Source organism: Nocardia sp. NPDC003269, assembly GCF_042888005.1.
GTDB lineage: Bacteria > Actinomycetota > Actinomycetes > Mycobacteriales > Mycobacteriaceae > Nocardia.
In genome coordinates this window covers 1320643-1378313 of record NZ_JBIAPA010000001.1, presented here as the reverse complement: position 1 = coordinate 1378313, position 57671 = coordinate 1320643, and the positions used below count along the sequence as shown (strand labels likewise).

The 57671-nt window shown below is 68.8% G+C and carries 49 protein-coding genes (2 of these 49 only partly in view); 31 read left to right on the top strand and 18 right to left on the bottom strand.

Annotated elements, in window-relative coordinates; genetic code table 11:
• From ACFYWJ_RS06275 to ACFYWJ_RS06265, 3 genes are all read left to right on the top strand, one after another.
• Positions 1-754 carry the end of a transglycosylase domain-containing protein gene (locus ACFYWJ_RS06275; RefSeq protein ID WP_355275110.1) on the top strand. 1610 nt of this gene lie to the left of the window's left edge, so only the last 754 of its 2364 coding nucleotides appear in the window; its start codon lies beyond the left edge, outside the window; its stop codon occupies positions 752-754.
• 203 nt (positions 755-957) lie between these two features.
• On the top strand, positions 958-1419 hold the full coding sequence (locus tag ACFYWJ_RS06270; protein WP_355275112.1) for a GyrI-like domain-containing protein: 462 nt from the start codon (positions 958-960) through the stop codon (positions 1417-1419).
• A 2-nt stretch (positions 1420-1421) separates the two neighbouring features.
• Positions 1422-1853, top strand: a complete 432-nt coding sequence (locus tag ACFYWJ_RS06265) for a GyrI-like domain-containing protein (protein ID WP_355275114.1) — start codon at positions 1422-1424, stop codon at positions 1851-1853.
• Positions 1854-1923: 70 nt separating this feature from the next.
• Here the strand turns inward: ACFYWJ_RS06265 and ACFYWJ_RS06260 are convergent, their stop codons facing one another.
• From ACFYWJ_RS06260 to ACFYWJ_RS06245, 4 genes are all read right to left on the bottom strand, one after another.
• The gene (locus ACFYWJ_RS06260) at positions 1924-3033 is read right to left on the bottom strand and encodes an inositol-3-phosphate synthase (protein ID WP_355275116.1); all 1110 of its coding nucleotides are present in this window, start codon (positions 3031-3033) and stop codon (positions 1924-1926) included.
• Positions 3026-3583: a PadR family transcriptional regulator gene (locus tag ACFYWJ_RS06255; RefSeq protein ID WP_110037815.1), complete on the bottom strand. Its 558-nt coding sequence runs from the start codon at positions 3581-3583 to the stop codon at positions 3026-3028. Before ACFYWJ_RS06255 ends, ACFYWJ_RS06260 begins: the two co-directional genes overlap by 8 nt.
• Positions 3584-3735: 152 nt before the next feature.
• Positions 3736-4527 carry a DUF1707 domain-containing protein gene (locus tag ACFYWJ_RS06250; RefSeq protein WP_355275118.1) on the bottom strand — a complete coding sequence of 264 codons (792 nt, stop codon included), beginning with the start codon at positions 4525-4527 and terminating at the stop codon, positions 3736-3738.
• A 7-nt stretch (positions 4528-4534) separates the two neighbouring features.
• Entirely contained in the window at positions 4535-5608 is a 1074-nt protein-coding gene (locus tag ACFYWJ_RS06245; RefSeq protein WP_355275119.1) for a DUF1707 domain-containing protein, read from the bottom strand.
• A 123-nt stretch (positions 5609-5731) separates the two neighbouring features.
• Between ACFYWJ_RS06245 and ACFYWJ_RS06240 the strand changes: the two genes are divergently transcribed.
• From ACFYWJ_RS06240 to ACFYWJ_RS06230, 3 genes are all read left to right on the top strand, one after another.
• Complete coding sequence (locus ACFYWJ_RS06240) at positions 5732-6151, top strand: DUF5318 domain-containing protein (protein WP_218718591.1); 420 nt, start codon at positions 5732-5734, stop codon at positions 6149-6151.
• A 777-nt stretch (positions 6152-6928) separates the two neighbouring features.
• Positions 6929-9145: a transglycosylase domain-containing protein gene (locus ACFYWJ_RS06235; RefSeq protein ID WP_355275439.1), complete on the top strand. Its 2217-nt coding sequence runs from the start codon at positions 6929-6931 to the stop codon at positions 9143-9145.
• A gap of 11 nt (positions 9146-9156) precedes the next feature.
• Positions 9157-10896: a glycosyltransferase family 87 protein gene (locus ACFYWJ_RS06230; protein ID WP_387160982.1), complete on the top strand. Its 1740-nt coding sequence runs from the start codon at positions 9157-9159 to the stop codon at positions 10894-10896.
• A gap of 4 nt (positions 10897-10900) precedes the next feature.
• Here ACFYWJ_RS06230 and ACFYWJ_RS06225 read toward each other — a convergent pair whose 3' ends face one another.
• On the bottom strand, positions 10901-12427 hold the full coding sequence (locus tag ACFYWJ_RS06225; RefSeq protein WP_355275121.1) for a TerD family protein: 1527 nt from the start codon (positions 12425-12427) through the stop codon (positions 10901-10903).
• 4 nt (positions 12428-12431) lie between these two features.
• Positions 12432-13811 (bottom strand): TerD family protein, encoded by a 1380-nt coding sequence (locus ACFYWJ_RS06220; protein WP_355275123.1) that lies wholly within the window; start codon positions 13809-13811, stop codon positions 12432-12434.
• Positions 13812-13978: 167 nt separating this feature from the next.
• On the opposite strand from ACFYWJ_RS06220, the gene ACFYWJ_RS06215 reads away from it, so the two are divergent.
• From ACFYWJ_RS06215 to ACFYWJ_RS06200, 4 genes are all read left to right on the top strand, one after another.
• Positions 13979-14602 (top strand): AIM24 family protein, encoded by a 624-nt coding sequence (locus tag ACFYWJ_RS06215; protein ID WP_355275125.1) that lies wholly within the window; start codon positions 13979-13981, stop codon positions 14600-14602.
• A 9-nt stretch (positions 14603-14611) separates the two neighbouring features.
• A complete protein-coding gene (locus ACFYWJ_RS06210; RefSeq protein ID WP_355275127.1) occupies positions 14612-15316 on the top strand; it encodes an AIM24 family protein in 705 nt (234 codons plus the stop codon).
• A gap of 4 nt (positions 15317-15320) precedes the next feature.
• Positions 15321-16085 carry an AIM24 family protein gene (locus ACFYWJ_RS06205; RefSeq protein ID WP_355275129.1) on the top strand — a complete coding sequence of 255 codons (765 nt, stop codon included), beginning with the start codon at positions 15321-15323 and terminating at the stop codon, positions 16083-16085.
• 123 nt (positions 16086-16208) lie between these two features.
• Positions 16209-17258, top strand: coding sequence for an alpha/beta hydrolase family protein (locus tag ACFYWJ_RS06200; RefSeq protein WP_355275131.1), 1050 nt, complete (start codon positions 16209-16211; stop codon positions 17256-17258).
• 46 nt (positions 17259-17304) lie between these two features.
• Here ACFYWJ_RS06200 and ACFYWJ_RS06195 read toward each other — a convergent pair whose 3' ends face one another.
• The 4 genes from ACFYWJ_RS06195 to ACFYWJ_RS06180 are packed head-to-tail and all read right to left on the bottom strand — an operon-like array spanning position 17305 to position 23092.
• On the bottom strand, positions 17305-18108 hold the full coding sequence (locus ACFYWJ_RS06195; protein ID WP_355275442.1) for an HAD family hydrolase: 804 nt from the start codon (positions 18106-18108) through the stop codon (positions 17305-17307).
• Positions 18109-18146: 38 nt separating this feature from the next.
• A complete protein-coding gene (locus ACFYWJ_RS06190) occupies positions 18147-20624 on the bottom strand; it encodes a phosphoribosyltransferase (RefSeq protein ID WP_355275132.1) in 2478 nt (825 codons plus the stop codon).
• On the bottom strand, positions 20621-21832 hold the full coding sequence (locus ACFYWJ_RS06185; protein WP_355275134.1) for an HpcH/HpaI aldolase/citrate lyase family protein: 1212 nt from the start codon (positions 21830-21832) through the stop codon (positions 20621-20623). Before ACFYWJ_RS06185 ends, ACFYWJ_RS06190 begins: the two co-directional genes overlap by 4 nt.
• 42 nt (positions 21833-21874) lie before the next feature.
• The gene (locus tag ACFYWJ_RS06180; protein ID WP_355275136.1) at positions 21875-23092 is read right to left on the bottom strand and encodes a hypothetical protein; all 1218 of its coding nucleotides are present in this window, start codon (positions 23090-23092) and stop codon (positions 21875-21877) included.
• A gap of 192 nt (positions 23093-23284) precedes the next feature.
• Here ACFYWJ_RS06180 and ACFYWJ_RS06175 point away from each other — a divergent pair, with 192 nt between their 5' ends.
• The 3 genes from ACFYWJ_RS06175 (at position 23285) to ACFYWJ_RS06165 (ending at position 28199) form a co-directional block, all read left to right on the top strand.
• Positions 23285-23860: a TerD family protein gene (locus tag ACFYWJ_RS06175; RefSeq protein ID WP_355275138.1), complete on the top strand. Its 576-nt coding sequence runs from the start codon at positions 23285-23287 to the stop codon at positions 23858-23860.
• A 68-nt stretch (positions 23861-23928) separates the two neighbouring features.
• Positions 23929-25029, top strand: a complete 1101-nt coding sequence (locus ACFYWJ_RS06170) for a DUF475 domain-containing protein (RefSeq protein ID WP_355275140.1) — start codon at positions 23929-23931, stop codon at positions 25027-25029.
• A 149-nt stretch (positions 25030-25178) separates the two neighbouring features.
• The gene (locus ACFYWJ_RS06165; protein ID WP_355275142.1) at positions 25179-28199 is read left to right on the top strand and encodes a hypothetical protein; all 3021 of its coding nucleotides are present in this window, start codon (positions 25179-25181) and stop codon (positions 28197-28199) included.
• Between the two features lie 10 nt (positions 28200-28209).
• Here ACFYWJ_RS06165 and ACFYWJ_RS06160 read toward each other — a convergent pair whose 3' ends face one another.
• Complete coding sequence (locus ACFYWJ_RS06160; RefSeq protein ID WP_355275143.1) at positions 28210-29595, bottom strand: hypothetical protein; 1386 nt, start codon at positions 29593-29595, stop codon at positions 28210-28212.
• 170 nt (positions 29596-29765) lie between these two features.
• Between ACFYWJ_RS06160 and rpsF the strand changes: the two genes are divergently transcribed.
• The 5 genes from rpsF to dnaB all read left to right on the top strand — a co-directional run bounded on the left by rpsF (position 29766) and on the right by dnaB (position 34678).
• A complete protein-coding gene (rpsF, locus tag ACFYWJ_RS06155; RefSeq protein WP_022565973.1) occupies positions 29766-30053 on the top strand; it encodes a 30S ribosomal protein S6 in 288 nt (95 codons plus the stop codon).
• Positions 30054-30147: 94 nt separating this feature from the next.
• The gene (locus ACFYWJ_RS06150) at positions 30148-30708 is read left to right on the top strand and encodes a single-stranded DNA-binding protein (RefSeq protein WP_218718404.1); all 561 of its coding nucleotides are present in this window, start codon (positions 30148-30150) and stop codon (positions 30706-30708) included.
• A gap of 31 nt (positions 30709-30739) precedes the next feature.
• Positions 30740-30991 carry a 30S ribosomal protein S18 gene (gene rpsR, locus ACFYWJ_RS06145; RefSeq protein WP_019050001.1) on the top strand — a complete coding sequence of 84 codons (252 nt, stop codon included), beginning with the start codon at positions 30740-30742 and terminating at the stop codon, positions 30989-30991.
• A 17-nt stretch (positions 30992-31008) separates the two neighbouring features.
• Positions 31009-31461, top strand: a complete 453-nt coding sequence (gene rplI / locus ACFYWJ_RS06140) for a 50S ribosomal protein L9 (protein WP_355275146.1) — start codon at positions 31009-31011, stop codon at positions 31459-31461.
• 589 nt (positions 31462-32050) lie between these two features.
• The gene (gene dnaB, locus ACFYWJ_RS06135) at positions 32051-34678 is read left to right on the top strand and encodes a replicative DNA helicase (RefSeq protein ID WP_355275148.1); all 2628 of its coding nucleotides are present in this window, start codon (positions 32051-32053) and stop codon (positions 34676-34678) included.
• Positions 34679-34743: 65 nt separating this feature from the next.
• Here the strand turns inward: dnaB and ACFYWJ_RS06130 are convergent, their stop codons facing one another.
• Positions 34744-35694 carry a hypothetical protein gene (locus ACFYWJ_RS06130; protein WP_355275149.1) on the bottom strand — a complete coding sequence of 317 codons (951 nt, stop codon included), beginning with the start codon at positions 35692-35694 and terminating at the stop codon, positions 34744-34746.
• 249 nt (positions 35695-35943) lie between these two features.
• Between ACFYWJ_RS06130 and ACFYWJ_RS06125 the strand changes: the two genes are divergently transcribed.
• From ACFYWJ_RS06125 to ACFYWJ_RS06115, 3 genes are all read left to right on the top strand, one after another.
• Positions 35944-36645 carry a restriction endonuclease gene (locus tag ACFYWJ_RS06125; protein WP_355275151.1) on the top strand — a complete coding sequence of 234 codons (702 nt, stop codon included), beginning with the start codon at positions 35944-35946 and terminating at the stop codon, positions 36643-36645.
• A gap of 232 nt (positions 36646-36877) precedes the next feature.
• Positions 36878-38560: a DUF885 domain-containing protein gene (locus ACFYWJ_RS06120; protein WP_355275153.1), complete on the top strand. Its 1683-nt coding sequence runs from the start codon at positions 36878-36880 to the stop codon at positions 38558-38560.
• A gap of 79 nt (positions 38561-38639) precedes the next feature.
• On the top strand, positions 38640-39158 hold the full coding sequence (locus tag ACFYWJ_RS06115) for a hypothetical protein (RefSeq protein WP_355275155.1): 519 nt from the start codon (positions 38640-38642) through the stop codon (positions 39156-39158).
• Between the two features lie 15 nt (positions 39159-39173).
• Here ACFYWJ_RS06115 and ACFYWJ_RS06110 read toward each other — a convergent pair whose 3' ends face one another.
• Both ACFYWJ_RS06110 and ACFYWJ_RS06105 read right to left on the bottom strand, forming a co-directional pair.
• Complete coding sequence (locus tag ACFYWJ_RS06110) at positions 39174-39953, bottom strand: methyltransferase domain-containing protein (protein WP_355275157.1); 780 nt, start codon at positions 39951-39953, stop codon at positions 39174-39176.
• Positions 39954-39956: 3 nt separating this feature from the next.
• A complete protein-coding gene (locus ACFYWJ_RS06105; RefSeq protein ID WP_355275158.1) occupies positions 39957-41225 on the bottom strand; it encodes a serine hydrolase domain-containing protein in 1269 nt (422 codons plus the stop codon).
• 216 nt (positions 41226-41441) lie between these two features.
• On the opposite strand from ACFYWJ_RS06105, the gene ACFYWJ_RS06100 reads away from it, so the two are divergent.
• From ACFYWJ_RS06100 to ACFYWJ_RS06090, 3 genes are all read left to right on the top strand, one after another.
• A complete protein-coding gene (locus ACFYWJ_RS06100; RefSeq protein WP_355275159.1) occupies positions 41442-42245 on the top strand; it encodes an alpha/beta hydrolase in 804 nt (267 codons plus the stop codon).
• Between the two features lie 32 nt (positions 42246-42277).
• A complete protein-coding gene (locus tag ACFYWJ_RS06095) occupies positions 42278-43273 on the top strand; it encodes a pyridoxal-phosphate dependent enzyme (RefSeq protein ID WP_355275160.1) in 996 nt (331 codons plus the stop codon).
• A 186-nt stretch (positions 43274-43459) separates the two neighbouring features.
• Complete coding sequence (locus ACFYWJ_RS06090; protein ID WP_355275162.1) at positions 43460-45142, top strand: cutinase family protein; 1683 nt, start codon at positions 43460-43462, stop codon at positions 45140-45142.
• Between the two features lie 57 nt (positions 45143-45199).
• Here the strand turns inward: ACFYWJ_RS06090 and ACFYWJ_RS06085 are convergent, their stop codons facing one another.
• Both ACFYWJ_RS06085 and ACFYWJ_RS06080 read right to left on the bottom strand, forming a co-directional pair.
• A complete protein-coding gene (locus ACFYWJ_RS06085; RefSeq protein WP_355275164.1) occupies positions 45200-46093 on the bottom strand; it encodes a DMT family transporter in 894 nt (297 codons plus the stop codon).
• 120 nt (positions 46094-46213) lie between these two features.
• Positions 46214-47392, bottom strand: a complete 1179-nt coding sequence (locus ACFYWJ_RS06080; RefSeq protein WP_355275166.1) for an MFS transporter — start codon at positions 47390-47392, stop codon at positions 46214-46216.
• 106 nt (positions 47393-47498) lie between these two features.
• On the opposite strand from ACFYWJ_RS06080, the gene ACFYWJ_RS06075 reads away from it, so the two are divergent.
• The 5 genes from ACFYWJ_RS06075 (at position 47499) to ACFYWJ_RS06055 (ending at position 53235) form a co-directional block, all read left to right on the top strand.
• Complete coding sequence (locus ACFYWJ_RS06075) at positions 47499-47948, top strand: MarR family transcriptional regulator (RefSeq protein WP_355275168.1); 450 nt, start codon at positions 47499-47501, stop codon at positions 47946-47948.
• A gap of 79 nt (positions 47949-48027) precedes the next feature.
• Positions 48028-48855, top strand: a complete 828-nt coding sequence (locus tag ACFYWJ_RS06070) for a hypothetical protein (RefSeq protein WP_355275170.1) — start codon at positions 48028-48030, stop codon at positions 48853-48855.
• A 222-nt stretch (positions 48856-49077) separates the two neighbouring features.
• A complete protein-coding gene (locus ACFYWJ_RS06065) occupies positions 49078-50436 on the top strand; it encodes a wax ester/triacylglycerol synthase family O-acyltransferase (RefSeq protein WP_355275171.1) in 1359 nt (452 codons plus the stop codon).
• A 43-nt stretch (positions 50437-50479) separates the two neighbouring features.
• On the top strand, positions 50480-51598 hold the full coding sequence (locus tag ACFYWJ_RS06060) for a nitronate monooxygenase family protein (RefSeq protein WP_355275173.1): 1119 nt from the start codon (positions 50480-50482) through the stop codon (positions 51596-51598).
• Between the two features lie 203 nt (positions 51599-51801).
• The gene (locus ACFYWJ_RS06055) at positions 51802-53235 is read left to right on the top strand and encodes a threonine/serine exporter family protein (RefSeq protein ID WP_355275175.1); all 1434 of its coding nucleotides are present in this window, start codon (positions 51802-51804) and stop codon (positions 53233-53235) included.
• A 10-nt stretch (positions 53236-53245) separates the two neighbouring features.
• On the opposite strand, the gene ACFYWJ_RS06050 is transcribed toward ACFYWJ_RS06055, so the two are convergent.
• Positions 53246-54013, bottom strand: coding sequence for a GntR family transcriptional regulator (locus tag ACFYWJ_RS06050; RefSeq protein ID WP_355275177.1), 768 nt, complete (start codon positions 54011-54013; stop codon positions 53246-53248).
• Positions 54014-54314: 301 nt separating this feature from the next.
• Between ACFYWJ_RS06050 and ACFYWJ_RS06045 the strand changes: the two genes are divergently transcribed.
• A complete protein-coding gene (locus ACFYWJ_RS06045; RefSeq protein ID WP_355275178.1) occupies positions 54315-54827 on the top strand; it encodes a hypothetical protein in 513 nt (170 codons plus the stop codon).
• A 4-nt stretch (positions 54828-54831) separates the two neighbouring features.
• Here ACFYWJ_RS06045 and ACFYWJ_RS06040 read toward each other — a convergent pair whose 3' ends face one another.
• On the bottom strand, positions 54832-57204 hold the full coding sequence (locus ACFYWJ_RS06040; RefSeq protein ID WP_355275180.1) for a lysylphosphatidylglycerol synthase transmembrane domain-containing protein: 2373 nt from the start codon (positions 57202-57204) through the stop codon (positions 54832-54834).
• A gap of 160 nt (positions 57205-57364) precedes the next feature.
• Here ACFYWJ_RS06040 and ACFYWJ_RS06035 point away from each other — a divergent pair, with 160 nt between their 5' ends.
• Positions 57365-57671 carry the 5' end (the start) of an NAD(P)-dependent oxidoreductase gene (locus tag ACFYWJ_RS06035; RefSeq protein WP_355275182.1) on the top strand. It continues 623 nt past the right edge of the window, so 307 of the gene's 930 nt are visible here — the first part of the coding sequence; the start codon lies at positions 57365-57367; the stop codon falls past the right edge of the window.

The following is a 57671-nucleotide window of genomic DNA, read 5'->3' as shown; positions in this document are numbered from 1 at the left end:
CGCGACGCTGGCCGCGTCGGGCGTCTATCACCAGCCGTATTTCGTGCAGCGCGTCGTCACCGGTGACGGCCGGGTGCTGATCGATCGTGGCCCGCCGGAAACCAGGGTGGGCGCACAACTTCCGGAACCGGAGCAGCGGATCACGGCGGGCATCGCCGACACCACCACCCAGGCGATGACCCCGATCGCCAACTACTCCAACGGGCACGGGCTGGCCGAGGGCCGGCCGTCGGCGGCCAAGACCGGCACCACCCAGCTGGGCGAGACCAAGGACAACAAGGACGCCTGGATGATCGGCTACACGCCGTCGCTGTCGACGGCGGTGTGGGTGGGCACCGAACAGCCGCAGCCGTTGCGCGGCGGGCGCGGTGGCGCGATCTGGGGATCGGGCCTGCCGTCCGACATCTGGAAGCAGGTGATGGACACCGCGCTGGCGGGCACGCCGGTCGAGCAGTTCCCCACGCCGGCGATGACCGGTGGCGGCGGGCTGATCCCGGGACCGGCACCCGCGCCCGCGCCCGGCGGCAGCAATCCCTACGACATTCTCAACCCACCGACCAACGCACCGCGCAGCCCGGCACCGGATCTCATCACCCCGCCGTCGACGACGCCACGCAACCCCGCGCCGGAGCTCGGCCCCTCACCGTCGACCACGCCGCGCAATCCGGCGCCGGTGATCATCATCCCGCCCGCGCCACGCCCGGCCACGCCCGGCGAATTGTTCCCCGGACTGGGTGGTGACGGCGGTCGATAGATCACGGATTGGCCACCCGGACCACACACCCCGGCGGACATGGCAACATCGTTGGCCAGAGCGCGAACCAGCCCGACCAGTCGGCACCGCCGGTTTGCCGCGACGCGACAACGCGTCGAACGATCCCGGCGCCAAACCTGTCATATCGATGCGGGAAGATATGCGCTCGAGCGACGACGAGACTAGACATAGGGGCTACGCAGGTGGATTTCAATGTCGTTGACCGTCCCGAGACGCTGATCGCGGGCACGGTGCTCCGCAGTCCGGCGCTCGCCGTGGAGGGGCCACGCCGCGCCAAGGTGGTGGAGGCGTGGCAGCACCTGCTGGCGAGACCGCAGTTACCGGGACCGATCGCGACGGGGTACGTCGATTTCGCGGCGGAGATCAATTCCTACCTGACCCACATCGTCGGCTACGAGTGCAAGACCCTCGCCGATCTCCAGGTCGGTGACGTGCTCGCCCGCATCCCGGCGGGCCGCTACGCCCGTTTCGTCGCCACCGGCGACAACCGCGGCGACACCATCGTCGCGCTGTGGCGCCAGATCTGGGACGCCGAGGCCGCCGGTGAATTCGAGCGCGCCTACGCGGGCGACTACGAGCAGTATCCGGACGAGCGCACGGTCGAGATCTACGTCTCGCTGACCGCGGAGCAGGGGGGCGAATAGCCATGGCTGTCGATTTCGAGATCGTCACCCTCGAGGACGGGCTGATCGCGGGGCTCACCGTGCCGCTGGCCGGTCGCGAGGTGACCGCGCGCGACCTGGACCTGGTGAACTTCACCTGGGACCGGTACCTATCCAGGGAGAAGACGGTGCCGCGCGCCGCGGCCTACATCGGCCAGAACGACCACGCGGTCGCCGTGCTCGGCTACGAGGTCGCCGAGCTCGACGACATCGACGACGGCGACGTGCTGACCCGCATCCCCGCGGGCCGCTACGCGAAGTTCGTCGTCTCCGACAAGCCCTACGACCTGCTGCGCACCGCGTGGGCCCAGGTCATCAAGGCGGAGAACGCCGGCACCATCACCCGCTCGCACACCGCCGAACTGGAGCGCTACACCGGCCCGACGAGCGTCGAGGTCTACGTCTCGCTCGACTGAGCGGGCACCAGAACAAAAAGGCCGGGCCACACGGAATTCCGTGTGGCCCGGCCTTGTCGGTTCGCCCGAACTACTCGGCGCCGATGATGAACGCCTCGAGCTGGGTGCGCGCGACGTCGTCGGCGATCTGCTCCGGCGGGGACTTCATCAGGTAGGCCGAGGCCGGGATGACCGGTCCGCCGATGCCGCGGTCCTTGGCGATCTTGGCGGCGCGCACGGCGTCGATGATGATGCCGGCCGAGTTCGGCGAGTCCCACACCTCGAGCTTGTACTCCAGGTTCAGCGGCACGTCACCGAAGGCGCGACCCTCGAGGCGGACGTAGGCCCACTTGCGGTCGTCGAGCCACTCCACGTAGTCCGAGGGACCGATGTGGACGTTGCGGTCGTGCACCTTGCCCGAGAGCGGGCCGTTGAGGTTGGAGGTGACGGCCTGGGTCTTGGAGACCTTCTTCGACTCCAGCCGCTCGCGCTCGAGCATGTTCTTGAAGTCCATGTTGCCGCCGACGTTGAGCTGGTAGGTGCGGTCGAGCACCACGCCGCGGTCCTCGAACAGCTTGGCCATCACGCGGTGGGTGATGGTCGCGCCGACCTGGGACTTGATGTCGTCGCCGACGATCGGGACACCGGCGTCGATGAACTTCTGCGCCCACTCCGGGTCGGAGGCGATGAAGACCGGCAGCGCGTTGACGAAGGCGACGCCCGCGTCGATGGCGCACTGGGCGTAGAACTTGTCGGCCTCTTCCGAGCCGACGGGCAGGTAGGAGACCAGGACGTCGACCTCGGCGTCCTTCAGAGCCTTGACCACGTCGACCGCGGGAGCCTCGGACTCCTCGATGGTCAGCGCGTAGTACTTGCCGATGCCGTCGAGGGTCGGGCCACGCTGGACGTTCACGCCGGTGGGCGGCACATCGGAGATCTTGATCGTGTTGTTCTCGCTGGCGAAGATCGCCTCGGCCAGGTCGAACCCGACCTTCTTGGCGTCGACGTCGAACGCGGCGACGAACTTCACGTCCTTGACGTGATAGGGACCGAACTTGACGTGCATGAGGCCGGGAACGGTGGCGTTCTCGTCGGCATCCTTGTAGTACTGCACGCCCTGCACCAGCGACGATGCGCAGTTGCCCACACCGACGATCGCGACGCGAACCTCGCCGGACCCAACCTTGTTGACATCACTCATGGCCGCTCTTTCCCTCTTTCTGTGGTGCCGCCTTCGTCGATTGCTCCGCCGCAATCAACTCGTTGAGCCAGCGCACTTCGCGCTCGCTTGATTCCAATCCGAGCTGGTGGAGCTGGCGGGTGTAGCGATCCAGCGAGCCGCTGGCCTTCTTGATCGCTTCCCGCAGTCCCTCTCGGCGCTCCTCGACCTGGCGTCGCCTGCCCTCCAGGATCCGCATCCTCGCCTCGGCGGGGGTGCGGCTGAAGAAGGCCAGGTGAACGCCGAAGCCGTCATCGGTGTAGTTCTGCGGACCGGTGTCGGCGAGGAGTTCGTTGAAACGTTCCCGCCCGACCGGCGTCAGCCGGTAGACGCGGCGCGCACGGCGCGCGGTCGCGCCCTCCGGAATCTCCTCGGCGATCAACCCGTCGGTCTGCATCCTGCGCAGCGTCGGGTAGAGCGAACCGTAGGAGAAGGCCCGGAACGCTCCGAGCAGGCCCGTCAGCCGCTTGCGCAGCTCGTAACCGTGCATGGGCGCGTCCAGGAGAAGGCCGAGAATCGCCAATTCGAGCACTGCCGACCTCACTCCCTGACTATGTCGGCCTGACAGACCGAGCGGACCTAACCGATGGATGCGACTACCAACTATATCGGAGCGATATAACAAGACATAGGGCAATGACGCACATCACTGCGTCACCGCTGGTGAGAGGGCCTGGTCAGGGGCTAAGGGGTGGACACGAAGACGGTCTCACCATCGAAGCGGACCTTCATATATCCGCTCTGGTTGAGCTCGTTCTTCACATAGATGGTGATCTCGGGCTCGGCGTACTTGCCACCGCCGGAGGGATGCTCGACCGACACGTGCACGACGGAGCCACCGGGCACCCGGGTGGACTGCGGTGCGCCGGACATCAGCCGGGCGTAGCGGGCCAGATCGATCGCGGCGAGGTCGAACGACTTCGTGTCGGGCCGTCGGTCACTTTGTGATCCGAACGGTTCGAAGTCACCGCGGTAGATCAAATCGTCCTCTTTGCCCGGTTTTCGGGCGGCCCGTTCGACAATCGCGTAGTCCGGGTACAGCGTGAGATCGTCGGCCACGGTGCTGCCGTATTCGGAGCGGTAGGCGGCGATGAAGTGCGCGAATCCGTTGCCGGTGGTGAGGTCGGGCAGCGGGTCGCCGAAGACGGCGTCGCCCGTGGCGCGGACGACCAGTCCGGCGCCCGCGCCGAGCAGCGCGGCCAGGAAGACCGCGCCGGCCGGGATCCACCAGCGCCGGGGTGCGCGCGGGACGCCGCGGGCGACGGGGCGCTGCGCCAGGTTGCCCGGGATCTGCAGGTCGTCGACGAGGCGATCGAGGGCGCCGAAGGTCTCGGCCCGCATGGCGGTCGCGGTGCGCTTGTCGTGTTCGGTGGCGGTCAGCTGACCGTCGGCCAGGGCGGCGTCGAGCAGGGCGCACACATCGGCGCGGTCGGCGTCGCGGGCGCGCAGGTTCTTCGCCGGGGACGGGGTCTTCATCGCTCGGTCATCCTTTGTACGGGTAGGTCTTCAGCACTTCGCCCGACAGCGCGAGGACGAAATGCCCCGACTGGCCGACCTCGTTGCGCACGAAGATCGTGATCCCCGGCCGCCCCACCGAGCTGTCGTCGGCGATCCGGAAGTGGGTGACCGCGCCGTTGGGCACCTGGACGGTGGCGGCCGCGTTCGTCAGCGCGGCCCCGAGGGCCTCCGCGTTCACCTGCGCGAGATCGATGTCGACCTTCTCGCGCTGACGGGTGCTGATCTGCGCGTTCGACCGGCCGAAGCCGCCACGGTAGGACCAGTCGGCGGTCCAGTCGGCATTGCCGGCCTCGCGCCGGACGGCCGAGGCGTGCTCGTCGTGCAGGACGGCCTCGTCGACGAGGGTGTCGCCGAACTTCACCCGGTAGTCGTCGCGGAACTGGACGAAACCGATGAGCGTGGTCAGCCGCGGGGTGGGGATCACCAGGGGTGGCGCGGCGTTGTAGTTGATCGCGGCGGCCGCGACCACGGCGGGCGGCGGGTCCTCACCGCGCACCGTCCAGACGAAACAGCCGATCCCGACCACCGCGACCGCCGCGATGGTGGCGATCCGGAAGGTGTTGTGCGCCTTCGGCTTCACCGGCGCCACCGGCCGCTGCTGCAATTCGGCAACCAGGGTGGACAGATCACCGAGAGTGCGCGCTTCCGAGGCCAGTTCGGTGAACGCGGTGTGCTCGTCGGCGTCGAGCTGGCCGTCGGCGCGCGCCGCGTCCAGCGCCTCGGTAGTGCGGGCCCGGTCGGCGTCGCGGGCCCTGGTCCGCGCCGGGTACTCGCCGGAGTGTCTGCGGCCGAAACGCTTCCGCTCGATCGCGGCCCGACCACCGAAAACCGCAGGTGACTGCAGGTCCGCGGTCAGTCTTTCCAGCTCGCCCAGGGTCCGCGCCGTACCGGCGCGAGCCGTGCGGTCGTGGTACTCGTCGGCACCCAGCTGGCCCTCGGCATAGGCCGCGTCAAGCACGGTCGACACCTGCGCGCGATCGATATCACGCGCCCTCGTCACGGAATCGGCGGCGCTGCGCGCCCGCCCGGAATCAGCCATCGCTCTGGCTCGCCTCACCTGCGTAAATACCCGGGCCGACCCCGGTATCGGGAGTTTACGACGAGAGCGCGGATGCAGCGGTGCCACCGGCACCGCAAATCAATCCCGGCTACTCTGGTGATCGTGCGAATTCAGCGGCAGGTAGTCGACTATGCGCTCCGGCGCAGGTCGCTGCTCGCTGACGTCTACGCGGGCCGGGTCGGTGTCGCCGAGGTGTGCGACGCGAATCCGTACCTGCTCCGGGCCGCCAAGTTCCACGGCCGGGGTAGCGAGGTGACCTGCCCGATCTGCCGGAAAGAGCAGCTGACCTTGGTGTCGTGGGTGTACGGGGACGGACTCGGCCAGGCGGCCGGCTCCGCGCGGACGCCCGAGGAGCTGATCCGGATGGCAGAGTCGAGCGAGGAGTTCTCGGTGCATGTCGTCGAGGTGTGCCGCTCGTGCAGCTGGAACCACCTGGTGCAGTCGTATGTGCTCGGTTCGGCGCCCGCGCCGGCCCGGCGCCGGACGAGTTCGCGAGCGGGGCGGCGTTCTGCGGCCGAGTGACGGGGCTGCGGGGCACCGCTCGAGGCGCCACAGTTCGGGGTGCAAGGTATCCGCGCCGGTTCTCCGGCGCGGATGTCGTGTGCCGGTTGAACCTTACGAGTTATGGAGATCTGGTCAGTGAGTTCGCCCTACGAGTCCTCCCCCTTCGGCGATGATCCGCACGGCGGCCGCCCGGCTCGGGGTTCACAGCCGGGTCTCCCTCCCCAGCCGGGTAACCGGCAGGGCCCGCCGCCGCGCCGGCCGATGCCGCCCGCCGGGCCGGGCCCCCAGAACGGACGCGGTCCCGCGCCCGGTGGACGTGGTCCGCAGGGCGGACCGCCGCCGAACCGACAGGCGCCGCCGCCGGGCGGCATGCCGCCGCGTCGTCCCGGGCCGCCGCAGCAGCGCCCCGGTGGCCCGCAGGGCGGACCGAACCAGGGTGGACCCAACCAGGGCAGGCCGCCGCAGGGCAGGCCCGCGCAGCCGGGTCGCCCCGCCGGGCCGCCCGCGGCCGGCGCCACCCAGAAGCTTCCGCGTCCCGGGCACGACGAGTCGACCACGCGGGCGAGTCATCCCGACGGCGGCAGGCCCGTCCGTGACGACCTGAACCGGGGCCCCCGAACGGGTGCCTCGGCCACGACCGCGCGCCCCGGCGCCGGTCGCCGTCCCGGTGGGCCGACCACCGGCGAACGCCGCGCCACCGGCGCAGGCGGCACCCCACCGCCGAGTGGGCCACGCAACCGCCGCGATGGTGGCGGGGGCGACGACGGCTCCGGTAAGGGTGGTTCGGTGAGGAAAATGCCGTGGCGGGCCATTCGCCGGACCATGTACGTGCTGATGGCGCTCGCCATCGTCGTACCGAGCGCGGTGTTCCTCGTCGCCTACACCACGGTTTCGGTACCCAAGCCGGGCGATCTGGAAACCAACCAGGTCGCGATGATCTACGCCAACGACGGTTCCACCGAGATCAGCAAGGTGGTCCCGCCGCAGGGCAACCGCACCGAGGTCTCGATCGATCAGATCCCGCCGCACGTGCGCAATGCCGTGATCGCGGCCGAGGACCGCGACTTCTACACCAACCCGGGCTTCTCGGTGTCGGGCTTCGCCCGCGCCGCCCGCGACAACATCCTCGGCAAGGAAAGCGCCGGTGGTGGCTCCACCATCACCCAGCAGTACGTGAAGAACGCGCTGGTCGGTGACGAGCGGTCGATGACCCGCAAGATGCACGAGCTGGTCATCTCGGCCAAGATGGCCCGCCAGTGGAGCAAGGAAGACATCCTCGCCGCCTACCTGAACACCATCTACTTCGGTCGTGGCGCGTACGGCATCGACGCGGCGGCCAAGTCCTACTTCGGCAAGCCGGTGCAGGAGCTGACCGTGGCCGAGGGCGCCGTGCTGGCCGCGACCATCCAGCTGCCCTCGCTGCTCGACCCGGAGAAGAACCCCGAGGGCGCCAAGACCCGCTGGAACTACGTGCTCGACGGCATGGTCAGCGGCAACAACCTGAACGCGACCGAGCGGGCCTCGATGCAGTACCCGCAGGTGGTCACGCTGGCCTCGCTCAACGAGGGCGACCAGGACGAGGGTCCGGGCGGCCTGGTGAAGAACCAGGTGCTCAAGGAACTGTCCGCGGCGGGCATCAGCGAGCAGCAGCTCAACACCGAGGGCCTGCAGATCACCACCACGATCGACCCCAAGGCGCAGGCGGCCGCGGTCAACGCCGCGCAGTCCAAGCTGCAGGGCGAGCCGGAGAACCTGCGGACCGCGGTGGTCTCGGTCGACCCGCGCACCGGCGCGGTGCGCGCCTACTACGGCGGTGAGGACGGCCAGGGCTTCGACTTCGCCAACGCCGGCCTGCCGACGGGCTCCTCGTTCAAGGTGATCGGCCTGGCCGCCAACCTCGAGCTGGGCATCCCGCTCTCGCAGCTGTACGACAGCTCGCCGATCACCGTCAACGGCATCCAGATCGGCAATGTCGAGGGCGAGTCCTGTGGCATGTGCACCATCGCCGAGGCGCTCAAGCGGTCGCTGAACACCAGCTTCTACCGCATGCAGCTGGACATGCAGAACGGCCCGCAGAAGGTCGCCGACATGGGTCACAAGCTCGGTATCCCCGAGGAGCTGCCCGGCATCGGCAAGACCCTGACCGAGCCCAACGGCGCAGGCCCGAACAACGGCATCATCCTCGGCCAGTACCAGTCGCGGCCGCTGGACATGGCGTCGGCCTACGCCACGCTGGCGGCCTCGGGCATGTACCACGCCCCGCACTTCGTGCAGCGGGTGGTGACCGCCGACGGCCAGGTGCTGCTCGATCGCGGCGAGCCCGCCGGTGAGCAGCGGGTGAGCGCGGCGGTGGCCGACAACGTCACCGCGGCGATGAAGCCGATCGCGGCGTACTCGCGCAACCACAACCTGGCGGGCGGCCGCGAGTCGGCCTCCAAGACCGGTACCCACCAGCTCGGCGACACCGGCAACAACCGCGACGCCTGGATGGTCGGTTACACCCCGTCGCTGTCGACCGCGGTCTGGGTCGGCACCGAGCAGGGCGATCCGCTGCGCAACTACGGCGGCGGCAGCATCTACGGTTCCGGTCTACCGTCGGACATCTGGAAGGCGACGATGGACGGCGCGCTGTCCGGCACGTCGAACGAGTCGTTCCCCAAGCCCGCCCCGATCAAGGGCCAGGCGGGCGTGCCGGAATGGTCGGCGCCCTACACCGCCCCGTCGACCACAGCGCCGACGCTCGCCCCGCCGGTGATCGTGCCCTCGCAGGTCGAGATCCTGCCCGGCATCCGGATCCCGGTGCCCGGTGTGCAGCAGCCCGCCGGTCAGCAGCCCTCGCAGCAGACCCCGGAGACGACCACCGGCCCGCTGCCGGGTCAGCCGACCGCGCCCGCGGACGGCTCCCCGCCGACCAACAGCAACGGCAACGGGAACAGCAACAGCACCCGGCCGGGCGCGGGCGCGAACGGCACCGAGGGCGGCGGAGGCACCACGCCGACCAGATCCCGGTAGCCTCGGATGTCGTGACCGATCAGCAACTCGCGGACCAGCCGGCGTCGAGTGGTACCCGGCCCGGCCGCGAAGTGCAGTACGTCGCGCCCGCCCAGCTGGCCCCCGACCTGCGCTCGATCGACGCGCGAGACCGGCCCAGCCGCAACGATTCGCTGACCGCGCAGCTGTCGACCGTGATCGGCGGCCCGGTCGGCGATCACGCGCTGATCGGCCGGGTGCGGTTCTGGACGCCGCTGCGGGTGATGTTCGCCTTCACCGTGGTGTTCCTCGCCCTCGGCTGGACGGCGAAGGCGGGCTGCATCCAGCAGACCTCCGACGGCGCCGGCGGGCTGATGCTCGACTGGAACAACGGCCGTCAGTACGTGGCCATGTGCTACTCGGACACGGTGCCGCTCTACGGCGCCGAACGGCTCAACGAGGGCGCGTTCCCGTACAAGAAGTCCTGGACCGAGTCCACCCCCGACGGCGGCACCGAGACCAGATACATGGAGTATCCGGTGCTTTCGGGCCTGTACCAGTACGTGGCAATGCAGCTCGGCAACGTCTGGGACCACCTGCCGCTGCCGGGCGCGCTGTCGGTGGTGGTGTATTTCAACGTCGTCGCGCTCGGGCTGTCGGTGGGCTGGCTGATCACCGTGTGGGCGTCGTCGCGACTAGCCGGGCGGCGGGTCTGGGACGCGGCGCTGATCGCGGTGTCGCCGTTGGTGATCGTGCACGCGTTCACCAACTTCGACGCGCTGGCAACGGCTTTCGCGGCCACCGGCCTGCTGGCCTGGGCGCGGCGCAAGCCGGTCCTGGCCGGCGTGCTGCTCGGTCTCGGCGGCGCCGCGAAACTGTACCCGCTGCTGCTGCTCGGCCCGATCCTGGTGCTGTGCCTGCGCGCCGACCCGATGCAGCGCCAGCCCGCCGCCCGCGCGGGTCTGCGCCTGCGCGACGTCGACAGCATCGACAGCGCCCGCACCTGGCTCCGGGAGACCCCGGCCAGGACCCACCTGTTCGCGCTGCGCCCGGTCGGCGCGGCCGTGCTCGCCATCCTCGCCGCGGCCGGGACCTGGATCGCGGTGAACCTGCCGATCGCCGTGCTGTACCCGGACGGCTGGCGAGAGTTCTTCCGGCTCAACACCACCCGGCACGCCGACCCGGACTCGATCTACAACGTGATCACCTCGTTCACCGGCTGGGGTGGGTTCGACGGTGAGCTCGCGCACGGCGAACCGCCGACGGTGCTCAACACCGTCTCGCTGCTGCTGTTCCTGCTCGCCTGCGCTGGCATCGCCTATCTGGCGCTCACGGCGGCCCGCCGTCCGCGCGTGGCCCAGCTGTGCTTCCTGGTCGTCGCCGCCTTCCTGCTGACGAACAAGGTGTGGAGCCCGCAGTACTCGCTGTGGCTGGTCCCGCTGGCCGTACTCGCGCTGCCGCATCGGCGCATCCTGCTGGCCTGGATGACGATCGACGCACTCGTCTGGGTGCCCCGGATGTACTACTACCTCGGCGAGGACGCCAAGGGCCTGCCCGAGCAGTGGTTCACCGGCACCGTGGTGCTGCGCGATCTGGCCGTCCTCGGGCTGTGCGCGCTGGTCGTGCACGAGATCCTGCGCCCACAGGACGACCTGGTGCGCCGCGACTTCGTCGACGATCCGGCGGGCGGCGTGCTGGACCGCGCCCCCGACCCGCTGCTGCCGTGGCTGCCGGAGTTCCTGCGCCCCCGGCAGGCGTGCACCAGTTCGCGGCCCGCCGCGATGGTCGAGTGACCGGCTACATCCGCAGGTAGCGCGCCTGGAGTTCGGGTTCGGCCGGGAGCATGTCCAGGTCGAGTTCCCAGGCGTTGCCGGTCCACGGATCGAACAGCGGGGTACCCGGCACCGTGGGCAGGTGCCTGCACGATTGCGAGAGCAGCGTGAGCGGCCCGTCCCCGAAGTCGCCGGAACCGCTGCCGACGATCACCAGCGACAGCCCGATCAGGTCGCCGCGCACCATCAGCTGGCCGAGGCGCACCACGTCGGCGGCCTGGTAGCCGTGCGGGAAGTCGGCCGCGACGAGAATCCGGTGCTCGGCGGGCGGCACGGCTTGGCCACTGTTGTACGCGATCTCGGCGAGCTCGGCCGCGTGCGCGAGTTCACCGAGACGCGCGGGGATGTCGGCGTGATCGCCGATCACCGGTCCGGCGAGCAGCGGCGCGAGCGGCGCGGCGAGGCCGCGCAGACCGCCGGTGAGGTCGATCAGGTCGACCCGGGTCGGCTTGTCCGGCTGCGCCGCGACGAGCCGGGCCACCAGGGCACCGACCACGCGGGACGCGGCGGCGCTGGATTCGGTGTCGACCCACAGCGGCCGATTCAGCGGCACCGGAACGCAATACGGCACGCGCAGCGCGCCGCGATCGAGGGCGTACAGCTCGCCGAGCCGGATACCGTCGCTGCGTACGGCTTTCGTCGTCCAGGCCGGGGCCAGCCAGGACGCCAGCGCGGCGGGCATCACCGCGTCGGCCTCGGCGATCTCGCGACCGAGCTGGTCGCTGTCGCGCCGATGGTTCCCGTCGGCGACCCCGACCAGCTCGTCGTGGCGGCGCTGCGCGGCGGTGCGCGCGGCGTCGGCGGCCGGGGTGTTGCGGGTGGCCGGGTTCGACACCGCGTCGGACAGTTCCTGATCCAGCCGGTTCGCGGCGTAGTCGCGAGCGGAGAGCAGGGCGGCCGCCGAGCGGGCCGCGTCCTCGAAGATCATCCACATCCGCTGCAGGCCGTGGTCGACCTCCAGCGGCACCCCGGGCGAGGCGGGGGCGGCGGGCCGCTCGACCGTCTCGGTCGGCGCGGTCGCGCGCGGGGTCACCGGGGCGGGCACGCCGTGCGCGGGCAGCAGCTGCGCCGCCCCGCCGTCGTACCCCTGACCCAGTGCGCGCAGCTTCCAGCCGCCACCGCGCCGATACACCTCGAGGCAGATCAGCGCGCTCTCCCCCGCGGTCGGCGCGATCACGAATTCGGCGGTGGGCGCACCGTTCTCGGCCAGCGTCGCGGTGACGCCGCCGAGCACGTGCCCGGCGGCGACGTAGAGCAGCACGGCGTTCGCGTCCGACCTGACCTGCGTCAGCGCCAGGTCCACCGCGCCACCGGTGAAGGTGACGCCGGGAGCCTCGGGCCGCGACGCGCACACGTGATCGTGCTCGTCGCGCACCCGCAGGTTCTCGTCCACCACCAGCGCGCCGAGTTCGACGGTGCCGGTGGTCTGCGCGGTGAAGCGCACGGTGCCGGCGGACAGCGCGATGTTCTGCCCCGCCTTCAGGTGAATCAATATTTCACTCTCTGCCGAGGAACCGGCCGAGCTGCGGCACGGCTTCGCCGGGATGCTTGGCCTGGAAGCCCTCACCCAGCGCTTGCATCTTCCAGTCGGCGCCGACCCGGTACACCTTGGCCATCGCCATCGCCGTGAACGGCATGCCGCCCGCGAGGGTGTAGCGGGCGAGCTCGCCGTTGTTGGCGCCGTCGATCAAGCGGCAGAACGCGTTCTGCACCTGCTCGAAGGTGTGCCCCTTGTACGAGGTGACGATGAACAGCAGCGTGGAGATGTGCGCGGGAATCCTGGTGAGGTCGACCAGGATCATCTCGTCGTCGCCCTCGCCCTCACCGGTCAGGTTGTCACCCTGGTGGCGCACCGAGCCGTCCTTGGACGACAGCTGGCCGTAGTAGGCGACGTCGACGAGGTTGTTGTCGGCGAACAGGCAGACCGAGGCGTCGAGGTCGATGTCGACGGTGCGGTTGCCGAACATGCCGCGGGTGCGCACCGGGTCCCAGCCGAGGCCCATCTTGACGAAGGTGAGCGCGGCGCCGCCCTCCTTGCGGAGCGTGACGCGCTGCCCCTTCTGCAGGCTGACCGGGCGATCCTTGCTCAGGCTGACCTCACCGGCCGGCTGCTGCGGCGGCGCGGCCTGCGCCGGCGGCGGGTAGCCGGGGCCGGGACCGGGCGGCGGCGGGTACCCCGCGCCGGGCGGCTGCTGCGCCGGACCGGGCGGCGGCGGGTAGCCACCACCGGGCGGCGCGTAGGCGGGGGCCTGCTGCGGCGGGTAGCTCGGCGCGGCCTGCGCCGGGTAGGCGGGCGGCGGCGGAGCCTGCTGCGGCGCGGCCTGCTGCGGCGGCGGGGCCTGCTGCGGCGCGGCGGCGGCGGGCGCGGGCGAATCGTCCACCTGCACACCGTGATCGGTGACCAGCGCGGCGAAGCCACCGGCGTAGCCCTGGCCGACCGCGCGGACCTTCCAGCTGCCTTGACGGCGGTACAGCTCCAGCGCGATCACGATCGACTCGGCGGCGAGCCCGTCGATCCGGTACTCGAACAGCTGGTTACCGGCGGCGTCGGAGACGATCGCGGTGGGCGGGGCGAACCGGCCGAAGTTGCTGTTCGCGTCGTCGAGGGTGATGACCGCGCGGATCTGGTCGATGTCGGCGGGCACCGCGGGCAGCGAAACCGCAAGGGAGGCCGCCTGACCCGCCGGTCCGGGGCGCAGGTCGACACCGGGCCCGCTCGGCTGGTTGTAGAAGACGAAGTCGGCATCCGTGCGGACCTTGCCCTGCTCGGTCACGAGCAGCGCGGACAGATCGGCCGGTGCCGTGAGCTGGAGCGAGATCACCACGTCACTGACGGCCAGTGGACCGTTCTGGCCCTTGGCGAGTGTTGCAGACAAGTTCGACCCTTCGCTTGTCGGTGCGGTCGTCTGCCACTCTACGAGAAAGCGGCGACGAGCGTCCGCGCTCCGCAGCCACGGCGCGTGCCCGATCGATCGGTTAGGGTGTCCACGCAGTACGTATCGGGCATTCCACCCGCCTGTTCAGAGGGGACCCCAGGGCCGTCATGGCGCAGCTGTTCGAACAATCGAAGAAGGTGATCGAGGCCCACCTCGCGGGGACCAGTATCCGCGCGATCTCCGGCTCGATGGTCGCCTACGAAGGCAATGTGCAGTTCAAGTCGGCCGGGTTCGGCGGGGGCGAGGGCGTGCTGTCCGGCCTCAAGCGCCGCGCCACCGGCGAGAAACTGTCCCTGATGGAATGCACCGGCAACGGCCGCGTCTTCTTCGCGGTGAACGGCCAGAACGTCACCGTGGTCGACCTGAACAACGACACGCTGCAGGTCGAGTCGCAGCAGTTGCTCGCCTTCGCGGGCAATCTGCGCACCGACGTGCGCTTCGCCGGCGTCGGCGGGATGTCGGCGGGCAGCGGCCTGTTCACCACCACCGTCAGCGGGCAGGGCCAGGTGGCGCTGCTGTCGGCGGGCGGCCCGCTCATCCATCTCGAGGTCTCGCCGCAGTATCCGCTGATCGTGGACCCGGACGCGTTCGTCGCGGCCCGCGGCAACCTCAACCAGTCCTTCGTCACCGATGTCTCCTGGCGCACCATGGTCGGCCAGGACGCGGGCGAGGCCTTCTCGCTGCGGTGGGACGGCCAGGGTGTCGTGCTGATCCAGCCGGCGGAACGGTAGGCAACGGCGATGTTCGAGAAGATCAACGGCAAGGTCGTCAAGGTCGACGTCGGCCAGGCGGGCGGCGTCGTCGCCCGGACCGGCGCGATGCTGTTCTACCAGGGCCAGGTCGCGTTCGCGCCGCACCAGATCCCCGGCGCCGGTCCCGGCATGGGCGGCGGCGGCCTGATGCGGATGGCGGGCGCGATGATGGCGGGCGAGCACGAGCGCACCATGCTGGCGCGTGGAAACGGCACCGTCCATTACGGATTCGCCGGGCTCGAGGTGCACGTGGTGCAGATGCAGCAGGGCGCGGTGCTGCGGGTCGAGGCGTCGCGCCTGCTGGCCAACACCGCGGGGCTGCAGTCCTCGGTGGTCTCGGTGGCCAGTTCCGGTGGTAGCGGCGGCGGAGGCGGTGGCGGCCTCATGGGCGCGCTGCGTGGCGCCGCGGCGGGTGTCGTGACCGGCCAGGGCATGTTCACCACCCAGCTCAGCGGCCAGGGCGCCGCGGTACTGCTGGCGCACGGCGGATTCCTGGAACTGCAAGTGGGCGGGCCGAATCCGGTGATCGTCGATCCGCAGGCGTTCGTGGCGGCGTACGGAAATGTGCAGACCGAGCTGAAGTCGGCGATGAGCTGGCGCGACGCGGTCGGCCGTGGCGCGGGCGAGGCGATGCAGTTGCATTGCCACGGACAGGGTGTCGTATTCGTGCAGGCCTCCGAAGAGAAGTTGTGAGCCGATGAGCCAGATCCATTCCCCGATGACTCTCGGTGCCAGCGACAACATTCCGGGCAACAGCTACGCCTACTGCATCGACCTGACCGGCCCGTGGTTCATGCGCAAGGGCGCGATGATCGCCTACTACGGCCAGATCCAGTTCCAGATGCTCACCCACGGCCTGCAGGGCAACATGATGCACATGGTGAGCAGCCAGTTCTCCGCGCCGCTGTTCGCCGGTGACTACGTGGTGGCCGAGGGCCACGGCAAGCTGATCATCGGCGACCGCGGCTACGACATCAATTCCTATGACCTCGAGGACGGCAACCTCACCATCCGGGGCGCCAACCTGCTCGCCTTCGAGCCGGGCCTGGCGCTCAAGCAGTCGATCGTGCCCGGGTTCCTCACCCTGATCGGCACCGGCAAGTTCCTCGCCTCCTCCAACGGCCCGGTGATGTTCGCCGAGCCGCCGCTGCGGGTCGACCCCGAGGCGCTGGTCGGCTGGGCCGACTGCCCCTCCCCCAGCCACCATTTCGACCAGGGCTGGATCGGCAGCTTCCTGGCGGCGGGCGCGGCCAGGATGGGCGCGAACTCGGGCGAGGAGCGCCAGTTCGACTTCACCGGAGCCGGCACCGTGCTGATCCAGTCGTCGGAGAAGGTGATGAGCGACCAGGCCCTGGTCCGGACGATCGAGGGCCAGCTCCAGAGCGGCATCACCGTCGGCGGATTGCAGCGCATCCAGGGCGTGATCGCCCAGCAGCTGCAGGGCCAGCAGCAGCACTACTGAGTCCACTCCCGCAATTCTGAAACGAGAACGCGCCAAAACCTGACGGCGGGTCCCACCCGGCCGCTACGGTGGGCACCGCCGAGAGAACGGGTCGGCACGAGCTCGATCAGAGGAGTGGGCGCAGTGCAGCGTCGCAGCATCCGACGGATCGTGGCGGCGGCACTGTGCGCCGTCACCGCGTCGATCATCACCGGCATCCCGGCGACGGCGGCGCCCGCCACCGCACCCGGCGTCGACATCGACGCGGTGACCGCGCCCAACGGTTCCTTCATCGAGAAGATGGAGGTCACCGACGCCCGGCACCTGCGCCTGTACGTGCACTCCGCGGCGATGGACAAGACCTTCCCGGTCGACATCCAGCGCCCGGCCGACACCTCCGTCCCCAAGCCCGCGCTGTACCTGCTCAACGGCGCGGGCGGCGGCGTCGACCGCGCCTCCTGGCAGCTGCGCACCGACGCGCTGAGCTTCCTGGCCGACAAGGACGTCAACGTCGTGCAGATCATCGGCGGCGCGTGGACGTTCTATACCGACTGGATCAACCCCGATCCGGTGCTCGGTGTGAACAAGTGGCAGACCTACATCGCCGAGGAACTGCCCCCGCTGATCGACGCGGCGCTGGGCACCAACGGCGTCAACGCCATCGCGGGCCTGTCGATGTCGGGCATTCCCGTGCTGAACCTGGCGATCGCCAAGCCCGGCCTGTTCCGCAGCGCCGCGGTGTACAGCGGGCTCACCCAGGTCAGCGACCCGGCGGGCCAGCAGGCGGTGAAACTGACCGTCGAGCTGTACGGCGGCGGCGACGCCGAGAACATGTGGGGCCCGGTCGGCGGACCGCTGTGGGTGGCCAACGACCCGCTGGTGAACGCCGAGAAGCTGCGCGGCACGCATCTTTTCGTCTCCACCGGCACCGGTATCCCCGGCATCCACGATCAGCCGGGCGGCCCGTTCCGGATGGAGAAGCCCGCCGACACCCCCAAGACGGTCGCGCTCGGCGCGCTGATCGAGGGCGCGATCTTCGTGTCCTCGCACAACCTGCAGTCGCGGCTGGATCAGCTGGGCATCCCCGGCACCTTCGTCTACCGCGATACCGGCACCCACTCGTGGGGCTACTGGCAGGACGATCTCAAGACCTCCTGGCCGGTGCTGGCGAAGGGCCTGTTCCCCGAGTCCTAGCGTCGACGAGACCCGGGTGCCGCTGCGGCACCCGGGTTTTCGTGTCTCAGACGGGGTCGGGGGCCAGCGCCGAGCGTTCGAGCGCGGCGTGGAACCACTCCAGGATCTCCACCCCGGCGAGAATTCCCGCGGTCGTGGTCACCGTGAGGTTGGACGCCGTGAAGTCCAGCTCCTCCAGCTCGCCGTGCCGTGGCCGGATCGCGGCGTCGGCCGCGGCCAGCATCGGCGCGTCCAGCGCACCGTCGCCCGCGGTGAACAGCGTCGCGCCCGTGCTCACCGCACCGGCGTCGGTCAGCCTGCGACGAACCTCGGCGACGGCCAGACTCTTGCAGACCGCGTCCGGCATCGTGTAGATCTTGCGGCCCTGCTGCGAGGCCGACCAGCCGCGGGCGCGGCACCAGGCGTCCCATTCGGCGAGGAAGCCGGTGGGCACCGCCTCGGGGCGAACCACCAGGTAGCAGAACAGCCCGTCGGCCTCCCGGTACTTGGTGACCCAGGAATCGTCGATGCGGGAACGCCATTCGGCGCCGATCTCGGCGAGGGTGGCACCGGACGCGCGCACCTTGTCGTCGATCCCGGCGCGCCAGGTCGGGTCGGGCAGGCCGTCGACCAGGATGTTGCCGCCGTTGCTGGTGATGGCGTAGCGCCACGGCGCGCCCGGCAGGTCGATCCGCTGGAATTGCTCGATCGTGCGGGTCGTCGTCGGGATCACCGGGGCGGCCGCGGCCAGTTCGGACAGCAGGGTCACGGCGGTGGTGGTCATGTACGACAGCGGTTCGCCCTCGTAGTACTCCACACACAGCTTCGCCACCGCGTCGGCGCCGCCGAACCCGTTGCGCGAGTAGATCATCGTGCGATCGAGGTCGGTGGCGAACAACGCGTCGGCGGTCACTGATCGAGCTCCTTGATCAGGCCCATGCAGCTGTAGGCCAGGTCGGGGACCACCTCCACCGGGACATTGCGCGCGGCCGCGAGCAGGCGGATGTGGGCGTGCTCGGGAGCATCAGCTTCGCGAACCAGCACCCGCCACGGTACCCGGCGCAGCAGCACGCGAGTCGTCTCGCCGACCCCCGGCTTCACGAAATTCACTGTCGCGACACCATATTCGGCCCGCACCCGCTCCACCGAGGCCCAGCCCGACCAGTCGGGGGTGCGGTCGGAGGCCTGGATCGCGGCGACCGCGGCCGGCACCTGATCGCGCACGGCGCCGAAGGCGGCCGTCACCGCGTCGAGCAGCTGGTTCGAGACATCGACGTCGGCGAGTTCGCGATAGAACTTCGCGCCGTGGAACTCGCCGGGGCCGATCAGGGTGTCGTTGAGGACGGTGCGCGAGACCAGCCCGGACACCGTGGAATTCAGGCACGCGGAGGCGATCAGGAAATCGTCGCGGGTGCCGTAGGTGCGCACCGAGTTGCCCGGATCGGCGAGCACGACCAGCTCGTCGTCGAACCGGGCGCCGCCGGCGGCGTGATAGGCGTCGAGCGCCTCGGTGAGCTCCTTGGTGATGGCGCCCTTGCCGGTCCAGCCGTCGACGAACACGATCGAGGCCGGATCATGGTGCCGGGCCAGGTAATCCAGCGCCACCGCATCGATGCCGCGATCACGCACGATCGACACCGCGTAGTGCGGCACGGTCAGACTCGGCCTGCCGACACCACTGGCCAGCCACCGCCGCATGAGCACACCGACCGGCGTACCCGCCCTGGCCAGCGACACCAGCACGATGTCCTCGCCGCGCTCGGCGACGACCAACTCGGCCACCGTCGCCACCGCGAGCGCCAGCCGTTCCGCGCTCTCGGCCAGCACCCGCTCGAACAGCTCCCGGTACTCGGCGTCGGGCTGGTATTCGACGGGCAGCGATTCCGCGTAGTGGGCGACACCCGCCTGGATCCGCCGTTCGCGCTCGGCGACATCGGCTTCCAGGTCGGCGCCGGACAGATCCTTGATCAGCCACGACACCTCGTCGGCGGCGTAGGAACCGAAGTCGGGGCCGTGCAACGGTCGCGGGAGGGCATGCTGCGCTGATCTGCCGTCCGCCGACGCGGGCTCCGCGGACGCCCTGACGGTGTGCAGCGCTCGCGGGTCGGCACCGGGCAGCACCGCGATCAGCACATCGGCACCCGACGCGGTGAGCACGTCGACCAAACCGTCGGGGGCGACGAGCTGATCGGTGTCGGCGGGCGGATCGATGACGACCAGCAGCACCGGCGTCGCGTCGCTGTCTCGCCACTGCGCGTTGTACAGGTAGCGCTGAGCGGTCGCGTCCGGCTCGGGCGCGTGGAACCGGAAGCCACGTCGCAGTGGGTAGCCGGGCTCGTCGAGCACGTAGGCCGGTGAGCGCGTGGTGGTCTGGAAGCGAGTGGGCGTCCCCGCGTCCGCCAGCTCGGCGGCCAGCCGCAGCGGCAGGTACATCAGTTCCTCGTGGCCGAGCACGATCACCGGACGACCGGCGAACTCGGCGTCGAGGCGCGCCCGCACCTGCTCGGTGGCCGCCGTCAGCGCGACGTCGAACGCGGCGACATCGGAGTTCAGGATGCCGTGCCGTCCACCTTCGGGAACATCGGCGGGCCAGGACAATTCGATCCGGCCCGACGAACCACGCTGGGCCGCTGTCGGATTGAGCTGCGGCTCCGGCAGCGCGGTGACCGTCTCGATCAGGCCGTCGGGCAGCTCGGTGCGGCCCGCCGCCAGGCACACGGTGTCGATGCGGGCGCCGAGTTCGGCGGCGAACGCCTCGAACTTGGCGCGGTCGTCGGCGGTGCGCATGTCGACCAGCGAGGCGAGCACGTAGTGCGAGCGCGGCGCGAACGCGTGCAGGGCGCGCACGGCGTCGATGGCGGTGTCGCCGGTGGAGATCTCGTCGTCGACCAGCACCAGCGGCAGGTCGTTGACGAAGATGTCGGCGGGCGCGGGCTGGAGCAGGTGCGAGGTGGCGTGCGAATGCCCCTCCTCGAACCCGGTCAGCGTGGTGGCCCGCTCGACCTCGCGACGGGTGGAATGCAGGTAGCAGCCCGCGCCGATCCGCGCCGCCACGCAGTGGCCGAGACCCGTCGCGGTCTCGGCGAAGCCGAGCACGACGGGTTCGCGGTCGCCGAGCACCGCGCGCACGAGGTCACCGAGCCGGTTGCCGGCGCCGATCACCACGCGCGGGTCGGTGGGCAGGTGCTTGCCGAGCACGGTCGACACCAGCAGGTGCGCCCGGCGCGGATTGCGGCGCAGGCCCGGCTGGACCAGCGCGGCGATCGAGAGTTCGCCCGGCAGCGCGTCCTCGGCCGCCGACGCGGCGAACGACTCGCCGTGCCGCAGTTCGATGCCGAGATTCGCGGTCGCCCACGGTGTTTCGAGATCGAGGCCGAACGTGCTCATTCGGCGATCATCGCTGTCAGCAAATCCACGAAGGACACTCCCTTGTTCGCGACCCCGAACGCGCGAGCCCGGACCAGCGTCTGGCGGGCCCAACTGCGGTGCGGGCGCATCTCGTTCATCTTGTTGCGGTACTCCGAGGCCGCGACGCCGCCGACGTCGGCCTCCATGATGTGCAGCGCGTCGGCGTACTCCTCGTGCGTCACCACCGACAGCGCGTGCACCGCCGCCACGTGCGACGGGTGGATCACCGTCTTGCCCTGGATGCCGTTGGCGCGGTCCAGGGTGATCTCGCGCAGCAGGCCGTCCAGATCGCGGCTGACCAGGTACTGCCGGAACGGCACCGCGTCGGACTCCTCGAACGGCGCGGTCCGCAGCAGCGGCCGGAACATCCGCTCGTGATCGGCGAAGTACTCCCACACCGGTCCGGTGATGATGAAACCGGTGCCGTCGGCGCGGCCCAGGTAGTTCACGATGTCGGCGATCACGTCGGCGACCACGCGCACGTCGTAGATCGTGAGATCGCGGTCGCGGCGGATGCCGAAGGTCGAGCACATGTCGGTGGCGCCGATGCGCACCGCGAGCAGCTGGTCGCGGTGTTCGGCGAGCAGCTCGGCGATCCGCGAGAGCTGCTCGTCGCGGGTCTGGCGGTGCACCAGGTTCGCCGATTCGAGCACCGGCATGCCGTAGATCGGGCGGTCCAGGGTGCGCCGGGCGTCGTCGAGGGCGGCCAGGTAGGCGGGCCCGGTGACGGCGTCGAACTTGGGGAAGACGAATCCGGTGAGCACCTCGGCGCCCGGCCCGAGCGCGCCGACCAGCTCGGTGACGGTCTGCGGATCACGCACCCGCACGAACAGCATCGGGTTCGGTTCCTCGCTGCGCGCGAGCAGATCCAGCGTCGCCACCGCGTGCTGCTTGGCGGCCTCCACCTGGTGGTCGGCGACGGCGTCCTCGAGGTCGATCACCATCGAGCAGACGCCGCGCGCCGCCCGTCTGCTGATCGTGGCGGCCAGATCGGGGCGGGTGGCGGGCACATACAGCGTCGCGCCGAGCGCGGTCGCCAGTAATTCCCGGTCGTCGGTGCCGACGATCGGCTCCGGTTCGACCAGGAAGAGTTCGCGGGACCTGGGCCCGCACAACTGCCGAAAATGGCGCAGCGGAACCTGCTTACGCAGGCAAATCTCCGGCGCGACGGCGTACCCCGCGGTCATTCCCCCCACCTCATTTTCCGGGCCATCTCATGTTCTGTGTTCCTACGTGCTGTCGGTTCGTGCGGTTTTTCTCATGCGGTCGACCACGCCGGCGATGAACGCCGCGACGGTATCCAGTTCGGACACGTACGCCCAATAGTCTGGATGACGACCCGTCAGTCCGGAAATGATGCGGTCGAGACGTTCGGCCTGCGCGTCGAGGACCGAGCCCCACTCGCCGACCAGTCCACGGTCGACCGCGAGCATCTGCGCGTCCCGCAGCCGGAATCGTACGGTGCGGGCGTGCGCATCGGGGTCGGCACGCACCTCGCGCAACAGTTCGAGGCGCCGGGTGACGGCGTCGACCAACTGCTCGGCCTCGGCGAGATGCTGGCGCGCGGTGGCGGTCAATTCAAGGGCGGTCTCCGGGTCGTGATCGGCAGCCGCGACACGCGCGCCCACCAGCGCCGTGTCCGCGGCGTCGATGCCGCGCCGGCTTTCCCGCTCATTGTTGGTCAAGTCCGCCGAACTCGCAGCGTTGAACTCCCGCAGCAGGGCCGAGTAGGCCGGGCCGAGCGCGTCGGCCCGGTTGCGGACGGCCGCCAGCCTGGTCGTCACCGAGGCGATCGCGTTCGCCGCGGCCGACGCGCGAGAAGGGGCTTGCGCCAACGCATCCGACAGCTCCGCCGTCGCCTGCTGCACCTCCGCCGCGACCGTGCGCGCGGCCGCCACCGCCGCCAGCGGATCGGTCGTGGACGCTGTGATCAGAGCCTCATTCAGTCGCCTTACACCGGCCTCGATCGAGGGGTACGACGCGTAGCCGGACGACGCCGCCGCCGCGAGCACGCGCTCGGCCTCATCGCGGACCTGCGCCAGCAGCTGGGGCACCGCCGAGCGCACCCGGGCCGCCTCGGCCAGCTCCGCGCTGCGGGCGTGATAGAACTCGTCGACCCCGCGCGCGGCCTCGTTGAGCTGGCGAACCAGCGCGTCGGCCCTGGCCGGGCCGTCGGCGACCGGCGTCCCGGCGGCCTCGGCGGCGTCGAGTTCGTCGGTGAAACTCAGGTACGCGCCCGCCGCGGCGTAGCACCGCGCGCGCACCGGGTCCCAGAGCGCGCCGACCCGGCGGTCCGGGAAGACCTGATCGCTGGCCACCACACCCGCCTCCGCCGCCGTCTGCCGTCGATCCATGTCGAGGAAGGCGGCCGACGCCGCGGCGCGCGCCCCACTGATCCACTCATGGTCCGCCCCCGATCTGAACCAGCCGCGTCTGCGAGGTGTCACCGGCACATCCCCTTTCCGAACCGCGCGGCGACCCGCCCACGCACTGCCCCGATGGTAGGAGATTCCCCGCGTTCACCAGGGCTCCAGCTCGTTCCTACGCAAGATCCGCGAAACCTATTACTGTCGTAGCCGTACCCGGCGATTCGGACATGCTGGGAAACGACACACCGGACTAACCGAAGGGATTCCCGCATGGGTGTCAGTCTGTCCAAGGGCGGCAATGTCTCGCTGACCAAAGAGGCCCCGAACCTGACCGCGGTCGCGGTCGGCCTCGGCTGGGACGTGCGCACCACCACCGGCACCGACTTCGACCTCGACGCCAGCGCGATCGCGACCGGCGCCGACAAGAAGGTCGTCTCCGACAAGCACTTCGTGTTCTTCAACAACCTGAAGTCCCCCGAGGGTGCCATCGAGCACGCCGGCGACAACACCACCGGTGAGGGCGAGGGCGACGACGAGGTCATCAACGTCGACCTGGCCAACACCCCGCCGACCATCGAGAGCATCTTCTTCCCCGTCTCGATCTACGACGCGGAGACCCGCTCGCAGTCGTTCGGCCAGGTGCGCAACGCCTACATCCGCGTCGTCGACCGGGCCAACGGCAACGAGCTCGCCCGCTACGACCTGTCCGAGGACGCCTCCACCGAGACCGCTATGGTCTTCGGCGAGCTGTACCGCAACGGCGCCGAATGGAAGTTCCGCGCCATCGGACAGGGCTACGCCTCCGGCCTGGCCGGTATCGCCCGCGACTACGGCGTCAACGTCTAGTCATCGTCGCGAACAGGGGGCTCGTCTGATGGGCCCCCTGTCCGTGTGACACAGAAAGGTCCCTCCGCGTGATTACGCGCATCTTCGGTATGTCGGTCGTCATCACGGTCCTCTCGCTGGTCGTCGCCTTCCTCTACGGTGGCCCGACCGCGCTGGCACTGTGTGCGATCCTCGGTATTCTCGAGGTCTCGCTGTCGTTCGACAACGCCGTCATCAACGCCACCGTCCTGGAACGGATGAGCGAGTTCTGGCAGCGGATCTTCCTGACCGTCGGCGTCATCATCGCCGTGTTCGGCATGCGACTGGTGTTCCCGCTGGCCATCGTGTGGATCACCGCCGGGCTCGGTCCGATCGAGGCGTTCGATCTGGCCCTCAACCCGCCGCCGGACGACGCCGCCTACTTCCCCGACGGCAGCCCCAGTTACGAAACCCTGCTGACCGACGCGCACCCGCAGATCGCGGCGTTCGGCGGCATGTTCCTCGCGCTGCTGTTCCTGAACTTCATCTTCGAAGAGCGTGAGATCACCTGGCTGAGCTGGCTGGAGCGCCCGCTGGCCAAGGCGGGCAAGCTCGACATGCTCTCGGTGGTCGTCGCGGGCACCGGCCTGATCCTGACCGCCGAGTTCCTGGCCAAGGACGAGGATCGCTCGACCGTGCTGGTCGCGGGCCTGCTCGGCATGATCGTCTACATCGCGGTCGACGGCCTCGGCTCGATGTTCCACACCGAGGACCTGGAGAGCTCCGGCCCGTCGACCCTGGTCAAGGCCACGGGCAAGGCCGCGTTCTTCATGTTCCTCTACCTCGAGGTCCTCGACGCGTCGTTCTCCTTCGACGGCGTGATCGGCGCGTTCGCCATCACCTCCGACCCGATCATCATCGCGCTGGGCCTCGGCTTCATCGGCGCCATGTTCGTCCGGTCGATCACGGTGTACCTGGTCCGCCAGGGCACCCTGTCGGAGTACGTGTACCTCGAGCACGGCGCCCACTGGGCGATCGGCGCGCTGGCCGCGATCCTGCTCGTCTCCATCGGCATTCACGTCGACGAGCTCATCACCGGCCTGATCGGTGTCGCCTTCATCGGCGCCGCGTTCATCTCGTCCATCATGCGCAACCGCAAGAACGAGCCCGACGCGATCGACGAATCGAAGGAAACCGCCCCGGTCAGCTGATCCGGCGACAGCACGAACGAACCGAGTCCGGTGTGGCGCAAACCCTTGTGCCACACCGGACTCCGGCATTTCCGGCCGGAATCCTCCGCCACCGCATCGAACATGCCAGGATCTCCTGAAACCCCCACTCGTATCGGGAGCCAGCCGTCGTGACAGCTCGCCAGCGCTACGCCCAGTTCGAGTCGTCGTACCGGCCACGGGTCGGCACCGACGAACTGACCCTGCACGAACAACTCGCCGCGACGGATTTCAAGCTGCGGTTCGTCACGATGTGCGCCGCCGCCGCGCTGCGGGCGGCCGATCCCAACCATGTGAAGCTCAGCCGCTCTCCCGGCTTCGGCGGCTACATCAGTGCGCTCACCTGGTCACAGCAGCAGATCCGCGCCGCGACCACAGCTGATCAACCACTGCACAGCGGTGTACTCGACCTGATCCAAGGCGCACTCGACGCCGTCCAGGCAGGCTCCGGCGGCCCGCCGGAGTTCAGCACGCTGAAGAAGCTGCGGGACCATATCGCGCACGGCGGCTCCATCCCGGACGACGAAGCCCTCCGACAGACCTGGAGAACCCGCGTACAGACCGCCTCGGAGGCTCTGTCGGCCGCGATCATCGCGTTTCTCGGCGATGCGGACGACCTGACCGGCGTCAGCGACGAAGGACTCAAGCGCCTCGAGCTGGTCTGGCCACGAGGCCATCGCCTCGAGCTGTGGCCCTTCGTCTGCGCCGACTCCAGCGACAACTGGTGCGTGCTCTCCAGCTACACGGGCAGCACGCCGTACTACATCCGGCGCGACAATCACGATGTCCGGGTGGCGGGACGGAGCGAGAGCCTGATCATGGCGCTGAACGAAGCCTGCATCCCCCGCGCCGACGATCGCAGCCTGCCGAACTTCATGGGCGAACTGCGCGACGACCTGGAGGGTTTCCGCGATCCCGACTCCGAGCCGTATCACCACGAGGTAGCCGGCGTCGTCAATGTCTTGTGGGTGCGGGCGACCAGCGACGACCCCGAGGAACGCTCGGACCTCTTCCGTCTGGGCGACGGCGACCGCAAGGAGTGGCTGAACGAATCGGGCGAGTGGGTCAGCTACCCGCTGTTCCTGCGCCAGATCGCCAATTGGCCCGCGGTGGCCCGATCCACCCGCCAGCGCCTGGAGAAGATCGAACGAAAGCTGATCGAGGACGAGCAGGAGAACCTCGATTGGTCGCCTGGCTCGGACACCATGATCGAGCCGTTCGTCGACGTGACGAACCTCCAAGGTACGCGCGAAGGCACGGACATCAGGTTCGATTCGTTGCGCCACCAGATCGACGACCGGCTGAAGGTGCGCGGCTCGCAGACCCGGATCTTCTTCATCTCGGGCGAGGCGGGCATCGGCAAGACCCGGACGCTGATCTCCACCGCGTTGGAGCGCGCTCAGCATGTCGAGGCCGAGGATCAGGGCGATTCCGAGAAGAATCACCTGCCGCTGTTCCTCTACGTGCGATCGACCGGGCAGGTGCTGTCCAGCCTGTCCACCGTGGTGAACGACGCGGTCGCCTATACCCGGAATCTGAATGAGAAGAGTGTTCAGACGCTGTGCCGCAACGGCTTGATCGCCCTGTTCGTCGACGGTTTCGACGAGCTCCTCGGCGGTGTGGGCTACGACAACGCACTGGGGTCGCTGCGCCCGTGGATCGAAGCACTGGGCGGGCGCGGTGTCATCGTGGTTTCGGCGCGGTCGTCGTACTACCTGAACCAATACCGGTCGAGTCTCGACCAGAATCAGAACCTCTCAGTCGAGCATCGCGTGGCGGAGTTCAAGCGCTGGACGCCGGAGCAGATCAATGAATTCATCACCTTTCACGGCCTGCCGACCAGCGGTCTCGACGCGCTATCGGACGACGACCGCAAACTGCTCGGTCTGCCGTTCTTCGCACGCGTGTACGTGGAAGCCGTCAAGCGCGGCAGTCTCGGCAGCAGTCCACTGCCCGATGTGATCGTCGATCAATACCTCACCCGTGAGGCGAGCAAGCTGAACGAGGGCTCCGGCGATCAGAAGCCACTGCTCGACACCCCGGAGCTGCGAGCGGTATTCGAAAACCTGGCCTTGCTGATGGCCGAATTCGGGGAACGCGAAATACCGCTTCAGGAGCTGCAATACGCAACTCAGATCGCCATCGGCGACGAACTGGACACCCGGCGCGGCCTGGCGAACCGCCTGACCGTGCTGTGCGGCATCACCGTGGCAGGCGGCAGCGACACCGATCGCCGATTCGCGTTTCAGCACGAGATCTTCTTCGACATCTTCCTCGCCGACATCACGATGAGCGACATCCGAACCGCCGAGGACGCTGTCGGCGCGCTGGGCCGGATGCAGTGGCGCTCCGCCACCGCCGCGCGCATCGTGCGCCTCTCGCCCGACGACTCACGGCGAGCCTTGACCAGTGCGCCGGTCCGCGCCGCGGCCGAACAATCGGAACGGTCAGCGCCGATCAGGTCGAACATCGGATTGCTGTGGGAAGCGCTGCTGCAACGTTCGGAAGCACTCGGTGATCTCACCATTTCCGGCGCGACCTTCGAAGACATCGACCTGACCGCGGTCGAAGTCTCCCGGCTCGAATTCACCGGATGCGTGTTCCGTACGTTGATCCTGCCTCCCGCCGGAAACACCTGGGACCTGCGGTTCAGCAATTGCACGATCAGCACCCTGCAAGCCTGGCGCGCCGGCCGTCCGCTGCAGGGAATCTCGGTCTTCGAGAACAACACGGTGCTGCAGATCCTCAACCAGAGCTCGCACACCGACAAGCCGGGCGAGATCGCCGCGAAGCTGCACGATCTCGGCGCGCCGATCGACTACAAGATCGAGAACTCGGCCGACTCGTACAGTTGCGAAGCGATGGACTTCTATCTGAGCAACCTCCGGCTCCGCGCCGACACGCTCTACATCACCGAGAAGGGACATCGGCCGGTCGAGAGCCACACCAAATGGCCGAGCGAATACGGCGCCGATCTGTGGTCGGACTTCATCACCGCACTCCTCAACTCCGACAGCGCGTCGCTGAAGCCACTGTCCGCGTCGGGTCAGAAGATCTGGCGGGTCAAGTTCAACACGTCGATCGACTCGCTGCGCCGACGCGATCCGGAGGATCACCGGGTGGCCGCGTTCTGGCGGATTGTCTCCGGCTGATCCCGACCCGCTATCCGACCGGCTGAAGTTCGCGTGCGGCCATGGGGGCCCCATGGGGCGCCGGGGTGCGGCCGCGCAAGGCCGCGCGCAGGAACAGGAAGAACAGGGCGATGAGCAGGGCGGTTCGGAGCCAGACACCGAACTGGACGATGCCCTCCATCAGGTCGACACCCTCGCCCTCGCCGAGCGCGGCGAAGTAGCGGAAGACGCCGATGCCGACCGCCGCGTCGGCGACGAGATAGGCCGCGACCAGTGACCACGGGACCTCGAGCAGGACCAGGAACGGAATTATCCACAGGGTGTACTGGGGTGAGTGGACCTTGTGGAAAAGCATGAATCCGCACAGCATCGCGCCGCTCACGCCGACCCACGGGAACGGCGAGGTGGGTGTCCAGCGGCGCACGCCGAGCCACATCGCCAGCCCGAAGGACGCCAGGATCAGCGCCGGTGAGGCGACGGCGACCATGTCGTGCCAGGTGGTGGTGGTCTCGGCGTCGCGGCCGAAGATCAGCGGGTGGCCCCAGTACCAGATCGAATTGGTGGTGATGTCGGCCTGGCGCAGCTGCTGGAAGGTGATCGAGGCGCGCCACCCGTCGACCCCGGCCACCATGAACGGCAGATTCACCGCGGCCACCGTGCCCATCGCCGCCAGCAGCGTCTGCGCGGCGCCCGCCACATCGAGCTCACGCAGCCTGCGCGGGCCGCGCGGCGTGCCCTCGGTGAGCACGTACATCGCCAGCGGGAGCACGAAGATGCCCGGATAGAGCTTGAGGCAGAAGCCCAGCGCGAGCAGCACCGCGGCGATGATCCCGCGGGTGCGCACCGACAGGCCGGTCAGCATGGTCATCACGTAGACCGCGGCGACCGCCGTGCACACCACCGGCAGTTCCCAGTTGTGGAAGGCGTAGAGCACCAGCGGCGGCCCGATCGCCCACAGCAGCGCGGCCGGGCCTGCCAGCCTGGCCAGCATCCAGGCCGTGAGCAGGGCGAACGGGGTGAGCAGCAGCGCCGATTGCCAGAGGAAGTCGGCGTCGTTGGCGACCCCGATCGCGCCGGCCCACATGAGCACGCCGCTGAGCACCGGGTACTCCACCGCGCCGCCGGTGAGCGCGCCGTCCTCGGTGATCCCGCCGTCCACGTACGGGAAGACGTGGTTGTCGATCTCGCGGCCGAGCCAGAGGAACTGGATATCCGAATAGCAGACATCCGAATCCTTGCGGACATCGAATATCAGGCTGCGACCGGATTCATCGATCGCGCCGCCCGCGCACCGCGCCTTGTTGGCATAGGCCAGCGCGAGGGTGAGCCCGCACAGCAGCACGACGAGAAATGTCAGCGCCGTGGCCCGCGCCGCGCCGCGTGCTGCGCGCTGCTGCGAGTCGGCGGCTGTGGTCATGGCGACCACAGTATGCGGCGACACGCCGATCACCCGTGCGTACCCGCGGCGAAGATCGATTTCGCTGCTCAGGGCCCGCTCATGTAGCCTTACCGGGTTGCTGACGCAACGAACCCTCCTGCCATGGAAAGTCCATGGCCGTTTCCTAGTCCACAGGAGGTGATTGGTCCGTGCGTCATTATGAAGTGATGGTCATCCTCGACCCCAGCCTGGACGAGCGCATCGTCGGGCAGTCCCTGGATAACCTGCTCAACGTCGTCAAGACCGAGGGCGGCAAGGTCGACAAGGTCGACATCTGGGGCCGTCGTCGGCTCGCCTACGAGATCGCCAAGCAGGCCGAGGGCATCTACGCGGTCGTCGAACTGACCGCGACCCCGGCCACCGTGAGCGAACTCGATCGCCAGCTGGGCCTGAACGAGACGGTGCTGCGCACCAAGGTTCTGCGCAACGACAAGTAGTCCGCAGAGCAAACTCTCGTTTTCGTCGGTGCCTGTCTTTAGGCTCTAGCGCGACAGCGAGACGCGGACTGCACCCCGAGCAGGAGGAACCCCCATGGCAGGCGACACGGTCATCACCGTCATCGGAAACTTGACGGCAGACCCTGAGCTTCGTTTCACGCCCGCGGGCGCAGCGGTGGCGAATTTCACCGTCGCTTCGACTCCCCGCGTGTTCGATCGCAATTCGAACGAATGGAAAGACGGCGAGGCCCTGTTCCTGCGCTGCAACATCTGGCGTGAAGCAGCGGAGAACGTCGCCGAGAGCCTGACCCGAGGCGCTCGCGTGATCGTGAGCGGACGGCTCAAGCAGCGCTCCTACGAAACCCGCGAGGGTGAGAAGCGCACGGTCGTCGAACTCGAGGTCGACGAGGTCGGCCCCTCGCTGCGCTACGCGACTGCCAAGGTCTCCAAGGCCGGTCGCGGCGGCGGAGGCGGTGGCTTCGGTGGCGGTTCCGGCAATGCCGGTGGTGGTGCAAGCGCAGGCGGCTACAACGCCAACAACGGCGGCGGACAGTCGGGCGGCGGAAACGCCGGCAACGACGATCCGTGGGGTAGCGCGCCCGCGGCCGGCTCCTTCGGGGGCGGCGGCCGCATGGATGACGAACCGCCGTTCTGAGGAACGGCACTCATAGTACGGAGAGAAGACCATGCCTAAAGCGCCCGCGCGCGAAAAGGTGCTGAAGAAGAAGGCTTGCACTTTCTGCAAGGAGAGCAAGTCCGGAATCGTCAATATCGATTACAAGGACACCACGCTGCTGCGTAAGTACGTCAGCGATCGCGGCAAGATCCGCGCCCGCCGCGTCACCGGCAACTGCGTCCAGCACCAGCGTGATATCGCTGTCGCCGTCAAGAACTCGCGTGAGGTGGCCCTGCTGCCTTACGTGTCGACCGCTCGCTGAGAAAGGGAGTCAGACAGATGAAGCTCATCCTCACCGCTGATGTCGACAACCTCGGTGCCCCGGGCGATCTCGTCGAGGTCAAGGACGGCTACGGCCGCAACTACCTGCTGCCCCGCGGCCTGGCCATCGTGGCCACCCGTGGCGCCCAGAAGCAGGTCGAGGGCATCCGCCGGGCGCAGGACGCCCGCAAGGTGCGCGACCTCGATCACGCCAACGAGCTGAAGCAGGCCATCGAGGGCCTCGAAGCGGTCTCGCTGGCCGTGAAGACCGCCGACAGCGGCAAGCTGTTCGGTTCGGTCACCACCGCCGATGTCGCCGCCGCCATCAAGGCCGCCGGTGGCCCCGTGGTGGACAAGCGCAGCATCGAGCTGCCGAAGTCGCACATCAAGGCGACCGGCAAGCACGGCATCGTGGTGCACCTGCACCCCGATGTGGCTGCCAAGTTCAACCTCGAGGTTGCCGCGAACTGAGTTCGCTGAGAACCACCCCCGTGTTCGACACGGGGGTGGTTTCTCGTTGCCTTTTTGCGGCCGGTTTCGCGATAACTGACCGATAGCCGAAGATCGCTCCCGTGCAGGTCACCGAAGGCGGCCGACGGTCGGCAATCCGCTGACCTCCCGTTATTCGGCCTGTGGATGGTTGCGGAAACCGACCGGCAGATTTGTGACTCCAGTCATAGCCTGCACCATCGCTGTTTACCCAACACGCCCGGCCGTTCACCTTGACCGACACGCCGGAACTTCTTTCATCCACAGGTGGAGAGTTGGGTAAAACGGGGCCTAGCAGGGCGTTCCACCGCACTGACCTGGGTTTTCCCCACGTTTTCCACAGGAGCTGCACAACACTGGGTGAACTACCCCCAAGTTATCCACAGTTGTGTGCACATATCGGGTTGGCGGCGCCCGGAAACGTCGCTTAGGTTCGTCGCATCGCCCTGCGCGCGGCCCCGGGAATCACGCAGGCAACCGATTGCTGACATCCGTGTCGGTGCCCGGGAGTACAACGAGTTCATCGATGTGAAACCCCCGGTTCTGCGGGCAGAGAGGACGGTCGATTCTGGTGACTACCACCGGTGACCGCGCGCATACGGACTTCCCGCCCGAGCCCCCCGGCGAGGACTTCGGCCGCCAGCCCCCGCACGACATGGCCGCGGAGCAGTCCGTCCTCGGCGGCATGCTGCTGAGCAAGGACGCCATCGCCGACGTGGTCGAGGTGCTGCGCCCCGGCGACTTCTACCGCCCCGCCCACCAGGCCGTCTACGACACCATCCTCGACCTGTACGGCCGCGGCGAACCCGCCGACCCCGTCACCGTCGCGGCCGGTCTCGACCGCCGCGGCGAGCTCAAGCGCATCGGCGGCCCGCCGTACCTGGTCACCCTGACCCAGACCGTGCCCACCGCGGCCAATGCCGGCTACTACGCCGAGATCGTCGCCGAGAAGGCCATCCTGCGCCGCCTCGTCGAAGCGGGCACCCGCATCGTCCAGTTCGGCTACGCCGGCGCCGACGGCCAGGACGTCGCCGAGGTCGTCGACCGCGCCCAGGCCGAGATCTACGAGGTCACCGAGCGCCGCACCACCGAGGACTTCACCCCGCTGGAAGAACTCCTCCAGCCCACCATGGACGAGATCGACTCCATCGCCTCCCGCGGCGGCATCTCCCTCGGCGTCCCCACCGGCTTCACCGAACTCGACGAACTCACCAACGGCCTCCACGCGGGCCAGATGATCATCGTCGCGGCCCGCCCCGGTGTCGGTAAGGCGCTGGCGCTGGACACCCCGCTGCCGACCCCGACCGGGTGGACGACGATGGGCGAGGTCCGCGTCGGTGACGAACTGCTCGACGCCGACGGTCACCCCACGCGAGTGGTCGCGGCTACCGAGGTCATGACCGACCGGCCCTGCTACGAAGTCGAATTCTCCGACGGGACAGTGCTCGTCGCCGACGAGCAGCACCAGTGGCTCACCGACACCCGGAAATCCCGGCGTTCCGCGCAGGAAGCAGCCGCGGGCCGACCGCGGCGCAATCCTGTCACCCCCGGGGTTCGCACCACCGCCGACATCGCGAACACGCTGCGCTGCACCACCGCGGACCGGCGACTCAACCACTCGGTCACCAACACCCGACCGCTACAGCTGCCGACGAGGGACCTGCTGGTACCGCCGTACACCCTCGGCGCCTGGCTCGGCGACGGCACCTCCGCGGCCGCGCAGCTCACCTGCTTCGACCCGGAGATCGTCGCGCGGATCGAGGGCGAAGGCATCGTCGCGACGCCCTCGCCGTCCGCGCCCGGCCGCTACCAACTGACGCTGCCCGCCCCCGAACCGGTGCGGGCGCGTACCTGCGTCGTGTGCGGTGGCGAGTTCGTGCCGTTCACCAGCGAGGTCCGCACCTGCGGCCGTTCCTGCGGTGGGAAAGCGCGATTCGTTTCCGAGCCCGTCCCGGCGCCGACCTGCGCCGAGTGCGGGGGTCCGTCGATCGGCCTGCGGCTGTGCCAGGCGTGCCGGAACTCGGTGGGCAGTGTGCAGGCGCGGCTGCGCACCCTCTCGGTGCTGGGCGACAAGCACATCCCGGTCGAATACCTGCGCGCTTCGGAAGCGCAGCGCCGGGCGCTGCTGGCCGGGCTGCTCGACACCGACGGGACCGTCACGCACGGCGGGTCCGTGCAGTTCGCCGTCACCGACGAACGTCTGTTCCGTGACGTCGAGGAACTCGTCGTCGGCCTCGGTTACCGCTGCGGAGTCACCACCAGGCGGGTGCGCGGCCGGTCCGAACAGTCCTCGACCTGCTACACCCTCACCTTCGCCACCGACGACGAGGTCTTCGGCCTGTACCGCAAGGCGCTGCTGCACAAAGAGCGTCGCGCCTCGCACAGCACCGCCCGGTCCGATGCGCGGTACATCGTCGATGTCCGCCGCATCGAATCCGTCCCGGTGCGCTGCGTCGAGGTCGACAACGCCGATCATCTGTATCTGGCGGGCCGCTCGATGGTCCCGACCCACAACTCCACGCTCGGCATGGATTTCATGCGGAGTTGCTCGATCAAGCATGGGATGGCGAGTGTCATCTTCTCGCTCGAGATGAGCCGGACCGAGATCGTCATGCGTCTGTTGTCGGCGGAGGCGAAGATCAAGCTCGGTGATATGCGGTCGGGGCGGATGAGTGACGACGACTGGACCAAGCTGGCTCGGCGGATGAGCGAGATCAGTGAGGCGCCGTTGTTCGTCGACGATTCGCCGAACCTGACCATGATGGAGATCCGGGCCAAGGCGCGACGGCTCAAGCAGCGGCACGATCTGAAACTCGTGGTGGTGGACTACCTCCAGCTGATGAGCTCGGGCAAGAAGGTCGAATCGCGACAGCAGGAAGTCTCGGAATTCTCGCGACACCTCAAGCTGCTGGCCAAGGAACTCGAAGTTCCGGTGATCGCGATCTCGCAGCTGAACCGTGGTCCGGAACAGCGAACCGACAAGCGCCCCATGGTGTCCGACCTCCGCGAGTCCGGCTCGCTCGAGCAGGACGCCGACATGGTCATCCTGCTGCACCGCCCCGACGCCTTCGAACGCGACGACCCCCGCGGCGGCGAGGCCGACCTCATCGTCGGCAAGCACCGTAACGGACCCACCGCCACCATCACCGTCGCCCACCAGCTGCACCTGAGCCGCTTCGTCGACATGGCCAGGGGCTGACCCGGGGGGATCTGGTTGGTATCCGCAGTCAGGGTTTATCGGTGGCCGAATGACTTTCGGACCTGCTATGGCTGCGGGATCCTCCATACGATCGTCACCTGTGCATCAATCGGCTGCCCAGGCGGGCCGATCAGGATCTTTTGGACCAGATAGATCAGTATCAGCCTCTGCGCCTCGATCGTCATACCCGTCCAAGTCTGATCCGATGCGCTGAGAACCTCCCGCATGACATCCGGTCTCTGTTCCAAGAGGTCGACCTCCTCCTGCAACATCGGATCGTCCGAATGGTTCGGCGTGTTCCGAAGCACGTTGATCGACCGTGCAAGAATTCCCGGTTCCGCCCGGAGTCGATCCAGTATCTGTTGACACACATACTCGTCAGCGGCATCTGCATCGATTTCGCCGTGCTCACAGTAACCCTCGGGGGCACCTCCGGCGATGTAGTTGCCACGCAGGATGTCCAAGAGAGTACGCAGGTAGGCTTCGGGACCGATTTCGGCAAGAGTTCTCAGGTTGACGGCGATCCACTCCTCCTCTGAGAACATCGGCTCGTGCGGGAACGCCAGGTCCTCAGCGATCTCGATGGCATAGATCGGATTGATCATGAGTCGTGCGATGTCGTCGGGTACCCATTTGCTGCCGTCGCCCCTGGTGCTGTCCGGAGCACCGGGGTGGACAGCCATCTCGGACATCCCGTATTCGCCGGTGTCGGCCGCTCGCCACAATGCCCGAAAACGATCGACTTCGAGAGCTGGGTGCCTAGGGAACCCACCGCACAATGACAGAAGGGCGAGCACCAGCGTCTCCAGAACCTGCCATCTCGGAACAGCCTTGCCTTGGAGTATTTTTCGAACCTGCTCGTGACTCAGCGTCCCCGGTCCGTCCACGTCGATGCCACTGAGATGCCGTAGCGAGGGTGAGCCCGCTCGGCCGTACAGCTCATGGAGGGCGACGAGAAGGTCGCGGTGCGGTCCAGGTGGCACCGAGGACTCCGCAGGCATCGATATCGGGGGCATTCCGAGAACCTTTCGATGTCAACTATTGCCAACGGGCAGGTTGGCGACATGGATCGACATGGACGCCGACAAGGCACAGTGTCAACAATCGTCTCCCCGGATACGCCGGATCTGATCATGGTTCCATGCGAACACATACTCAGCTGGCCATCAGTCCCTCCGCTCGCCGCAGAATGACCCGATTCGTCCGTCGATATGGTGTCCTAACCGTCTCTCTACTCCGTTTGGCGTGGGAGGTCCTTCGATGAGATGACGTCATCGCATCAGGAGCTACTGGGTCTTTCAGATCCGTCTCGCTGGTACGGGCTCGGTCGAGGCCGCGATGTGAGTCGCGGCCTCGTCGGTCAAGTCCAAATGCGTGGTGTAAATGAGTTTGACTGGCCAACAATCAAACCCGATATCGAAGCCGGATCATTGTCTGACACTGACCCGATCCCCGTTCCAGAGTTTGATCTCGGTCAGGCGGCTGCAGGTCGGCTCACCGGAGCAGCCAGCACGGCCCTCCACTGGGATCAGATCGACGACGACACATTCGAGCGCCTACTCTACAATCTCCTCCGCGAGTTTCCCGAACACGAAAATGTCACGTGGCTCACCAAGACACGCGTGCCGGATCGTGGCAGAGACCTTGCACTGGACCGGATATTGCAGGACGGCACCGGCGGCGTCAGACGTGAACGTGTAATCGTCCAGGCGAAGCATTGGCTCTCGAAATCCGTCGGATTGGCGGACGTTGCTGCCAACGTTGCTGCGGTCAAGCTTTGGCAGCCTCCCACGGTTCGAGGGCTGCTGATTGTCACGAGCGGCCGCTTCTCATCGGACGCGGTTGCATGGGTCGAGCAGCACAACGAATCAGCAGTCGCGCCGCATATCGACCTTTGGCCTGAGAGCAGGCTTGAGACGTTACTCGCCCAGAGGCCCCATCTCGTAGCAGCACACGGCCTCCGGTGACCACGGCGCGCCTTACACCTGGCCTCCTGACTGACCGTGAACCCCATAGCCCCTCGGGGCGAATTATTGGTCAGGACGGGCGATTTCCGCACAAGTAAGCAGGCAAGCCTTACCTAATCTAATCGGTCCCAACTACCTGACGCATAGCAGTCCCAACACAATGGTTTCTGCAGGTTCACGTCCCAACACTTGAGGTGAGCGGCACCCGGGCCGCGGTGGTTAGCGTGGCGGTATGGAATCCGCTTCGGGTGTGCACGAGGTCTGTGATCGGTACGTCGCGGAGTACGCGGCTGCCGATCCGGTGCAGGCGACGCTGTTCGGGATCGCCGGGTACGCGGATCGGCTGACCGATTATTCGCCCGCGGGGCATCGGCTGCGGGCGGAGGTCGCCCGGAAGGCGTTGGGCGACATGGCCGCGATCGAACCCGGCTCCGACAGCGAACGGGTGGCCAAGGCGGTGTTCTGTGAACGCCTGGGGAGAGAACTCGAGGTGCAGGATGCGGGGCTGCGGGCGGCTTCGCTCAATGTGATCGCCAGCCCGGCGCAGGACATCCGGATGGTGTTCGATCTGATGGCCACCGAGACCGCCGCGGATTGGGCGGTGATCGCCGCGCGGATGGAACAGGTGCCCGAAGCTCTTCGCGGAGTGCGGGCTTCGCTGGTGGCGGCGGCCGAGGACGGCCGGATCTCCGCGCGGCGGCAGCTCGACAAGACCGCCGAGCAGGCCGAGACCTGGGCGGGCCGCCGCGGTGACCTCGGCTTCTTCACCGGCTTGATCACCCCCGCTCGCGAGGTGGCGGGTGCGCCGGTCGACGAGCTGGAACGGTCTGCGCGCGCCGCCGATTCGGCCTATGGCGAGTTCGCCGACTTCTTGCGGAACGAGCTGGCGCCGCGGGCGCCCGTCGCGGACGCGGTGGGCGAGCGGACGTATCGGCTGTGGTCAGGGTATTTCACCGGCGCCGATATCGATCCGCGGGAAGCCTACGACTGGGGATGGCGCGAGTTCTCCGAGATCGAAGCCGACCTGCTCGCTGTCGCCGCTCGGATCGCGCCGGGGAAGACGCCGGCCGAAACGGCGGCGGTGCTCGATGCCGATCCGAAGTACTGGATAAACGGTGCGGCCGCGTTCGAAGCGTGGTTGCAACGCACCGCCGACGCGGCACTGACGGCATTGCGCGGCACGCATTTCGACATTCCCACGGCGGCGGGCGCGCTGGAGTGCAGGATCGCGCCGCCGGGCGGGGGCGTCGGCGCGTATTACCTCGGGCCGAGCGAGGATCTACGGCGGCCGGGACGCATGTGGTGGTCGCTCGAGGCGGGCAAGGAGCGGTTCAGCACCTGGCGGGAGGTCAGCGTCGTCTATCACGAGGGGGTGCCGGGGCACCATCTGCACGCGATCACCGTGCTCACGGCGGACGGGCTGAACAGGTATCAGCGCATGTTGTCGTTCGTCGACGGGCACAGCGAGGGGTGGGCGCTCTACGCCGAGCGGCTCATGCGCGAACTCGGCTATCTGAGCGATGACGGTGACCTGTTCGGGATGCTGACCGAACAATTGCTCCGTGCCGCACGGGTGATCGTGGATATCGGCATGCATCTGGAGTTGACGATTCCCGCGGGCACCGGCTTCCACGAGGGCGAACGGTGGACTCCCGAGCTCGGTCTGGAATTCCTGTTGACCCGAGCGCTGACCGAACCGGCCAGGGCGCGCTTCGAGATCGACCGCTATCTGGGCTGGCCAGGTCAGGCGCCGGCGTACAAATTGGGTGAGCGCGGATGGCTCGCCGCCCGCGAGGAGGCGCGGAGTCGTGCCGGGGAATCGTTCTCGCTGAAGGAATTCCACACCCGCGCACTACGCATGGGCGGCATGGGGATGGATACGCTGCGCGCGCAGCTCGCCGCCAGCGAAGGCTGACGATCACCTGCCGGGCAGTCCGATCGCTACCATCCAGTGGGAGATCGGCTGGTTGTCGATGACGGAAATCAGGGTGGGGATGAAAACGCTGTTCAGCCCGGTCGTGCCGGTGTATTGGATCGTGTCGGCGCTGGCCGCCGCGCTGTACTTCTCCGGCGTGCTCCGGGTCGCGATGATGCTCGCGCGGTGGGCGGACGAGTCCGTCGCGGTGGTGTTCGGGTTCCTGGGTGGGATGCTGTTCGCGCTGCTCACCTGGCCGCTGGTCCTCGCGATCGGCTGGCAGGCGCGGCGGGCGTATTTGCGCAGGACGGCCGCTTCGGTCATCGCGACGGTGACCGAATCCGGTCACCGGGTGACCCGCGCCAACAACAATCCGTTCGCCACTCATCGCGTGCATATCGAGGCGACGTTCACCCACCCGGAAACAGGGACCGAACACCGGCTGCGAAAGCGCTACGCGTTGAACGAGTTCCGGCGCTCGACAGCGAAAGAGATGGTGCGGGACTATGCCGTCGGTGCTGAGATACCGGTGCTGGTGCGCGGGCGCGCGGCCGGATTCGATGTGCCACAGCGGCCGCAGTGGGTCGACCTCTGGTGATACCGCCCGGGGCGCTTATTCGTTCGCGCGGCGCGTGAGTTCAGCCCGCATCTGCAGGAATCGGAAGAGGCCGGGCCTGCCGATGACGGCCTCGTAGCGGTCGACGACCTCCTGCACGAAAGCGGGAACGTCGGCGGCCGGGAGGCGGGCGGTCCAGTCCGCGAAACCGACGGTGCACCAGCGGGTGAAGGCGTCGCGGGAGCCGAAGTCCCATTCCCGGTCGGTAACGGATCGCGCGGTGACGTCGAGGTCGGCGCTCGCCGCGAGCGCGGGGAGCGCGTCGGGGTCGATGTGCACGTAGGGGCGCGGGAAATCGGCGAAGGCCGCCGACCACCGCGCGTCGGCGGTGACCGCCATCGCGACGGACTCGACGCTCGAGCGTCGGCCGGCGCAGACGTACTGCACCAGGACCCGTCCGCCGGGGGCGAGCGCGGCGGCGATGTGGCGGTAGGCGGTCTCCTGGTCGACCACCCAGTGCAGGGCGTTGAACGAGACGACGAGGTCGAATTCGTGGTCGAAGGCCATGGTCGTGACATCGCCGACCTGGAAATCGACGTTCGTGAGCTGGTCGTCGGCGGTGCGGGCGACCTCGATCATCCGTGGCGACGGGTCGACGCCGAGGACGGAACCGTCGGGGACCCGGGTCGCGATCAGGCGCGACACGTAGCCGTCGCCGCACCCGACATCGAGCACGCGCTCGGCGCCCGCGACCGTGACCGACTCGACCGCTGCCGTCGCCATCGTCCGCTGGAGCGCGCTGATGTGGGCGTAGCCTGCGCCGTCCCAGTCGGCCATCGGCTACGACCCGCCCTGCGCGGGCGCGTCCTGCTTGACCGGCGGGGCGTCGTCGGGCGCGAGGTACGCGCCGATCTTGCGGAACAGCGCGTCACCGCCGTTGGCGTAGCCGCCGGTAGCGCTGAACGCCTCGGGCAGGAACGTGACGGCGACCGCGATCGCGATCTTCTCCGACGGCAGGTAGGCGTTGACCGCGGCGCCGCCGTAGAACAGCGGGTTCTGGAAGGACCAGTCACCGGTGAGCCAGAGGCCGAGGCCGTAGGTCTGGAAATCGTCGAGCGGGCGGCAATTGACGCAGCCGGGTACCGCCGTGGTCTTGCCGCGCAGGTCGGTGGTCGTCATCGCCCGGTAGGACTCGTCGGAGAGCAGTTCGCCGCTGCCGATGGCGACGGCGCTGCGTTCGAGGTCGTGGATATCGCTGGTCTGGATGGCGCCGTGGCTGATTGTCCACGACGGATTCCAGTAGGTCGACTCCTCGTAGAAGGGGACATCGGCGGGCAAGGAGAAGTACTCGCGGCGCTCCGAGGTGAACGTGTGCAGGACCGGCTCGGGGATATAGGGCGTCAGGTTCGGCACGGTGTTCTTCAGGTCGAGCGGGCCGAGTACTTTCTCCTGCAACGCATCCGCGAGCGACTTGCCGGTGACCTTCTCCAGCGCCAATCCGAGCAGGACGTAGTTGGTGTGCGCGTAGGCCCAGTTGGTGCCGGGTTCGAACCACAGGGGGTCGTCGATCGCGAGCGCGAGCTGGTCCTGGGTGGTCCACGCCTTGTACGGATCCGCGTAGGCGATCTCGGCGAATTTCTCGTTTCCGAGCACGAAATCGTGATAGCCCGAGGTCATCTGGGCCAGCTGTCGCAGATTCACGCGATCGGCGTTGGGAATATCGGGCAGGTATTTCGAGAGTTTGTCGTCGAGGCTCAGTTTTCCCTCGTCGGCCAGGATCAGCAGGAGCGTCGACACATAGGAGATCGCGACGGCGCCGTTGCGGAAATGCATGTCGGTGGTGGCCGGCACGCCGGTCATCGACTCGCCCCTGGCCGCGGTGACGATCTCCTTGCCGTCGATCGTCACGCGGACGATCACCGACTTGAGGTGCGCTTGCGCCATGTAGTCGTCGACGATCTTCATGATGGCATCAGCTTTGGCCGGGTCATCGCTGGAGAATGTCGGGCGGGCGGTCGCGGTCGAATCCGGCGCGGTGTCGTTCGACGAACACGCGGCCAGCAGACCCAGCGTGCAGACGAACACCAGAACATTCCGAGAAACCGACATGGGTCACCTTCCTGAGTACCTGGAAAATCCGCTTGTTCTGGTGTCCTCCGAAATGTGGTGCGAGCGAACAGCCAATTCTATGGCGGCCGCGGCGCCGCGGCGAGACCCCGCGCGGTGCGGTGTCAGCGGGCGCGTCAGCCGGGTGTCAGGTCGGTGTCAGGTCGGCTCGCGACAGTTGTCGCAATCAACGAGCACGAACCGAGAGGGTGATCCCGAATGACCGCACGACACACGAACTCCACCGCCTGGACCGGCATGGTGGCCGTCGACGACACGGAGCTGGCCGTCACCGATTCCGGCGGCGACGGAATCGCGGTGCTGTACCTGAACGGGCAGTTCGCCACCCAGGGCTACTGGCGCAAGACCATCGCCGAGCTGGGCCCCGGGTTCCGGCACATCACCTTCGACGAGCGGGCGCGTGGCAAGAAGTCGAAGCTGTCCGCCGACTACTCCTTCGAGGCCGCCGTGCGTGATGTCGACGCGGTGCTGGCGGCCAGGGGCGTGGAGCGGGCACTGGTGGTCGGCTGGTCCTACGGCGCCGTCGTCGGTGCGCACTGGGCCGAGCGGAACCCGGAGCGGGCCATCGGCGCGGTGCTGGTCGACGGCGCCTTCCCGTACGACTGGCTGGACGACGCCATGGAGGAGCGGATCCGCACGCTGTTCAAGCGGTTGAGCTGGTTCATGCCGCTGATGCGCCCGACCGGCCTGGCCCCGCGGATGACGGCGGCGCAGCAGGCCGAGAGCAATATCGAGCTGGGCAAGCTGTCGCGGACCAGCGAGCTGGGTCCGGTGCTGGACGCGATCACCGTGCCGGTGCGCTACGTGGTGGCCTCTGGCACCTCGTTCGGCAGCAAGCGCGACGAGCAGGAGAAGATCCGCAGCGGACTCGACGCGGCGACCACCCGCAATCCGAACATCCGGATCGGCGCGAAGGTGCCGAGCAATCACGGTGCCATCCTGCGCAAGGACTTCCGGGCCATCGCGGACTCGGTGCGCGAGGTCGCGGAACTGGACGGGTGACAAGGACGGGGTGCGGTGATCTAGTCACAGGTATGACCGCACTACTGCACCAACGGTTCGGCGAGCTCCGCGACACCCTGCCGCACCTGCGGCTCGGCACCGGACCGACCCCGTTGCGCCCGCTGCCCGAACTCGCCGTCGGCCGAGCCCAGCTGTGGCTCAAGGACGACGGCGAGTTCGGCGACGGCGGCTGGGGCGGGAACAAGATCCGCAAGCTCGAATGGCTGCTACCCGATGCCCGCAGGCGGGGGCGGCGCACGATCCTCACCGTCGGCGGGCTCGGGACGAACTGGGGCCTGGCGACCGCGCTGTACGCCAGGGAGCACGGACTGCGCACCGCGCTGGCGCTGGTCGATCAGCCCATCGACGACCATGTGCGCGCCCAGCTGGCGCGGCTCGAACGCAGCGGGGCCACCCTGCATTTCACCCACACCAAGGCGCGCACGATCGCCGCGGTGCCGTACCTGCTGGCAAGGCACTCGTCGGGCGGCAAGCCGCCGTATCTGCTGCCCGCGGGTGGGTCGTCGACGGTCGGGGTGCTCGGCTACGTCGAGGCGGCGCTGGAACTCGCCGATCAGGTGGCCGCAGGGGTGGTGCCGGAGCCGACGCACATCGTCACCGCGATCGGTTCGGGCGGGACGGTCGCCGGGCTGCTGCTCGGACTCGAGCTGGCGGGGCTGTCGACGCGAGTGGTCGGCGTTGTCGTCAACGATCAGCTCCGGCTCGACGCGAAGACCCTGCTGCGCTCGGCCCGCCGGACCGCGGCGCTGCTGCGGGCGCGCGGTGCGCGGCTGCCGGCGCTGACGCTGTCCGCCGACCGCCTGATCCTCGTCGAGGACCAGCTCGGCGCCGGCTACGGCCACCCCACCGCGCAGGGCACGCGGGCCGAGGCGCTGGCCGCCGAGGCCGGGTTGCACCTCGAACCCGTCTACACCGCGAAGGCGATGGCCGCGACGCTCGCGCTCGATGCCGACGGCGCGCTCGGGGACGGCGTCGTGGTGTTCCTCAATACCAACGGTCCTCGCTGAGGCGGCTCGAGTGAACGGCTCCTACCAGCACGAAGTCCGGGAGCCGGGCCGGCTGCCCCCGGAATCGGGGGCACCTGATTCCTGTTCGCGGCAGTAACGATCTTCCGAGGTGGGACGACAAAGGTCGTGACAAACGGCCCGTCGGGGGGCCTGCCCACCTGTAGGTCATTCGAACGGGATCACACCATGAATCTGCGCGAGTTCCTTGCGAAACATCGCATCGCTTCGGCTGTCGCCGCACCGGCGGCGCTGGGTGTCGCGGCCATCGTCGCCGCGTCGTTCGCGGTGACGTCGCAGCCCGAGTCCCCCTCCTACCAGCTCACCACCTCGGTGACCGAGTGCCGCGAGATGGTGACCATCTCGGTGGCGGGCCGCAACGACACCCCCGTCGAGGGGACGACGGCGATGCTGCTCGACGCGAACGGCAACCCGCTGCCCGCGGCGCTGTCGGGCGATCACAGCAGCGTGTGGGTCGACCCGGTGGTGAACGCCCCGCGCGACGACCTGGCCGAGGGCCAGTACGCGGCCATCTACATCGCCTACCCGGCGGACATGCGGACCTACGAGGACGCGGTCAACCAGGGCGTGGCCAACACCCAGCAGGTGATGCGCGAGATCTCCGCCGCCTGCCCGGACACCAAGTTCTCCATCGTCGGCTACAGCGAGGGCGCCGACGTGGTGCGCCGCGTCGCCGAGGGCATCGGCAACGACAACCCCGCCGACGGCTACTCGGTGGTCGACCCCGACGACGTGCTCGGCGTGGTGATGTTCGCCGACGCCGGTCGCAAGGCCGGGGAAGGCCCGTTCATCGGCGCCGAGGACCCGTTCGCCAACCCGGACGGCTTCGACCAGAAGTACCAGAACGGCACCAAGCCGGTCTCGGGTCAGGGCGTGACCACCGGCGGCGGCTTCGGCGCGCTGAACGGCAAGATCGCCTCCTTCTGCTCCGAGGGCGACCTCACCTGCGCGGCGCCGGAGAACATCTCCCTGCTCCAGCTGGCCGCCAATGTCGGACGGCAGATCAACGTCGACGACCTGCAGCGCGACGGCCTGACCCCGGCCACCGGCCAGGACATGGCCTTCACCCTCGGCCGGATCGCGATGGCCGCCTTCTCCGACATCGCCGCCAACCCGAACTGGATGGCCAGCGACGAGACCTTCCTCGACGTGCTGCTGAAGGTGTCGGACCCGGACTACAAGCCGGGCGAGACGAAGGCACCGGCCAAGGCCGACACCATCGCGGCCGAGCAGGTCTCGCCGCTGGCGTACCTGCCGCAGAAGGTGTTCAACGAGATCGTCGGGCTGATCGTGACGAACCAGAACACCATCCCGGTGGCGATGAGCGACCCGTACCAGCTGACGCTCGGCCCGAACGGCACCGGTCATCACTTCGACTACTGGCGTGACTCCGACGCCGCCAACGGCAAGCCGATGACCTCGGCCGAGTACGCCGCGGCGTGGCTGACCCACCTGGCCAAGCAGGCGCAGGCGGGCGAGACGGTGAACACCAAGTCGGCGCCGACCGATGCCGACGTGACCGCCGCGCTGGCCGCGCCGACCAAGCCGGCCACGACCACCACCGCGGCGGCGGCGAGTACAACGACGTCGAAGTCGGCGACCAGCACCGCCAAGACGACGACGCCGACCACCACCTCGTCGACCGGAACGACGACCGCGCCGAGCACCACGACGCCGTCGACCACCGCGCCGTCCACCACGACGCAGGCCCCGGAACCGGTGACCAACCAGGCCGAGGCCCCCGCGCCGAAGGCCACCACCACCACGGCGCCCGCGCCGACCACGACGGTGGCACCGACCACGACCGTCGCGCCGACGAGCACCACGACCACCACGGCGCCGGCGAACTGATCGGACCGGACGATCCCCGGTGGGCAGCGTTTTCGTTGCCCACCGGGGATTTTCGTGTCAGGAGGTGGGTTCGGCGACCGGTTCGGGGAGCGCGTCGCGCACCCGCGCGGTCCGCCGGGTGCCGATGATCGATCCGATGACGACCAGCGGGAATCCGATCGCCATGCCGATCGTCAGCGGTTCGCCCAGCGCCGCGACGCCGAGCACGATGGCGACGGCCGGATTGATGTAGGTGATGACGGTGGCGCGGGCCGGGCCGACCTCGGCGATGAGCGCGAAGAAGACGAGAAAGGCGGTGGCCGTGCAGATCACGGCCAGGCCGAGAATCGACCAGGCGGCGTCGGCGGGGATGTGGGCGGGCCAGGACGCGGCCGTGAACGGGGTGTAGACGAGGGCGGCGAGCAGCAGCGACGCGGTGACGACGCCGAGCGCGGGCAGGTCGGCGAGGGTGCGGTCGTAGATGATCGGGCCGATCGCGTAGCCGACCGTGGTCACCGCGACGGCGGTCAGCGCCATCGGGTCGGTCAGGTCGAGGTCGAGGCCGACCAGCGCGGCGACGCCGGCGAAGCCGATGAGCAGGCCGACGGTGCGACGGCCGTCGAAGCGGTCGTGGCCGAGCAGGGTCACGATGACGATCGCGATCAGCGGCACCGCCGCGACGAGCAGGCCGACCGTGGAACTGTGCAAGGTCTTCTCGGCATAGCCGAGCAGCACCCACGGGCCGACGATCTCGATCGCGGTGTAGGCCAGCAGCATTCGCCAGCGGGCGAGCACGCCGCGGAAGGCGTTGGTGTACAGGGCGATCGGCAGCAGGAGCAGGCCGCCGATCACGGTGCGCCCGAAGGCGACGACCACCGGGTCGATGCTCTCGACCGCGATCCGGATCATCGCGTAGGGCACGCCCCAGATCACGCCGAGCGCCAGGAACAGCACCCATCCGCGCTTACTCACCGATCACCACCGTTTCGTTCCCCGGCGAGGTCCACACTCGCCCGGGTCATCCTATGATTTGGCACGGTGGTCGGCCGAGTGGCCGGAGTGACATATTTCGTCAACATCCGGCCACCGCGACTAGACCGCGACGGACTCCCGGACCGCTGGCGCCGCGGTGCGCGGGCCGCGGGTGGCCGCGATCAGCACGACCAGCCCGGTGGCGGCGAACCCGGCGCCGACCCACAGCGGCGAGACCCAGCCGAAGCCCGCGCCGATCGCCAGTCCCGACAGCCAGACGCCGAGGAAGTTGCCGACATTGAACGCGGCGATGTTCGCCGAGGACGCGAGCGTCGGCGCGGCGGCCGCGTGGTCGAGCACGCGCATCTGCAGGCCCGGCGTCGCGCCGAAGCCGAAGAAGCCCATGGCGGGCAGCAGCAGGAGCGCGGCGAGCTTGTGATCGGCCAGCAGCGCGAAGGCGACCAGTGCGAGACCGAGGGCCAGGGTGAGCGCGAGCAGGGTGCGGGTCAGCGCGCGGTCGGCCCAGCGGCCGCCGAACAGGTTGCCGAAGAACAAGCCGACACCGAAGAGCACCAGCAGCCACGGGACGACGCCGTCGGAGAACCCGGTGACCCGGGTGAGCAGCGGCTCGATGTACATGAACGCGCCGAACATGCCGCCGAAGACGAGCACGGTCATCGCCAGCGAGTACCAGACCTGACCGTTGCGGAACACCGCCAGCTCGGCCCGCAGATCCGGCCGCGCGCTCGCCGCGGGCGCGTCCGGGACCAGCGCGGTGATGCCGGCCAGCGCGACCAGCCCGACGACGGTGATCACCGCGAAGGTGGCCCGCCAGCCCCACTGCTGACCGATGAACGTGCCGAGCGGAACGCCGAGCACATTGGCGATGGTGAGCCCGCCGAACATGATCGAGATGGCGCCCGCCTTCTTCGCGGGTGCCACCAGCGAGGCCGCCAGCACCGCGCCGATGCCGAAGAACGCGCCGTGCGCGAGCGCGGCGAGCACCCGTCCGCCGAGCAGCGCCGCGTAGCCGGGCGCCAGCGCCGAGGCGGCGTTGCCGACCGTGAACAGCACCATGAGCAGCTGCAATGCCCGCTTGGGCTGCCACCGGCTGACCACCGGGGTGAGCGCGAGCGCGCCGACGACGACGGCCAGCGCGTAGCCGGAGATGAGGTAGCCGGCGGTCGGCACGGAGACGGCCATGTCGTCGGCCACCGCCGAGAGCAGACCGGCGATGACGAACTCGGTGAGTCCGATGCCGAAGCCCCCGAGCGCGAGGGCGATGAGACCGAGTGGCATGTGAGCGCTTCCTTCCGTTCTACGCCGATATCACGCGTGTGCAACTAACCCTAGGCGACGATAGTTGCACACGCGCTCTATTGCAACCGCCAGCTATACTCGGCCCATGGGTATTGCGGATGACGCCGTCGAGGTGCGGGCGACCGGCTGGCGCACCCTGGCCGCACTGCACGGGCACATCGAGAGCGCGCTGGAACGCGAGCTGGTGCGCGAGCACGAACTGTCGGTCGTCGAATACACGGTCCTCGACGCGCTGGCCCGCCAGGACGGCTGGCACATGCGCATCTCGCAGCTGGCCCGCGCGGCGGCGCTGTCGGCCAGCGCGACGACCCGGCTGGTGAACCGGCTGGAGGATCGCGGCTTCCTGGTCCGGGTGCTGTGCGCGGACGACCGGCGCGGCATCTACACCGAGCTCACCGAAACCGGAAGGGCCGCCTACGAAAAGGCCCGCCCGACGCACGATCGGGTACTGGAACAAGCACTTTCGGACGCCGAGCGGGTCCCCGAACTGGCGCCGCTCGTCGGCTTCCTGCACCGGGTTCCGGCACCCCGCTGACCGCGACACTCCGTACGACATCGCCAGGCAACGCGCCGATCATGGTGACTGTGCGGTGCCTCGGTGCAATGATCGGCGGGTGACTCAGTGGCTCCCACTCCTCGGTTCGCTCGTCGTCGCCGCCGCAGTTCTGGTCGGTGTCATCGCCAACAACCGCACCCACCGCGAGGGCATCGCGGCGGCCGACGAGCGCGGCAGGCAGGCACTCGACGCCGCGCAGCGCAATGTCGAGCTGTCGAACATGGTGGGTGACCAGCGCGATCACGAGGCGTGGCGCCGGGAGGCGGTGCTCGCCGCGGTCGCCGCCATCCTCGAGACCTCGGCCTCGGTACGCGCCGATCTGACCAGCTGCGGGGAGTGGGACCTCGTCACCGCGGAGGAGATCGACGGCGTCGGCGCCCAGATCCACAAGGTGATCTGGGACCGCCCGACCGCCATGCTGACCCGGCTGCGGGTCGTGGCGCACCGCCGGATCCCGAACAAGTGCGAAGACCTGCTGCGCACCCTGACCGCCGCCCAGCACATCACCATGCAGCGGCTGAAGCTGCACATCGATGTGGAGGCCACGGTCGAGGAGCTGGAGGAGATGGCCTCGCTGTGGCAGAAGGCCATGCGGCACGCGGCCGAGCAGGAGCGGGCGCTGGTGGAGACGACCAGGGTCGAGCTCGGTATCGACATCGCCACCACGAAAGGCCCTGCGGTCGCGCCCGTTCCGGCCCCCGAGCCGCAGGTGGCCGAGCCCGTCGCGGAGCCCGTCGCCGAGGAGGCCGCCGAGCCGGTCGCCGAAACCCCCGTCGAGGAAGCGCCTTTCGAGCAGCCGGTCGAGGAGCACACCGCCGTGCTGCGCCTGGCCGACGCCGTCGAGCCCCCGGCCGAAGCCCGCCAGGCCGAGCCCGCGAAGGTCTGACCCGAACCCGGAAACACCGCCTGATCTGCGCGACCGTCCAGTTCGCTGAGTGGAGCGCACAACCGTGTCGGACGTGCGGCGGTGTCGCCGTTCACCTGACGCCGGCGGGATGGGGCAGGTAACTTGGGAGGCGGCACGTGATGCGTCACAGTGCCGACCCGACAGCGTGGTCGATCGTCTACAGACTTGCACCGAACCACTCTCGTCAGGGGGCGATCTGTTATGGAGTTCATCGCGCCGTTGGATGCGCTGTTCCTGCTCGCGGAATCCCGTGAGCACCCGATGCATGTGGGCTCACTGCAATTGTTCGAGCCGCCCGAGGACGCGGGGCCGGACTATCTGCGCGAGTTCCGCGAAATCTTGCTCGCCGACAAGACCTTTCGGCCGACCTTCCGCAAGCGCCCCGCCACCTGGCTGGGCGCACCACAGCTGGCCTGGACCCAGGACGACGACGTCGACCTGGACTTCCACCTCCAGCGCAGCGCGCTGCCAGCGCCGGGCCGGATCGAGCAGCTGCTCGACCACGCCTCGACCCTGCACAGCGCCCTGCTCGACCGGCACCGCCCGATGTGGGAGATGCATTTCGTCGAGGGCCTGGCCGACGGCCGGTTCGCGCTCTACTCGAAGATGCACCACTCGCTGATCGACGGCGTCTCCGCGCAGCGATTACTGCGGCGCACGCTCACCACCGACCCCTTCGCGACCGAGATCAAGACGCCGTGGAACCTGCCGCGCAAGCAGCGGCCCGCCGCGCCGCGCGAGCAGCGCTCCCGGCTGGGCGGACTGCTCGGCGGCCTCGGCTCGGCGGGTTCCTCGACCGCGGCGCTGATGAAGGCGACCCGCACCGGACTGCTCCAGCAGCAGCTGACGCTGCCGTTCGAGGCGCCGCGCACGCTGTTCAACGTGCCGATCGGCGGCGCCCGCAAATGCGTGGTGCGCACCTGGTCGATGGACAGGGTCAAACAGGTGAAGAAGGCGACCGGCACCACCGTCAACGATGTGGTGCTGGCGATGTCGGCCGGCGCGCTGCGCGCCTACCTGCTCGAGCGCGACGCTCTGCCGGACAAGCCGATGATCGCGATGGTGCCGATGTCGCTGCGCGACGAGGACGACACCGACACCCAGGGCGTGAAGATCGCGGCGCTGCTGTGCAATCTCGGCACCGATGTCGCCGATCCGCTGGAGCGGCTGCGGGTGGTGAGCGAGTCGACGCGGCGCAACAAGGAGGTCTACCGCTCGCTGACGCCCGCCCAGACGCTCGCGGTCGCCGGGGTGATGCTGAGCCCGATGGCGGCGATGCTGCTGCCCGGCTTCGCCTCGATGGCGACGCCGCCGTTCAATATCGTCATCTCGAATGTGCCGGGCGCGCGGGAGCCGCTGTATTGGAACGGCGCGCGGCTGGACGCGAGTTATCCGCTGTCCATCCCGCTGGACGGCCAGGCCGTGAACATCACCCTCACCTCGAATGGCGACAATCTCGATTTCGGTTTGGTCGGCTGCCGCCGCACCCTGCCCGACCTGCATCGACTGCTCGATCACCTGGAGGATTCGCTGACCGAGCTGGAGGCCGCGGCGGCCTGAAATTGGCCCTTATCGAGCAAAATAGAACGTGTTACAGTTCGGTATGCGTACCGAATTCTGCGAACAGCTCGGCATCGAGTTCCCCATCTTCGCCTTCACGCACTGCCGCGATGTCGTGGCAGCGGTGAGCAACGCGGGCGGACTCGGCGTGCTCGGCGCCGTCGGCTTCACCGCCGAACAGCTCGAAGTGGAGCTGGCCTGGCTCGACGAGCACGTCAACGGCATCTACGGCGTCGACCTGGTGATCCCGTCGAAGTACGAGGGCAAGGGCGTGGAAGGCCTGACCCCCGAACAGCTGGAAAAGCAGCTGGCGCAGATGGTTCCGCAGGGCCATCGCGACTTCGCGCAGAAGATCCTGGCCGACCACGGCGTGCCGGCGCTGCCCGACGGTGAGCACCACAACGAGCTGCTCGGCTGGACCGCGACCACCGCGGGCCCGCAGGTGGACGTGATCCTGAACCACCCGAAGGCGAAGCTGGTCGCGAACGCGCTCGGCACCCCGCCCGAGGACGTCGTCAAGCGCATCCAGGACTCCGGCCGGGTGATCGGCGCGCTCTGCGGTTCGGTCAAGCACGCGATGAACCACAAGGCGGCCGGGCTGGACTTCGTGGTCTGCCAGGGCACCGAGGGCGGCGGCCACTGCGGCGAGGTGTCCTCGCTGGTGCTGTGGCCGCAGGTGATCGAGGCGATCGGCGACACCCCGGTGCTGGCCGCCGGCGGCATCGGCAACGGCGCGCAGGTCGCGGCGGCGCTGGCGATGGGCGCGGCGGGCGCGTGGACCGGCTCGCTGTGGCTGACCGTCGAGGAGGCCAATGTGCCGCCCGCGCAGATGGACACCTACCTCGAGGCCACCAGCCACGACACCATCCGCTCGCGCTCCTGGACCGGCAAGCCCTGCCGGATGCTGCGCAACGACTGGACCGACGCGTGGGAGGACACCGAGAACCCCGACCCGCTGCCGATGCCGCTGCAGATGATGGTCGCCCTCGACGGCGTGAAGCGCGGCCACCGCTACCCCGAAGCGGCCAAGGATGTGAACTTCAACCCGGTCGGCCAGGTCGTCGGCATGATGAACAAGGTCGAGCGCAGCGCCGACGTGGTCAACCGGCTGGTCGAGGAGTACGTCACCGCCTACGACCGGCTGACCAAGCTCAACGGCTGAGCACCGGGGCTCGGGTAACCTTTCAGCTACCGGCTACCCCGGCCCCGAAGAACACGACCCCGCACGCCCCGACCTCGCGGAGGGGCAGGCCGACGCAGTCGGCCGTCGCGGCCGTCCCGCCGGTCAGGCGCCGTCGCCTGACCGGTGGGACACCAGGGGCCGCGACTCGAGCGCCCAGCGCTCCGAAACACTGCGGCGGTGACATGGCTTCGGACGGCAAGAGTTCTTCCTGGACGGCGACGCGGCGCAGGGTCGCCCGCGCCATCGCCAGGGTCAGGGCCGACTACGCGGCGGGCGCGCCGTCACCACCGCATCCGGCCGAGCCGCCGGTGCCCGCCGATCTGCTGATTCTGCTGTGCCGCATCGGCGTCGCGCTCGTCGGCGCCAGCGAGACCTCCGCGCGGGTGCAGGAGATCCTCGACAGACTGTCCAGGCGCTACGGCACCGACAACATCCACTTCATGGTGCTGCCCACCGCGGTGTTCGTGCGGGTGCGCACCGCGGAGGGGTCCGCGATCGACATGCTCGACGCCTCGGTCGGCACGCTGCCGCTGGACCAGATCGCCGGGCTCTACCGGCTCATCGACCACATCGAGGCGGACGCGCCGCCGCCGCGGGACGCGGCGAGGGAACTCGACGCGATCCTGTCGGCGAAACCGGGCAGCCCGCCGTGGCTGATCCTGCTCGGCCAGGTGGTACTGACCGTCGGGCTGGGGATGATGCTCAATCCGGCGGCCAGGGCGCTGGTCGGGTACGTGGTGCTCGGGCTGGTCGTCGGCGCGCTGACCCAGCTCGCCGACAAGGTCCGGCTGCTGTCATTGGCCCTGCCGGTGATCGCGGCGGCGCTGGTCGCGGTGCTGGCGTTCGGCTTCCCCGGCACGCTCTCGGGTGGGCAGCCCACCCAGTTGGTGATTCCGGCGATCGCCACGCTGCTGCCCGGCGCGATGCTCACCAACGGCACGATCGAACTGGCGACCGGGTCGATGGTCGCGGGCGCGAGCCGGGTGGTCTACGGCATCAACATGCTGTTCCTGCTGGCCTTCGGGCTCTACGTGGGCATCAGTGTGCTCGGACCGCTGTCGAATCCGGCGGTCAGCCAGGCCCAGCTGGGCTGGTGGGCGCCACTGATCGGGGTGCTGCTGATCGGCTTCGGGCATTCGTGGCGCTCGAGCGCGCCGCAGAACTCGGTGGGCTGGCTGCTGCTCGTCCTCTATGTCACCTATCTGGCCCAGTTCGTCGGCAAGACGCTGTCGGGGCCGCTGACGGGCGCCTTCCTCGGCGGCCTGATGGCGGTGCCCGCCGCCTATCTGATCCAGGGGCGCAAGCACGCGCCGCCGCGGCAGGTGGCGTTCCTGCCCGCGTTCTGGATGCTGGTACCCGGCGGCATCAGCCTGACCGGGGTGTCCGAGGTCGTCATGCACACCACCGGCACCACGGCCGCGAGCGGACTCGAGGTGGTGGTGTCGGCGCTGCTGTCGGTGATGTCGATCGCGCTCGGCGTGATGGTCGGCTCGGGTCTGTCCTCGACGCGCACCCCGAACGTGGGCCCGATCATCGATTCGATGCTGCCGCAGGGCCGGCACCTGCCCTGGCAGCATCAGGCCGAGGCCGCCGAGCGTTCCGACCCAGACAGCTGAGGCAATTCGGTCAGGCGGTGGCGGCCGTGGCGTCGGCCGGTGTCGCGCCGACGAGTTCGTCGAAGCGGGTGATGACCTTCTCGTGGTAGAGCGCGAACAGGTCCTCGAACAGGGCCAGTTGCGCCTCGGTCGGGTCCGAGTCGGCGTCCCACACCGCGAGCAGCGCGCGCCAGACGAGCACGTGCAGATCGGCGGCGACGGCGAAGTAGGCGGCGACCGCCTCGGGCACCTCGACGACCATGTCGGCAACCGAGTTCAGCACGGCGCGTTGCATGCTCATCCCGAGCACGCCGAGCACCCTGCGCACCAGCGCGATCTCGGCGGTGATGATCCGGACGTGATCGGGCACGCTCTGGCGGGCCATCGCCTCGAGCTCGTCTACGGCCGCGGCCAGCTCGGCGGAATCGAGAACCTTCTCGGCGGCGGTGTAGCCGAGCAACGCCTCGAGCACGATGCCGCGCTCCACCTCGACGATGTCGGTGAACATCTCCGCGGCGACGGCGGGCGCGGTGACGGAGAACCGGAACAGATGCCGGTAGACATCCATGCCGCCCTCCTCCCGGACATCGCGGATGGTGAAGCCCTTGCCGCGGCGGGCCTCGACGAAGCCGTAGGACTCGAGCCTGCCCAGGGTGAGTTGCGCGGTGGCCCGGTTCATCCCGAACTCGTCGGCGACCTGGCGGACCGACGGCATCAGATCGCCGGGCCGGTACTCACCGGTCGCGACCCGGCGCGCCAATTCGTCGGCGACGTCGGCGACCACCGTCCGGGATCCCATCGAAACAACACCTCTCGGTCATCATCCGGCTACGTCCCAGACAGTTTATGCGCTCGAACCGCACCCCGCACGTACCAGCGGCGGCTGTGGGGCGGTTCACGTCCGACGGCCGATCGCCGATTGGAACCGACCGTACGGCCTGATCGGCAAGCCACCGGCAACACCAGGAATAACCGATCGCACGCGAGCGCACCGGGCAAAACATCAGGCGCCACGGCCCCGCGTGGATCAGACAGCATTGCGCGCCACCATGATTGAATACGCCAGCAACTGGGGAGTTAAACATCTACTGGAGGTTGGCGTGAAACCCACTCGGCTCGCGGCCACCGCCGCCGCCGGACTCGTCGTGCTCGCGGGCCTGTCCGGTTGTAGCGACAACAACGACGACCACGCCGCACCCGCGACGAGCACGACGATGACGACGACCGCACCCACCACCACCCACGCGGACCCCACCGGCACCTCGATCGCGCCGCCGCCATCACCGAGCCCGACACCGTCGCCCGCCCCGGAACCGCCCCCGGTCACCACCACCAGCGATGTCGCGCCAACGCCGTCGCCGCTGCCCGAGGACGTGAACTGCGGCCCGGTCACCGACGCGGGCGGACACAGCCGCACCGTCATCGCGGTCGGCAACGCGGCGGGACGGCCTGGCTGCACCGTGGCGATCGACGTGGCCACCAGCTATGTCACCACGATCAGCCCGTCGGATTCGGTCGTCGTCGACGGGTGGCAGTGCAATGCCCAGCCCGACGCCGCCACCCCGTCGGTGTGCACCAAGGACGGCCTGGTGATCGCCCTGCGCGCGGATTGATCGCTCAGATCATCTGCTTCTCGCCCATCCAGCGCATGATCGGCCAGCCGAGGGCGACGGGAATCCAGCAGGTCAGCACGCGGTAGAGCAGTACGGCGGGCACCGCGATCTCGGCGGGAACGCCGAAGGCGGCCAGACCACCGATCAACGCCGCCTCGACCGCGCCGACGCCACCCGGTGTCGGCGCGGCCGAGGCCAGCGTGCCGCCGATCATGGTGACGATGGTGACCGCGACGAAATCGGTTCCGCCGCCGAAGGCCTCGACGCTGACCCACAGCGCCAGCGCCTGTCCGAGGGTGATCGCGCCGCAGCCGCCGACGATCATCGAGAACCGGACGGGGTTGCGAGCCAGGTCGACGAGCTCGCCGAGGACTTCCTTGAGCTGCGGGCGCACCGACTGATTCACCCAGCGGCGCAGCGTCGGCACGAACATGAACGCGCCGATCAGGCCGACCCCGACGCCGGCGGCCAGGTACAGCACGGTCGCGTCCGGCACGATGTGCGCGAGGTTGGTCGACGTGCCCGCCACCACGCTGAAGATGACGAGCAGCACGAGATGGGTGATGACCTGCACCGATTGCTGTAGCGCCACCGCGGCGGTCGCCCGCATGGTCGTCATCCCGGCCTGCTGCAGGAACCGCACGCTCAGCGCCAGCCCGCCGACGCCCGCGGGCGTCGTGGTCGCGACGAAGGTGTTGGCCAGCTGCTCCAGGAACAGGTCGCGGAACCGCACGACCCAGTCCGCGCAGGCGCCGAGCGCCACGGCCGCGCCGACATAGGTGAGCGCCGAGATCACCAGGCCGAGCAGCGCCCACCACCAGTTCAGCGTGCGCAGCTGGCTGAAGAAGGTCGGCACCTGACTGAAGAACGGATACGCCACGTAGACCAGGGCCACCAGCAGCACCAGCTGGATGATCTGGTTGCGGGTGAAGCGGGTGAGCTGTTCGGGGCGGATGCGGTCGTGACCGGTCTGCTCGCGGATCTCCTCGCGCGCGGTCGCCATCACCTTGGTCCACTGCGGCACCGACTTGCGGATGCCGGTCGGCATGGCCGATTTGGTGAGGCGCCGGGCCGCGGTGATCACCGCGGCCTCGCCCAGCACCTCGATCGCCGCCGACACCGCCTCGTGCTTGCCGTAGAGCGAGGTCGTCGCGACCAGCAGCTGGGCGATGTCGGTCTGGCGCTGCGCGTCGGCCGCGCCGAACTCGGCGAAGGCGAAACCGCCGAACAGGGTGTCGCCCTGGTGGACTCGCACATTGTCGGGTTGCAGATCACCGAGGCTGATCTGGTTCTCGTGCAGGCGCAGCAGCGAACGCCACACCCCGGGCAGCACCTGCGCGGACAGCTTCCGGATCGGGGTGCCGTGCGGGACGGTGTGCGCGTACAGCATCCAGCCACGGTCCAGGCCCGCGACGGCGACCTGGTGACAGTCGGCCATGCCGACGTCACCGATGGCGATGCCCATCAGCGCCCGGTGCTCCACCGCCCGATGCATCGAACCGTGCAGCGGGGCGGTCTCGCTGGAACGGAAGGTGATCCAGCGCCACAGCTGTCTGATCGCGCCGAAGCTGCGCTGGTCGCGGCCGTACATCTCGACGACGATCTCGGACTCCGGCCCGTCGACCTCGGTCCCCAGCAGCAGCGGACCGCGCCCGGCGGGCCGGTCGACCCGGAAGGCCCGCACGGTATAGCCGCGCCGGGCCAGCACCCGCACCGCCGCTTCCAGCGGCACCTCCAGCGCCGGGGTGCCGACCAGCCAGACGATCACCGCGCCGACCAGCCAGCCGACCACCAGGCCGAGCATGGCCCGCGCGGGCACCACCGAGCTGACGACCAGGTGGATGGGCGCGAACATCAACAGCAGGAACCACATCCACCGCCGCGGCCGCGGCGGCAACCACGGGCTGGAGACGGTGAGCATGGCCGCCAGCATCGCGATCCAGCGTGGGTCGTCGAGGAACTGCGAGAGGAAGGTGTCGAAGCGATCCGGCACCGGCATATGCCATTTCGGCGTGGAGATGCCGGAGCCGGTGATCGAGAGCGCGAGGACCGCAAGCATCCCGGCCGCGGCGTAGCCCGCCAGCAGCTTCCACTGCCTGCGCAGCACCAGTTCGATCAGGATCGCGAACGGCAGCGCGAGGATGAGCATGCCGTAGACCAGGTACACCAGGGTGGACTGATCCGGGCTGAGGAAGTCGACGATTCTGGACACCGAACGTTCCAGCGCCAACCACTCCGGCCGGGTGATCAGCGAGCCCGCGATCACCACACCGACCCCGAGCGCGGCCAGCACGACCCGGATGATGTCGCTGGTACGTCGGATCAGCGGCTGCAGGAGACTTCCCGTGACCGGGATCTCCCGACCGTCGACTCGCATGAGCCGCACGATACACACCGACACGCCGTCGACCCGCCGTGACATCGGCCCAATTCCCGGTCACCGTACACCGGGTGAAGCCCGTCACAGACCGTCACATCGCCGCGGCCCGATTCGTCCAGGAAGCAGGGAAACACTCACTCCGCCGGAAGGAACTCCCATGCAGGTTCTGCTCGCAGGCGCCACGGGTGCCATCGGTCGTCCGCTGATCCGCGCGCTGACCGCGAACGGGCACCAGGTCTCGGCCATCGTCCGCAGTCCCGGCGCCCATCCGCTGGTGCGCGAACTCGGCGCCGAGCCGGTCACCGCCGACGTGCTCGATCGCGACGGGCTGCTGCGCGCGCTCGACGGGACCGCGGCCGACGCCGTGATCCACGAGGCGACCGCGCTGCGCGATGCCAAGGTGCAGCGCCGGATTCCCGCCGACGACCCGACCGGTCTGCTGCGCACCGTCGGCACGGCCAATC

Bases quoted from the DNA above. Each gene is read 5' to 3' on its own strand.
- ACFYWJ_RS06100 (WP_355275159.1), top strand. From the start codon at position 41,442: ATGACCGCACGACACACGAACTCCACCGCCTGGACCGGCATGGTGGCC.
- rplI (WP_355275146.1), top strand. From the start codon at position 31,009: ATGAAGCTCATCCTCACCGCTGATGTCGACAACCTCGGTGCCCCGGGC.
- ACFYWJ_RS06190 (WP_355275132.1), bottom strand. From the start codon at position 20,624: ATGAGCACGTTCGGCCTCGATCTCGAAACACCGTGGGCGACCGCGAAT.
- ACFYWJ_RS06055 (WP_355275175.1), top strand. From the start codon at position 51,802: ATGGCTTCGGACGGCAAGAGTTCTTCCTGGACGGCGACGCGGCGCAGG.
- ACFYWJ_RS06235 (WP_355275439.1), top strand. From the start codon at position 6,929: ATGCCGTGGCGGGCCATTCGCCGGACCATGTACGTGCTGATGGCGCTC.
- ACFYWJ_RS06075 (WP_355275168.1), top strand. From the start codon at position 47,499: ATGGGTATTGCGGATGACGCCGTCGAGGTGCGGGCGACCGGCTGGCGC.
- ACFYWJ_RS06150 (WP_218718404.1), top strand. From the start codon at position 30,148: ATGGCAGGCGACACGGTCATCACCGTCATCGGAAACTTGACGGCAGAC.
- ACFYWJ_RS06110 (WP_355275157.1), bottom strand. From the start codon at position 39,953: ATGGCCGACTGGGACGGCGCAGGCTACGCCCACATCAGCGCGCTCCAG.
- ACFYWJ_RS06205 (WP_355275129.1), top strand. From the start codon at position 15,321: ATGAGCCAGATCCATTCCCCGATGACTCTCGGTGCCAGCGACAACATT.
- ACFYWJ_RS06040 (WP_355275180.1), bottom strand. From the start codon at position 57,204: ATGCGAGTCGACGGTCGGGAGATCCCGGTCACGGGAAGTCTCCTGCAG.
- ACFYWJ_RS06210 (WP_355275127.1), top strand. From the start codon at position 14,612: ATGTTCGAGAAGATCAACGGCAAGGTCGTCAAGGTCGACGTCGGCCAG.
- ACFYWJ_RS06245 (WP_355275119.1), bottom strand. From the start codon at position 5,608: ATGGCTGATTCCGGGCGGGCGCGCAGCGCCGCCGATTCCGTGACGAGG.
- ACFYWJ_RS06185 (WP_355275134.1), bottom strand. From the start codon at position 21,832: ATGACCGCGGGGTACGCCGTCGCGCCGGAGATTTGCCTGCGTAAGCAG.
- ACFYWJ_RS06080 (WP_355275166.1), bottom strand. From the start codon at position 47,392: ATGCCACTCGGTCTCATCGCCCTCGCGCTCGGGGGCTTCGGCATCGGA.
- ACFYWJ_RS06130 (WP_355275149.1), bottom strand. From the start codon at position 35,694: ATGCCCCCGATATCGATGCCTGCGGAGTCCTCGGTGCCACCTGGACCG.
- ACFYWJ_RS06050 (WP_355275177.1), bottom strand. From the start codon at position 54,013: ATGGGATCCCGGACGGTGGTCGCCGACGTCGCCGACGAATTGGCGCGC.
- ACFYWJ_RS06175 (WP_355275138.1), top strand. From the start codon at position 23,285: ATGGGTGTCAGTCTGTCCAAGGGCGGCAATGTCTCGCTGACCAAAGAG.
- ACFYWJ_RS06125 (WP_355275151.1), top strand. From the start codon at position 35,944: ATGACGTCATCGCATCAGGAGCTACTGGGTCTTTCAGATCCGTCTCGC.
- ACFYWJ_RS06195 (WP_355275442.1), bottom strand. From the start codon at position 18,108: ATGATCTACTCGCGCAACGGGTTCGGCGGCGCCGACGCGGTGGCGAAG.
- ACFYWJ_RS06065 (WP_355275171.1), top strand. From the start codon at position 49,078: ATGGAGTTCATCGCGCCGTTGGATGCGCTGTTCCTGCTCGCGGAATCC.
- ACFYWJ_RS06160 (WP_355275143.1), bottom strand. From the start codon at position 29,595: ATGACCACAGCCGCCGACTCGCAGCAGCGCGCAGCACGCGGCGCGGCG.
- ACFYWJ_RS06215 (WP_355275125.1), top strand. From the start codon at position 13,979: ATGGCGCAGCTGTTCGAACAATCGAAGAAGGTGATCGAGGCCCACCTC.
- ACFYWJ_RS06060 (WP_355275173.1), top strand. From the start codon at position 50,480: ATGCGTACCGAATTCTGCGAACAGCTCGGCATCGAGTTCCCCATCTTC.
- rpsR (WP_019050001.1), top strand. From the start codon at position 30,740: ATGCCTAAAGCGCCCGCGCGCGAAAAGGTGCTGAAGAAGAAGGCTTGC.
- ACFYWJ_RS06090 (WP_355275162.1), top strand. From the start codon at position 43,460: ATGAATCTGCGCGAGTTCCTTGCGAAACATCGCATCGCTTCGGCTGTC.
- ACFYWJ_RS06115 (WP_355275155.1), top strand. From the start codon at position 38,640: ATGAAAACGCTGTTCAGCCCGGTCGTGCCGGTGTATTGGATCGTGTCG.
- ACFYWJ_RS06120 (WP_355275153.1), top strand. From the start codon at position 36,878: ATGGAATCCGCTTCGGGTGTGCACGAGGTCTGTGATCGGTACGTCGCG.
- ACFYWJ_RS06250 (WP_355275118.1), bottom strand. From the start codon at position 4,527: ATGAAGACCCCGTCCCCGGCGAAGAACCTGCGCGCCCGCGACGCCGAC.
- ACFYWJ_RS06265 (WP_355275114.1), top strand. From the start codon at position 1,422: ATGGCTGTCGATTTCGAGATCGTCACCCTCGAGGACGGGCTGATCGCG.
- ACFYWJ_RS06105 (WP_355275158.1), bottom strand. From the start codon at position 41,225: ATGTCGGTTTCTCGGAATGTTCTGGTGTTCGTCTGCACGCTGGGTCTG.
- ACFYWJ_RS06095 (WP_355275160.1), top strand. From the start codon at position 42,278: ATGACCGCACTACTGCACCAACGGTTCGGCGAGCTCCGCGACACCCTG.
- ACFYWJ_RS06260 (WP_355275116.1), bottom strand. From the start codon at position 3,033: ATGAGTGATGTCAACAAGGTTGGGTCCGGCGAGGTTCGCGTCGCGATC.